Here is a 57671-nt window from a genome sequence, read left to right on the forward strand (position 1 = left end):
TCATGGGTACTACGAAACTGGTGCACGCTTTAAATGAGGCAGGCTGTTTGGCCACCCGTCACTTTCAAACCGGCCGCTTCGAGGCAGCAGAATCTGTCAGTGGAGAGTTTTTGGCGGAGACTGTGAAGAAGAAATCCAAATCTTGCTTTGGTTGTGTTATTCCCTGCAGCCGTTTCTTTGAGGTTAAGCAGGGTCCCTTTGCCGGTTTAAAGAGTGAAGGGCCGGAGTTTGAAGGTCTGGCAGGCTTTAGTTCACGGGTGGGGGTAACAGATCTGGCTGCCTCCCTCAAGGGAGTGGACCTTTGTAACCGTTACGGAATGGATGTCATTACCACCTCGGAAGTGATTTCCTTTGCCATGGAACTCTATCAAAGGGGTATTATTTCCCAGTCAGAAGCGGATGGTTTGGATTTATCCTGGGGTAACACCGCTACGGTCCTTACCCTTATTGATAAGATCAACCGCAGAGAGGGATTTGGCGATATACTGGCCGATGGCGTGAGGGAGGCAGCCCGCAAAATTGGCCGGGGTTCCGAGGAATATGCCCTTCATGTCAAGGGCTTGGAGTTATTCCAGGCCGACCCGCGGGGTCTTAAGGCCTATGCCTTAGGCTATGCCGTGGCCAGCCGGGGCGGTGATCATTTGCGTTCGGAGCCTTCCTTTGAATTTAGTGAGGATGCCGAGGCAGGTCAGAGAATGTACGGACATGCGGATGCTGCTTTCCGGTTAAAATATAAAGGCAAGGGACGAGTGGTTAAACATTATGAAGAATGGTCGGCCTTATCCGATTGCTTGGAGGCTTGTAAAAATACCATCGTTAATATGGAAATAATCGACTACCCTCTGACGGCTAAGCTACTAAAAGCTGTGGTCGGTTGGGAGATGAGCGGTGAAGAAGTGCAAGCTGTTTGTGAACGGGTAGTGAATCTGGAAAGAGTCTTTAACACCCGAGAGGGTCTAACCAGAGAGAATGACACCTTGCCCAAACGTTTTACCCATGAACCGCTGCCCGCGGATTCCGGTCCCTCCGCCGGGAGCGTGGTTGAACTGGAACCCATGTTGGATGAGTATTACCAAGCCAGGGGCTGGGATATCACCACCGGACGGCCTACGGGAAGTAAACTAAGGGAATTGGGGCTGGCTAAGGAAGCCTTAGAACTTAAGGAGCGTGGCCTGATTCATGATTGAGCATAGCCCTGTGCGGATTACGATCCGTTATTTAGGGGTAGTTCGTTTAATGTCTGGACGGAAAGAGGATGTATTGCAATTTTGTCAACCGGTTACCGTGGAGGAAGTATTGGCTCGGATTAAAGAGTTGTTGCCTGATCAAACCTATTTAGAGCTCGTACGGCAGACCTTAGTATTGTCTCCTTTGCCGACAGAGCCGGGTATTGTTTTATCAATGCCCAAGGATGCTGGCAAAATAATGAAGGATGGCGATTGTTTAACTGTGGTTACCCCGGTTACCGGAGGCTAAGCACAGTTTTTCGTACACGTTCATAAGTATAAATATTCTATGGATGAAAAAGCCAAGTTTTTCTAAGGGGTGGGAATATGAGAACATGCTCCTCAGTTTTAGAGGCCATTGGTAGGACGCCGCTGATTGAATTATCCCGTATAGCCAAGGACTTGCCCGGTAGAATTTATGCGAAAGCTGAATTTATGAATCCGACGGGCAGTATGAAAGACCGTATTGCCCTAAAAATGATTGAGCAAGCGGAGCAGGAGGGGAAATTAAAACCAGGGGCCATTGTTTTAGAGGAAACCAGTGGCAATACTGGTATTGGCTTGGCCATGGTTTGTGCCATTAAGGGTTATCAATTTATGGCTGTTATGTCTGAAGGAAATAGCCCCGAACGTCGGCAAATCCTACAAGCCATGGGTGCTAAGGTGGAACTGGTGCCTCAGATGCCCGATGGCAAACCGGGGCAGGTGACAGGCGAGGATTTAGCCTTAGTGGAAAAACGAGCCACGGAAATGGCCAAAGAGCTAGGTGCCTTTCTGGTGAACCAATTTTATAATCCGAATAATTGTGTTGCCCATTATGAAACCACAGCCCAGGAAATTTGGCAACAAATGGAGGGGAAGATTGATTATTTTCTAGATGTGGTTGGTACCTCCGGTACCTTTACTGGCATTGCCAGGGCATTAAAGGAGAAGGACCCCAACATCAAGTGCTGGGTGGTAGAACCTGCCACTGCGGCTGTCTTAGCCGGTAAACCCATTACCAATCCCCGGCATGTATTGCAGGGCTCCAGTTATGCCAAAATTCCGGATCTCTGGGACAAAGCGGTTTGTGATGATTATATTACTGTCACCGATGGAGAAGCCATTCGGGCGGCCCGCCGCTTAGCCACTGAGGAGGGGCTGCTGTGTGGTTACACGGCAGGCGGCAATGTAGCGGCCGCTACCAGAATTGCCGGTTGGTGCGATCCCGATGCCAGAATTGTCACCATTTTATGTGACAGCGGGATGAAGTATTTGAGTACCGACTTGTTTAAGTAAAAAAGTTTCCCGGCTTTCTAAGCCTGGGAAACTTTTATTTTTTAACAATACCTTTCGTATTTACCTTCGGGCCCACAGCGATGATTTCAGCTTCCGGTTCTACAACGTTGTTAGAAATTAGCTGTCGACGTACTTCTTTACCATTTTCCAAAGTGACTTCATAGGTTTTTAATTGATAACCATCACGTCCCGGACGCTGGACTCTCACCTGTCCAGGAGATAACGTAGCCTGCTCAATATATTCCCGGGAAGCCTTAGTAACGGTCCGTTCGGTGGCAATTCTAATCAAGCGAGAGGTAGCTCCTTCGCGGTGACCAAAAATACTGACCAATACTTTTCCCTGTTGAATTTGGCTGTTGATTAGGATCGGGAATTCGGTATTATTAAGGAATTTGAAATCAATTAAATCACCAGCCAGGGTGGCGTCCTTACCTGCGGGTGCATAGGGTACAGGCAGACTGTGAGGCACCCTTTCCACCACCGTAAGACCTGCCAATAACACGGAATTATACAAAGTGGTGCCCACTTGGCAGACACCACCGCCATAATCAGGAACTAATTTATTATTAATGATAACGGGTGCTTGAAGATAGCCATTTTGCTGAATCCGGGGCCCTAATGCTTTATTGAGAGAAAAGAGTTCCTTTGGTTTAAGAATACTATTATTAATTAACTGGCTAGCTAACCGGATATTATGGGTACGGGCTTGATTATTTGGCTCAAACTGAGTCACAAAGATTGCTAAGCGGGAGTTAATACCCTGGTAGTCAACGGCACGTATTTGGGGCTCCATCGTCCTAAATTGGAGATTTACTCGATGCTCTTGTACAGGTAAATCCATCAGTTGTTTAATCGTTGCCGGATTATCTAAAGCTCTGCCTTTGATATCCTGTACGATGGTAACACTGTCACCATTTAAGATTAACTGTGCATTCCGGGGTGACTGATAGTAACGTTCAGCCAGTTGGTGTAAGACTTTATCAAAGGCAGCGGTATCAAAGCTTCTCAGAAGAGGTAAATCTCTCCCCTTTTGCAGCGTACTCAGTAAGCAAAAGAGATTTTGCCAAGAAGTTGCTTGTTCACTGAGCTCTAAGGCTTTTTTTACTGTCAAGCTGTAATCTGCCTGGTATTGGATGTCCCCGTAGTGTATGTCCGTGGGTTGACCATCGGGGTCTACCAACACTAACAAACTTTTTGGATCGGGCCAGGGGAGGGCTTGGGTTAGTTTTTCAACTGCTTCCTGATATTTAAGTCCGCCAATTTCAATGCCCTGCACAGAGGTACCGGGTAATATTGTGTCTTGGTAATAAAATTTTACTGCGGCACTGGACAGGCTGATGCTAACCAATAAATGAATACCCAGAGCCAGGGTAACAATAGAGGTTAGCTTCAGCTTATTCACGGGTGTTTAAGGTTAACTCCACAAACTTATCAGCGGCTGCGGCTCTGTCCACCATATCTCGAGTTATTTTCTGTCCCTGCTCGGCGATAATCTGTCCATCATCAGTAAGTATATCGGTAGTCACAGTGCGTCCAATTAAATATTGCTTTTGTTTGTCTTCAAAGTGCTGTAAGGGATCCTCTGTTACCACAGGTGGCTGTTTCTGTATTGGTGTTATCGTTGTATTCTCTACGTTAGTAGTGTTGTCCATTTGGGAGGCATTGTCCAAAAGGGCAGATTGAAAATGATCTTCTACCACCAGCATTCCTTTACCAAGGGTAATTACTAAATTGGCAGGAATTAGCCCGGTGGTCTTACCATCCCCGGCTACCCAACGACAAGCAGTAATTTTACCGGTTTGTTCATCAATAACAATTTCATCAATGATACCATTTTTACGGCCTTTTTTGGTCATTACCTGGGAGCCTACCACCTCGACACCTTTTTCCAAGAGCTCCAGGGCTGCCTCAACGGAGGTGATATTAACTACATTGGATTTTGTCTCGGTGATCAAGGCATCTTCACCAATGCCAGCTACATCCTGAGCGGAGATTAAGCGGCGCTCCAAATACCAGTTTTCTGGTTGAACAATTAGGTAATCTACCGAGCCACTACCAGGGTTAATAATCAGATCCTCCACATATCCCAGTTCAGCGACTTCCGCAATGGTTATTACAGGTAACCCTACAATCTGGCTTTTTAATTTCAACTGAATGCCCCTCCTAAATTTAAGAAATTAAATGTTTATTATTTAGAGAGTCAAAGGCCTCTCTCCGTACTGCTGCGGGTACTTCAGCATAGGGAATGTGTCCGTGCCGGTCTCTATTCAATAAAGTAATAAGACATTGAATAAATTTCCTTTTTTGTTTAAGGTTGGCCATGCCTGGGTGCTGACGTAGCACTGGATGATTTTCGAAAGCACCAATAATTTCTGAGGCCATCGGATACAAACCAAGATGCTGATACAGGGAGCTTAGCTCACAAATGGCTAGATAGAGTAGCTCTGGTTCGGTTTGGTCAGCCACTACTTTCTGAAAACGCCGAATGGCCTGGGCATACTGCTGTTGCTTAGCCAAACGAAGTCCCTCAACCAGCAGAGTTCGAGGAGAACCACTGGCAACAAAAGCTTGCAGACTAGAAGGCTCCGTCGCGGGCTCCTCCTGCATAACAGGCTCTTCGGGCAGCAGTTCCACCACCGGCTCCTTCCGCATAACAGGTTCTTCAGGCAGCAGTTCTACCACGGACTCCTTTTGCATAGCAGGTTCTTCAGGCAGCAGTTCTACCATGGACTCCTCCGGTATAACAGGTTCTTCAGGCGGCAGTTCTGCCACCGGCTCCTCCGGCATAGCAGGCTCATCGGGCAGCAATTCTGCCACGGGTTCCTCCGATATAACAGGTTCTTCAAGCAGCGGTTCCTTTGCCATCACAGGGCTTTCGGCAAGAGCATCGTCAACAGAAGGGCTTTGTTCTAGCATAATAGAGTTTTCTGTTTCCGTAGAGATGGCATTTACATGACGTTCTTGATGAAGTTCTTGCCGTAGGGCGTATTCCCATACAACCTGACCCTCAACAGATTGCTCCGGTGCCTCGGCAATCATCTGTTCAGGTTCCAGAGTGTCCGTGTTTTTCGATGCATTCCAGCGAGAGTCGATCTTGGAAATGATGACACTCAAGAGCAAAAGTAATACGCCAATGATCATACCTGCCTGCCACAAAGAAAGGGCTGCTTGTAGCAGTGGGTAAATGAATCCCAGAATAAAAGTGGCAATAGAGGCCCGGATAGCTATGCTTGTTGAGAAAATTTTTTTATACGGAAAAAATAGTAAAACAGTTAAGGCCCCTAGGGAAAGCCAGTAAACCCACATGTACATCCTCCAAGAAGTTATTGGTAATACAAGTTATCGGTAATATCTCTTAAAAATTAACAAAATTATATTAAAATACGTCTTTTTTCGTCATAATTTCCTGCGTAAATAATTGCGTTAGGAAAATCCTGGGTTTTGCTTGAGTTTTTATTGAAGTTTTTTAAACGAATACGTATCATCCGGCTATTGCATGGCAAACTAACAATAACCATGCCTTAACAGGAGGGAAAAGCTATGTATTTTTTTCGAACTATTACCGTTAATCCGTCTGTGCCGGAAAGAATCAGTCGCCTAAAGGAGCTATCCTATAACCTTTGGTTTAGTTGGCACCCAGAAGCCCAGGATTTATTTCGCATGCTGCATCAAGAAAAGTGGGAAGAACTAAAGCATAATCCGGTCAGAATGTTGCTAGAAGTTGATCATCAGGCATTGCAAAGGGCCGCCGAGGATGACGGATTCTTAAATCTCTACGATAAAGTAATGGCAGATATGGACAGCTATATGCAGGGGGACACTTGGTTTAAACAGAATTACCCCGAACTGTCGGGCAAGTCTATTGCCTACTTCTCAGCAGAGTTTGGTCTGCATGAATCGCTGCCCATTTACTCCGGAGGACTGGGGGTTTTGGCCGGTGACCATTGTAAAGCAGCCAGTGATATTGGTTTACCGCTGGTAGGAGTGGGCTTGCTGTATAAACAAGGTTATTTTACTCAATGGATTAATCGAGATGGCTGGCAGGAAGCTCACTATCCTTATCAAAACTACAATCAAATGCCTGTTAAGCCTGCTGTGGACGACGAAGGAAAAGAAGTAATCGTTTCGGTGGAGTTGCCCGGACGAACAGTTTATCTTAAAGTTTGGCAGATTCAGGTTGGACGCATTTTCATTTATCTAATGGATGCAGATATAACGATGAATAATGAACAAGACAGGCAATTAACTGCCCAACTTTACGGAGGAGACAAGGATACAAGAATTTGTCAAGAAATAATACTGGGTATTGGCGGAGTAAGGGTACTGCGGAGACTGGGTATTCACCCTGTAACTTGGCATATCAATGAAGGACATGCAGCTTTCCTTTGTTTGGAGCGCCTTCAGGAATTGGTACATGCCGGCGTACCCTTGGCAACGGCCAGGGAAGCAGTGCGGGCCAGTACCGTTTTTACCACCCATACGCCTGTACCTGCAGGCCATGATGTCTTTGATGTAGAGAAGGTAGATTTTTATTTAAATGGCTACTACAACCTTCTGGGTGTGGACAAGAGTAGTTTTATGCAGTTTGGCTATGATCGGCAGCGGAATAGCTTTAACATGACTATTTTGGCTATGAATTTTTCAGCTTATTGCAACGGTGTTAGCAAACTGCATGGTGAAGTAAGCAGAAAGATGTTTCACTACCTGTATGACAACATTCCCGTAGAAGAGGTTCCCATTTTTTCAGTTACCAACGGTATCCACACCTTAACCTGGATCGCCAATGAACTGAGACAGTTATTGGATGCCTATCTCGATCCGGACTGGCAGACGAATATTAGCAATGATAGCCTTTGGCAAGGGGTAGACAAGATCCCCGATGAGGCGCTTTGGGATATGCACAAATCTTTAAAAAAGAGGGCCATTCAATTTGTCAGGCGTGCTATCAGCAATCAAATGAGCCGTAATCAAGAGTCTGCAGAAACTATCGACAGCGTAGCAGAGTACCTAAACCCGGATGCTTTTACCATTGGCTTTGCCAGACGCTTTGCTACTTACAAGAGGGCTACCCTGCTGTTTCGAGACAGGGAACGATTAGCCAGACTTTTCAGCGATCCGGAAAGACCCGTACAAATTATTTTTGCCGGTAAGGCTCACCCGGCTGACCGTCCGGGGCAAGAATTAATTAAACAGATTTATGAGTTTTCCCAGCAGGAGCCCTTTCGGGGAAAAATTATTTTTATTGAAGACTACGATATGGATGTTGCCAGACATTTGGTACAGGGAGTGGATATATGGCTTAACACACCACGTTGGCCCATGGAAGCCAGCGGTACCAGCGGCATGAAGGCAGCGGCCAATGGTGTTGTCAATTGCAGTGTATTGGATGGTTGGTGGCCCGAAGCGTATCACCAGGATAATGGGTTTGCCATTGGCAAACAAACCGGTTACCGTACCGAGGAAGAACAGGATCAGGAGGATATCTATAACCTGTATTCCTTATTGGAGGATCAGATCATCCCCACCTATTATCAACAGGTGGACGGTTACCCCCGTGAATGGATTAAGATCATGAAGAACTGCATGAAGACCATTACACCGGAATTTAGTACCGAACGTATGGTAAAAGAATATACCAAACGTTTTTATAGTGAAGCCATTCGACGGGGGGAGAATTTTTCTGTAAACCATTTTCAAATAGCCACGGAGATCCAGGATTTTAAAAGATATATCAAAGAGAATTGGCACCATGTAACGGTAAAAAATGTGCTGGCTAATGGAATCAATGATAATGAATTAAAGGTGGGAGATGCTCTAAAACTAACGACAAATGTATACCTGGGGCCTATACAGCCGAATGACGTTCAAGTGGAAGTGGTTTATGGCTGTGAAGGAGAGGGACCTCATACCCTGGAGCAAATTAAGACAACGCCTTTATATTCTGAAGGACCGCAGGAAGAGGGTATTTATCAATATCGGGGAGGGTTTACCCTGGAACAGGGCACCTGTGGTTTTACGGTGCGAGTTCGCCCGGACCATCCACTTTTTGCTACCAAGTTTGAACTACCTCTGGCCAGCTGGGCGCGAAATTTCTAGTAGGGAGTTCCCAACAGAGTTTTCAATTTTTGTGTTTCCACATAAAATTTCTTTCATTCAAGCATAATAATCTATGTTTGGAAAGGAGGTGGACAAATTGCCTAGCATTAAGTGCAGTGTTACAGAATGTAGCTATAATAAGGAAGTAGAATGTTTTGCCCCCATGATTCAGGTGGCAAGGGATGGTAACCTTAGTAACGCCCAAAATTCTGATAACACCAAATGTGAAACATTTAAACCAAAAGGTTAACACAAAGGTCAACCCGTTTATGGGTTGACCTCTCTAACTTTTGGTTGTTGAATATAGAATTGGGTTTGTGCACTTGGCCACAGTTAATGACATTTGCGGTATTTTTCTTATCTACATAAGTTTGCAAGTTGTGACGTACCTTACATCCATTGGTATATTGTTCTGGTATTGTCTAAGAAATCAAGTTTACAAATACCTATTTGTTTTGATACGATTGAAATGAAACGTTCAATTTCGACATTGTTTTTGTAATATTTACATTTTTTTCAGAAGAGGTGATCACTTTGCATATGATCGTTTGTGTTAAACAAGTTCCTGATACAACCGAAGTGAGAATAGATCCGGTAACGAATACGCTGGACCGCTCCAGTGCACCCGCCATCATTAATCCTTACGATAGTCATGCCGTAGAAGAGGCTGTAAGAATCAAAGAGATGCATGGGGGTAAAGTAACAGTAATTTCTATGGGACCACCCAATGCGATAGAGGTTATCAAGCGGTGTATTGCTTTAGGTGCAGATGAGGGATATTTGTTAAGTGACAGGGCCTTTGCCGGCTCTGATACCCTGGCCACCAGTTATATTCTATCCCAGGGCATTGCAACGATTAGCCGCCGGGAACCCGTTGATCTAATTCTTTGTGGTAAACAGGCCATAGATGGAGATACTGCCCAGGTGGGACCCGGCATTGCCAGGAGGTTAGGAATACCTCAATTAACCTATGTAAACCATGTCGCTGGCATTGATCCAGCAAGAAAAGAAATTAAGGTCCACCGTAAATTGGATGATGCCTACGAAGTGGTGGTAGCCAAACTGCCTTGCTTACTGACGGTGGAAAAAGAAATTAACGAATTAAGCTATTCCTCACTACCCAATATGCTAAGAGCTGTTCGCTTCGAACCCAAGATTTTGACAGTGGCTGACCTTCAAGCAGATTTATCCATGATGGGGCTGAAGGGTTCCCCTACCTCCGTCAGCAAAATATTTGCCCCGCCCCAGAGAAGTGGGGGAGAAATTTGTAGTGTTGAACAATTAGTTGAGAAGCTATTAGAGTTACACTCCAACGAAAAATGTTGAAAGGGTGATCGATGTGGCGGTTAAAGTATCTCCAGCTTGCATGGGTTGCCAAGCTTGTATTTCGGCTTGTCCCCAGGAAGCTTTATATATGGATGATAACGGAGTATGCCAGGTTATTGCAGATAAATGTACAGAGTGTGGTCAGTGCGTGGATGTTTGTCCGGTAAGTGCTCTGGAATTACCTAAACTTCCTACGGCAACTGTGGTGGGGGAAGCAACAAAAGAGGACACCACAAAGATGCAGCCAGTAGATGAACCATTAGAAACGGCGATTCGTTTGACCGGTGAGTTGGCTAACTACCAAGGTGTTTGGGTGTTTATAGAGCAAAGGGAGGGCGTAGTTGCCCCAGTTTCCCTGGAATTGCTGGGAGCAGGACACCAGTTGGCCAAAAAACTGGATGTGGAACTTTGTGGAGTACTGTTAGGAGACCGGGTTAGTGATTCGGTAAATATGCTTTACGAGTATGGAGCTGATAAAGTCTACCTGGTAGATCACCCAGTCCTGCATTTTTATAGAACGGAAACTTACATGAAAGTATTTGTTGAACTGGTAAAGCGGTATGCACCGGAAATTATTTTAATGGGTGCTACCACCACGGGTCGGGATTTAGCTGGTGCTGTGGCTACCGATTTGGCCACCGGTTTAACCGCAGATTGTACCGGTTTAGACATTGATGGTAAGCAAAGGATCATGCTTGCTACCCGTCCTGCCTTTGGTGGTAACATCATGGCCACCATCCTGTGCAAAAACCACCGCCCACAAATGGCTACGGTGCGTCCCAAGGTAATGAAAATGATGACTCCGAACCCAGGACGGCAGGGTGTATTGGTAACCCCGGAGGTAACATTACAGGAGGATAACCTGCTAACTCAAGTGCTAGAAATTGTTAAGGAACACGGGGAGCAGGTTAATCTTCAAGAAGCGGCCATTATTGTGGCCGGTGGCCGTGGTTTGGGGGATCGCGCAGGTTTTCAGAAACTCTGCTTTGGTTTAGCTGAAGCCGTTGGCGGCCAGGTAGGAGGTTCCCGAGCTGCTGTGGAAGCTGGTTGGATTGAGCAAAAATACCAAGTGGGGCAAACCGGTGTTACGGTGGCACCTAAAATTTACTTTGCCCTGGGTATTTCCGGAGCCATTCAACATCTGGTAGGTATTAGAGGGTCCGATATCATCATTGCTGTCAATTCTGATCCCGATGCGCCGATCTTTAAAGAGTGTACCTACGGCGTTGTGGGAGATATTTTTACAATTGTACCCAAGCTTATTGAACAATTGAAAGAAAAAGGGGGGATTCGCTGTGCCTGAGAAATTTGATGCCATTGTTGTGGGAGCTGGTGTAGCTGGTTTGGCTGCTGCCTATAAAATGGCCCAGGGGGGCTTATCTGTAGTAGTAATTGAACGTGGAGACTACCCCGGGGCTAAAAATGTAATGGGCGGAGTATTATACCGGTCCATGATGGAGGAACTTATCCCGGAGTTTTGGAAGGAAGCCCCTCTGGAAAGGCCCGTGGTGGAACAACGGTTCTGGTTCATGGACACCGATTCTGTGGTTTCCACAGGTTACAAAGGTCAGGAATGGGCCAGGGAACCCTATAACTGCTTTACCGTATTTCGGGGTCAGTTTGACCAGTGGTTTGCCCGGAAATGTACTGAGGCCGGAGCCGTGATTATTAACGAGACCGTGGTAGAAGAGTGTCTGTTAGAAAACGGCCGAGTCGTCGGGGTGCGTACTAACCGCCCGGAGGGAGAACTCTATGCCAATGTTGTGGTATTGGCGGATGGGGTAAATTCCCTGTTGGGTAAGCAGTTAGGCTTCCACCAAGAGTGGAAACCCCAGCAAGTAGCTCTGGCAGTGATGGAAGAACTGAAACTTCCCTCCGAGGTGATTGAGGATCGCTTTAATTTGGACCCTGGTATGGGGACAACCATTGAAATATTTGGTGGCGGCACGCTGGGGTTGGTAGGAACCTCTTTCATCTACACCAACAAGGAGCATATCTCCATTGGTGTGGGGGCATTGCTCTCCCAGATCAGACAGGCCCGGGTAAAACCCTATGACTTGTTGGAAAACCTAAAAAAACATCCGGCAGTACGTCCTTTTATTCGCAACGCAGAGCCGGTTGAGTATTATGCCCACTTAATCCCGGAGGGGGGCTATAACGCTATCCCTAAGTTGGTCGGCAACGGTGTGCTGGTGGTGGGAGATGCCGCCCAATTGGTCAACGGTATTCATCGGGAAGGCAGTAACCTGGCCATGACTTCCGGTCGACTGGCAGCAGAGGCTGTACTGCGAGCCCATCAAATAGGGGAATTTGATGCGCGTTCCTTATCCCAATATGAGGAAGACCTGCGTAATAGTTTTGTTATCGACGACTTAAAGAAATATAAAGATTCCTCCCATCTGTTTGAAAACAATACCAGGTATTTTAATGAATATCTGCCCGCTACCAACATGGCTTTACACGAAATGTTGACAGTGGACGGAACCAGCAAGAAGGACAAGCAAAAATTGATTATGCAGCGCCTGTTACGGGACAGTTCCTTGTATTCTGTAGGAAAAGACCTATATCATGCATGGAAGGCGATGAAATAATGAAAGATAATAAATTTAGTACAAAACTTCGTGAATTAAAAACGGAGATTAACATTGATGATAAGCTGTTTTTAAACCGTTGGAAGCCCGATCATCATTCTCACTTAGAAATTATTGATCCGGCCGTTTGTCTGGAGCAATGCCCCGGTAAGGACTGCACGGTCTTTTGCCCAGCCAAGGTCTATGAATGGAGAGATGATCGCATCACGGTGGGCTACGAAGGGTGTTTGGAATGCGGTGCTTGTCGGATTGCTTGCCCCCATCAAAACATTCGCTGGCGTTATCCCCGGGGTGGCTATGGTGTACAATTTAGATTAGCATAAGGACAAACGAAGCCTCTGCCAACGTCTAAGGACTCGGTAGAGGTTTCGTTTGTCTACACAAATTGCAAGGGCAAGTTTCGACAAATGGTAGAAGGGATTTTAGCAATTTTTCAAGAAATAGTCGAAAATAATTTAATGCAGTTGCGGTTGAAAATTCTCAATATGTATTGCCTGGTTGTTGAGGGGAGAATTAATGAACGGGATCCACCCATCTATAATAGCAGGTATTTTTACAATCCTTGTTTTGATAACTATCTATTTAGTGACCTTACGGAAAACCATCACTGCAAGTAACATCACGAAGCGAGAGAAAGCTGAACTGACCGTAATAACCTGTCAGTTTCTTTTTGAGCATGCCCGGGAAAGTATCCTGTTTATTCGGCAGCAGGATGGGCGAATATTGGAGGCCAATCCCTCAGCCCTCAAAACCTATGGTTATTCCAAAGAGGAATTAATAACAAGAACCATTTATGAGCTACAGTCCGGGGGTGACAGAACAGAGGTCAATAGAAAAATGGATACCGCAGCCAGGAATGGCATTGCGTTTGAAACAATGCATCGTTCTAAACAGGGAAAAACCTTTCCCGTGGAGGTTAGCTCCATCGGAGCGATGATTGGCGGAGAATCTGTTCTATTAAGTATTATTCGTGATATCACGGTAAGAAAACAGACCGAAGAGGCCCAAGCTGCTGAAAAGGAAAGCTTGGCTGTAACACTACGCTCCATTGGGGATGGGGTTATCACCACAGACATCGCCGGTACTATTGTTGTAATGAATAAAGTAGCTGAGCAACTAACCGGTTGGTCACAAGAGATAGCCATCGGCAAACCCGTTGTCAAAGTATGCGGTACCCTAGATGAAAAAACACGCCAAAATACTTACAACCTTGTAGAAAAGGTTCTTCGGACCGGGGTAGATCTTAATCAAACTGCTATATTGCGGGCTAAAGACGGTACCGAAAAAATTATTCAACAGTCTGCAGCACCTATTTTTGACAGTAACAATCAGGTTGTTGGTGTGGTACTGGTATTTCGAGATATTACCCAAGAACAGAGGGCAAAGGCAGAAATCCTTAAGGCTAATAAAATAGAAGCTTTAAGCTTGCTGGCCGGGGGTATCGCCCATGATTTTAATAACATCTTAACAGCTATTTTGGGAAATTTGTCTCTCTTAAAAGTTCAAACAGCAGATAACACTGAAGCTTATCAAATCATTCACGAATCCGAACAGGCAGCTCTGCGAGCCGGCGTTCTCACCCAGCAATTACTCACCTTTGCCAGGGGGGGCGGTGCGCCCGTAAAAAAGACCGCTTCGGTGGCTGAGTTAATAAAAGAAACCACTGATTTTGCTCTGCGGGGCTCCAACATTTCTTGCTATTACTCAATGCCAAGTGATCTGTGGATGGTTACTGTTGATAAGGGACAAATCAGCCAGGTTATGCAAAATTTGGTGATTAATGCTGTGCAGGCAATGCCCCTGGGTGGTGTCATTGAGGTTACCTGTGCAAATATCCTGTTAAGCGAAAGATATCCCCTTGGGGAAGGAAAATATGTAGCAATTTCCTTGCGTGATCGGGGAGAAGGCATCGCCAAGGAATATTTTCAGAGGATATTTGACCCATATTTTACGACGAAACCGACAGGGAGTGGTCTGGGTTTAGCTACCAGCTATACCATCATTAAAAATCATGGTGGCCATATTCAAGTGGAGTCGGAACCAGGGATTGGCACAACCTTTACCGTTTATCTTCCGGCAATCTCGGAGAGAACTGTTACGCCCATTAAAAAGGAAGATATTTTACCAAGCCAAGGAAAAGTTCTTGTGATGGACGATGAAGAGCCGGTAAGAAGTGTTTTGGGCAGAATGTTAAATTTTATTGGTTTTAAAACTGTTTTAGCTAAGGATGGTGCAGAAGCTATTGCATTGTATCAAAGGGCCGCGGAGTCGGGGCAATCCTTTGATGTAGTCATTATGGATTTAACTGTTCCAGGAGGAATGGGGGGTAGGGAAGCTCTGCAAAAGTTATTGCACATTAATCCGGATGTAAAAGCCGTTGTTTCCAGCGGGTATTCTTCCGATCCAATTATGGACGATTACAAGAAATATGGTTTTGCTGGAGCTGTTACCAAACCTTATAAGATTCAGGAGCTAAGTGAGATCCTACAGGCAGTTTTAACAAAGGTAAACAACAATGTGAAGGAATGATACTTTGACCTCTACTAAGGATAAGGCTGTTATTCATGCTCTCAACAATCTGATTACCGTTATACAAGGCAATGCGGAATTAATTCAATTAAAGCAGGGCCTGGAAGAGGCGAGAGAAATATTGGAGGCCTGTAGGAAAATGCAGGGGTTATTAAATTCTCTACGTCAGGAGAGGTAAGGTATGTCAGTTCATGTGCTGGTTGTTGACGATGAACAGCAAATACAAAGTTTATTTAAAAAGATGCTGGGCAGCCAGTATGATGTTACCGTTACGGGAGATATACAATCTGCCCGTTGGGAGCTGGCCCTAAAACAATATCAAGTGGCTTTAATCGATTTAAGACTACCTGATGGTACCGGTATGGAATTATTAAACCATATTAGAACTTTACAGCCTGCCTGCCGCTGCATTTTAATGACTGGTTATGGTTCCGTAAAAACTGCGGTACAGGCTATTGGGCAAGGGGCCTATAATTATATAGAAAAACCCTTTACGTCCTTAGAGGATATTTACAAGTTAATACAAGGTGCGATAGACAGTAGGGAAGATGATAATACGAGTCTGGAGTATAAGCAGATAAAAAAAGTTGCTAAGCAAGTGAATATGGCTATCGGTGATAGCTTTGCTATGCGGCAACTGATCACCAGTGCCTATCGGATTGCCAAGAAGAAGATCAGCGTATTAATCACCGGTGAGACCGGGACAGGTAAAGAGGTATTGGCTAGATTTATTCATGCTGCCAGTGACCGCTGCAACAATATATTTATCCCCGTCAACTGTGGTTCCTTTCATGAGAACCTATTGGAAAGTGAACTATTCGGCCATGAAAAAGGAGCTTTTACCGGATCTACCTCCATCAGAAAGGGTATCTTTGAATTGGCAGACAAAGGAACGCTCTTTTTTGATGAACTAGGCGAAGCCAGTCAGTCAATTCAGGTTAAGTTGTTGCGAGTATTGGAAACCGGTATATTTGTGAGACTTGGTGGGGAAAAACCGATCCTTACGGATGTTAGAATTATTACGGCTACCAACTCTCCTATTGAAAAACTGGTTCAACAGAATAAATTTCGAGAAGACTTGTATTACCGCCTTAACGTAGTAAGATTGGAAATACCTCCGCTAAGAGAAAGAACTGAGGATATTCCAGAGTTTATTAAGAGCTTTGCCAGGCAAATTGCTGCGGATTATCATTTGACTAAAGTCCCTGTTTTCACGGAACTGGCAATAGAGATTTTAAAGTCCTATCCATGGTATGGCAATATAAGAGAACTATATAATGTGATTCAAAAAATGGTTGCCGAGGATTTGCAGGGTGTAATAGATGCTCCCAGTATCCCTAAAAACATTCTTAATGTGGTGGAAAACCCAAAGGGTTTAGAAAATAACAAGACACCAGAAACAGGGTTCGACAGCGGTAAGGGTTTTTCAGAGAATGACTTTGTTCCTAAACCGTTACATGAAATTGAAAGGGAGTTTATTCAAAAAACGCTAGCCTACTTTAAAGGGAATATTTCCTTAGCCGCTGAGGCACTGGAAATTAGTCGAGCGACTTTATATCGCAAAATAAAACAATAACTGTATTATTATGAGAAAATTTATACATAGCTAGAGGAAGCCTGTAGTCTAAATAGGCTTCCTTTTTTGCTGTATTGATAGGGATTTTTGCTTTTTTGTCAGGCAATATTTCCATTGGCATTAAAATTGCTACTTTTGAATAGTGTGAGGTGAAGAACATGAATGGGTTTAGCAAAATGCCAAAGGATTTAGTGAAGGCCATTAGCGGCCAGTAAGGATAGCATAGCTAATTTGCCGCTTAGAAAGGATTAACGGTGTCGGGGTAACGGATTGATGGCTAGGATAGGAGAGAGTATACATGAAAAAAATAGGAACTAAAATATGGCTGGGGTTTGTTTCTGTATTGTTGTTGATGACTGTTATGGTGGGAATTACTTATTATCAACTGGGTCAGATAAAGAGTGAAATGAATACTTTGGCTGAACAGAGAATACCGGTCACCATAGCCAGCCAAAGGTTAGCCCTGAACCATATGAAACAGGCTGCTAGTTTGCGGGGCTATTTGGCCAGTGGAGATGCCAAGTTTCAAAACGATTATCATGAGGCAAAGGAGAAAACAGACGAGCAACTGGCAATTTTAGAAAAAACGATTGAAACTGAAGAACATCGAGAGAGACTGAAACAAGTAAAACAGGTTATGGGTGAGTTTGACCCTATGCCGCCGGTCATGTTTAAGCTCTATCAAGAAGAGGGTCAGAAAGCTTCTGTTAATTATTTGATAAACATTGCAGCACCGGTTCATGCCAAGTCTCTTACTGAAATTAATAAATTTACGGAAATGCAGGAAGAAAGTATTCATGAAGATACTTTGCATGTAGCAGCCATAGAGAAAAAGATAGAAAAACAATTACTGTTGTTACTGGGGGTTGCTATTCTTTTAGGGGCCGTCATAGCCTATTTTATTGCCAAACCCATTGAAAAAGCCCTTTCTAATGTAACTCAGGCTTCGGCTGAGTATGCGAACGGGGATTTTCGGAAGGAGATCACTGCATCATCAGCGGATGAAATAGGCCAAATGGCTGCGGCCCTTAATAAAATGCGAGAAAATTTTGTCGGGGTGATCTTAAAACTCAAGGACTCCTCGGAGCAACTAAATGATGCGGCCTTAGGTTTGGCTGCCCAGACCCAACAGACTTCTGCCGGCGCCACCCAGACAGCCGGTAATGTAACCGAGATCGCGGCCACGGTCGAGGAAGTGGCGGGCAATGCCCAGGAAGTAGCTGGTTTATCGGAAAAGACTGCCCGAGAAGCCGAACTGGGTTACCAGGGATCAGAGCAAGTAACCCGGCAGATGGCGGTAATTGCCTCCTCTAGCGATGAGGCTGCCAGCGTCATTGAAGCTCTTTCTCAGACGTTACAGCAGGTTAACCAAATCGTGGAGCTAATTACCAATATTGCGGATCAGACCAATCTGTTGGCCCTCAATGCCGCCATAGAAGCTGCCCGAGCTGGCGAACAAGGAAAGGGTTTTGCTGTGGTGGCAGAAGAAGTAAGGAAGCTGGCAGAAAAGTCTGCCGTTGCTGCGAAAGATATCAGCCAAATGATTGGACGGGTTCAGGTTGAGTCTAAGAGAGCAGTGGAGGCTATGTCTAACGGTAACGAACAGGTGAAAGAAGGTTTGCTGGTGGTGGGAGAGGTTGGTCAAAAGTTTCATGTCATTATTGAGTCGATTGAAAAATTGGCTCAACAAATTCGCAGTGTAGCGGTGGCCTCCGATCAAATTTCTGAAGGCATCCAAAATGTAGCCAGTACCACAGAAGAACAATCCGCCTCCATAGAAGAAGTAACAGCCTCTACAGAGCATTTAACGAAAATGGCCAGTGACTTAAATGAAATGGTGCATAGATTTAAAGTCTAAACCAAGCATCAATCATGAATGAAACTATAGTAAAATATAAAAAAAAGTGATCTTTTTTCACGAAAAGTGATGTGGATCACTTTTTTTATGATGCAAATCTTATACTATAGATTTAATGGAAATAACAGCTAGTTTCTCATATCTATGACAAGTTTTGATTTTAATACAATTGTAAGAATATTAACTTTTTTGTAAGTAGGAATATCTAGATATTCCAAGAATGATTAATAGACCTTATTTCTTTTAACTAAGTAATGAATTCCTTTGGTGATAAAAATTAAAAGGAGGTTGTTCAATTGTTTTGTAATCAATGTGAACAGACTGCAAAGGGTACCGGTTGTACTGTTGTTGGGGTGTGTGGAAAAAAGCCTGAAGTGGCAGCTCTGCAGGATTTGCTGCTGCATGCTGTGAAGGGGCTGGCTCTTTACGCCAAGGAAGGGAATAAACTGGGCATTTCAGATCGAGAAGCAGGTCGCTTTACAGCAGAGGCTATTTTTAGCACTTTAACCAACGTAAATTTTGATGCTGCTCGCTTTGTCACACTCATTAATCAATGCGTTAGCTATCGGGAAGAGATGAAGAAAAAAGTGGCTGAGGCTGGCGGCAATGTGAACTTTGCCGATCCCTCCGCCAGCTTCCAGCCAGCGGCTGACCTAGCCGATTTAGTTAAACAAGGTGAGGAAGTTGGCTTGGTCAATGACCACGATGCCGATGCCGATATCCAATCATTGCAGCAAATTTTGGTTTACGGCATCAAGGGTGTTTCTGCCTATGCTGATCACGCCCGTATTTTGGGTCAAGAAGATGATATTATTTATGCCTTCCTTTATGAAGGCATGGCAGCTCTCACCAATAAAGAACTGGGACTCAATGATTGGGTTGGTTTAGTTCTCAAATGTGGTGAAATTAACCTGCGCGCGATGGAATTATTGGATGCTGCCAATACCGGTAAATATGGTCATCCTGTGCCCACCGAAGTTCCTCTGGGCCATAAAGCAGGTAAAAGCATCTTAATTTCCGGACACGACCTGCAGGATTTAGACAATCTTTTGCAACAAACCGAGGGTAAGGGGATTTATGTATACACCCACGGTGAAATGTTGCCCACTCACGGTTATCCCGAACTGAAAAAGTACAAGCATTTTTACGGACATTATGGTACTGCCTGGCAGAATCAAAAGAAAGAATTTGCTGCTTTCCCCGGTGCCATTTTGATGACTACCAACTGCATCCAAGATCCCCAGGCTTACATGGATAACATTTTCACCACCGGCTTGGTAGGTTGGCCCGGTGCCCAGCATGTGAAAAACGGAGAATTTGGCCCAGTGATCGAACGTGCCCTGGCCATGCCCGGTTTTCTAGAAGATGAAGATAAGGGCAGTGTTATGGTGGGCTTTGCCCGCAACACCGTGATGAGTGTGGCCGGTAAAGTCATTGAGGCTGTGAAGAGTGGTGATATCAAGCACTTCTTCCTGGTAGGCGGTTGCGACGGTGCCAAGGTTGGACGTAACTACTATAGCGAGTTTGTTGAAAAGACCCCTCAAGACACCATTATCCTAACCCTGGCCTGCGGTAAATTCCGCTTCTTCGACAAGAAGTTAGGTGATATCGGCGGTATTCCTCGTCTCCTGGATGTTGGTCAGTGTAACGATGCCTACTCGGCTATTCAAATTGCCGTGGCCTTGGCGAATGCCTTTGAATGTGGTGTCAATGATCTGCCATTGTCTCTGGTACTATCCTGGTATGAACAAAAAGCTGTAGCCATCTTACTGACCCTACTTTACTTGGGGATTAAGGACATTCGCTTGGGGCCCAGCTTACCGGCTTTCATCACCCCTAACGTGCTGGACGTATTAGTGAAGAACTTTGATATTAAACCCATCAGCACCCCGGAAGAAGATCTGGCTGCTATTTTAAACAAATAGGATTAATACACGGAGGGCTTCTGCGGAAGTCCTCTTTTTTTGCCTTCTAGAAGAAGGGATATAATTACAAATTGTCGAACAAACCACAAAAAGGAAATAGGATGCGAGGTTTAATGCATGGCCAAACTATTTGATGAAAATAACACAATTTTTGCTTTAGACATTGGCACCAGAACAGTTATTGGGGTTGTGGCAACCTTTTCAGAGGGGAATATTAAACTACTGGCCCAGTCTATGGTGGAACATCAGAGCCGAGCTATGCTGAATGGTCAAATACACGATATCCCCAAGGTTGCTCAGGCAGTGCAAAGGGTGAAGGAACAGCTTGAAAAGAAACTTAAAATAAAACTCCATCAAGTGGCCATTGCCGCTGCCGGCCGCTCTTTAAAAACCATACGTTACCAGGTAGAACAAGATACAACGGAGGAACTTGAGATTGACTCCATAGTGATCAATGCTCTGGAACTATTGGGAGTGCAGAGAGCTCAGGAAATGGTGGAACAGGAGCCAACTGGGGGTGGCAAGGAAAAGTTTTTTTGCGTAGGGCACAGCGTAGTTAGATATTATTTGGACGATTTCCCAATTAACAATCTGGAAGGCCACCGTGGTAAAAAAATTGGGGCAGAAGTCCTAGCCACTTTTTTGCCTGTTTCGGTGGTAAACAGCTTGCATGCTGTTTTAGCACGGGTTGGCCTGGAGCAACACTATCTAACCTTAGAACCCATCGCTGCCTGTGAGGTTGTGATCCCGGATCAACTGCGTCTGCTGAATCTGGCCTTGGTTGATGTGGGCGCGGGCACCTCGGATATTGCCATTGCCCGAGATGGCACCATCGCGGCCTACGGTATGGTGCCTATTGCCGGGGATCAAATTACCGAACTGATTGTGGAAGCATTGATGGTTGATTTTATGACTGCGGAGACCATTAAACGGCATTTACACTTGGGGAAGGATATAGAGTATCAGGATATTCTTGGTCTGCAGGTGAAGGCTTCCTGTGAACAAATACTACAGCTTATAGAACCAGCCCTGGAAAAATTGGCCCAGGAAATAACTCAACATATCTGGGAACTAAATGGCCAGGTACCGCCAAAATCTGTTCTGTGTGTAGGGGGTGGTTCTCAGATCCCGACACTGGTGGACAGAATCGCCCGGAAGCTAAACTTGGCACAACAGCGAGTGGTCATTAGAAATCGCTCCAATATTAACTACCTCATGAACAACAAGAAAAAAGAGCTGAACGGTCCCGAAGGGGTCACTGTTATCGGTATTGCCACTTTGTCCTATAAAAAGTTGGGACAAAATTTTGTGACAGTAACTGTCAATGGGAAGCCCTTTACTCTGTTTAACACCAAGCAGTTAAGTGTGCTTCAGGCCTTAGGCTTACTGGAGTTTAATCCACGTGAACTCATTGGTAAAAATGGCAAAGATGTGTCCTTTACGCTTAATGGCAAAGCCAAAACCATTTTTGGTGAATTAGCCAAACCAGCGAGGATCACAGTGAATGGACACCCGGCCAACCTACAAACAATCATTAAAGACGGGGACATTATTTTCGTCGAGAAAGCAGTAAATGGTAGGAATGCGGTGGCCACGGTGGCGGATGTTCTTTCGGGGATGATGGAAATAGATAAACTAGACAACCAAAAACTCGTCTGCACGCTAAATGGCGAGCCTGCTGCATCAAATAGCAGCCTTACTACAGGGGATAGCCTGGAGATTGTGTGGTGGAACAATGGGGAAACTGCCGCAGTCAAAGATTTTGCTCCGGCAGCAAAGCAAGAGAAAAGATCAACTCCGAAATATACTACCCTGGAGGTAACTGTTAACGGGCAAACTATTACCATGGACGATAAGAAAGAATATATTTTAATAGATGTCTTTAACTACTATGATTTAGATATAGCTTCATTTAATGGTAGCGTTAAAATTAAAAGAAATGGCACTGATGCAGAGTATACTGAGGTACTCCAGAACGGTGATGAGATAGAAATATCTTAATTTGATTAAGGGAGAAAAAATGGCGTATAAAATTATTATTGATGCGGATGCTTGCCCCAAGACAGTACTGGCTATGGCACAAACGGTTGGTAGTGAATGGGGGGTGGAAGTTTGGACAGTGGCTAGCTTTAACCACCAGATTAAGTCACTCCATCATATTACAGTTGGCAATTCATCTCAGGAAGCAGATATTCAAATTATGAATTTAGTAAATCGCGGAGATATCGTCATTACACAGGACTGGGGTCTGGCGGCCATGGTCTTGGCCAAGGGTGCCGGTGCCATTTCTCCCTGGGGAAAAATTTTCAGGGAAGAAACCATCGACTTTCTTTTAGAGGAAAGGGAAGCCAAAGCAAAGTATCGGAGAGCAGGCGGGAGAACCAAAGGACCCCGGAAGCGAACGACCGGAGATGATATGCAATTTGAAAGTCAGCTGAAGGGAGTACTTCATGAGCAAATGGAAAAGGTCAAAAAACAACCATGATTTCTATACATTAGGCGACAGAAATATTTTCTGCCGAATGGTAAAATGTACTATGTCTTGAATTAATTTGGGGTAGTTTTTGCTATGGTCATATGTTAACATAATTCTGAATATATCCTTATTTCTAAATATATTTACTTATGTTACTTAATGATTTTTCTTTTTTATTTCGGGCAGGGAATTCAGAAATTTTTGTCGAAGATGATGCTTAATATGTCGAATGTTCTGTCTGTCTTAATAGGTCTGACCAGCATACCATAAAACACAAGACTAATCATTATGGAGGGATTTCTTAATGACGAAGGCGCTAGCAATTGAAGCATTGATCAAAGCAATTGGCAAAGAAAATGTTATTACGGAGCATGAGGAATTGGTTTGCTATTCTTTTGATGCAACGGCTGATATGCCCAGCCAGTTGCCAGATGTTGTAGTAACTCCTACCAGTACCAACGACGTAGCGGAAATTTTAAAAGTTGCTAACCAGTACAAAATGCCCGTTTATCCTAGAGGTTCTGGTACCAATCTGTGCGGTGATACCATCCCCTTGCAGGGTGGGATGGTCATGAGAACCCAAAAAATGAGCCAAATCCTGGAAGTGGATGCAGACAATCTGGTGGCAGTGGTACAGCCCGGTGTAATAATTAATGACCTCAACGTAGCTGTGGCTCCCCACGGTTTAATTTACCCTCCCGATCCCGGCACTGTGGCCACTGCAACCATGGGTGGCAGTGTTTCTGAATGCTCCGGTGGTCTCAGAGGCTTAAAGTATGGGGTAACCAAGAATTATGTGATGGGTTTAGAAGTTGTCATGATCGACGGTACGGTGGTTCGATTTGGTGGCAAGACCGTGAAAAATGTAACTGCCTATGATATGGTAAAGCTATTTACAGGTGCCGAAGGTACACTGGGGATTATCACTGAGATCACGGTCAAACTTATTCCTGCCCCAGAAACCAGGAAATCGATGCTGGCTTCTTTTGATAAATTAGAGGATGCTGGCAATTCCGTAACCGAGATTGTACGTAACAAGGTTATTCCTGCCACTATGGAAATTATGGATCAGGTTACTATTCGTACCGTAGAAAACTTTGCCAAAGTGGGTCTGCCCACCGATGCAGAAGCTGTGCTGCTTATCGAAGTAGACGGCATTCCCGAGGTGGTAGAACGTGAGGCTGCCACGGTGGTCAAGGTAGTAGAGAAGAACAAAGGTAAAATTAAAGTAGCCCAGGATGACAAAGAACGTGATGGTCTGTGGGCTGCCCGCCGTGCCGCACTGCCGGCTTTGGCTCAGATGAAACCCACCACGGTTTTGGAGGATGCTACGGTTCCCCGCAGCAAATTAACTGAAATGCTGGTAATCCTGCAGAATATAGCCAAGAAATATGATCTTACCATTGGCACCTTTGGTCATGCCGGGGATGGTAATTTGCATCCCACCATTCTCACTGATGAACGTAACACAGAGGAAATGAAACGGGTTCACGCAGCAGTGGATGAAATCTTTAAAACTGCCTTAGAATTGGGTGGTACGATCAGTGGTGAACATGGTATCGGTATGGCGAAGGCCAAATACCTACCGATGGAATTTGGTGAGCAGGGTGTCGAAGTAATGCGAAAAGTGAAACGTGCACTAGACCCTGAGAATTTACTAAACCCCGGCAAAATGATGGGCTAAAGGAGGGGCAGATAATGGCCATTTACGATAACATCAAGGATATTGAAGAAGAGATTATTAAATGTATGAAGTGCGGTAACTGCCAAGCTGTCTGCCCGGTTTACAAGGAGATTCTCGCTGAGTCCGGGGTAGCCAGAGGTAAGATTCAACTGGCAGCCAAAATTCTTAAAGGACAAGCAAAATACACTCCTGAGTTATATAAAAAATTTGATCTCTGTCTGCAGTGCCAGGCCTGTTCCGAGAACTGTCCCTGCGGTGTAAAAGCTCATAAAATTATCATGGCAGCCAGAGCAGAACTAGCCAGACAGAATATGCTGCCCTTTGCCAAGAAGGCTGCCTTTAATGTGCTTCGCAAACCCGCGTTGTTTGACTTTGGTCTTCGCCTGGGCAGCACTTTCCAAGGTTTGGCCTTTCGGAAAAATGCTTCCGGTATGAGTCCCCGTTTTCCCATTGGTCTGGAGATGCGCCGGGTAATACCCTCTCTGGCGGATAAGCCACTGCGGGCTGAACTACCGGAAATCAACAAGGCGGCAAACTCCCGGAGAAAAGTAGCGTTCTTTACTGGCTGCGTTACCAACTATATTTATACCAACGTGGGCAAAGCGGTGGTAGAAGTGCTAAACCATAACGGTGTAGATGTGATCATTCCTAAAGATCAGCACTGTTGTGGAGCTCCCGCCACGATCAACGGTGATATTGAAACCGGTAAGGCCATGGCCAAATCCCACGTGGATATTTTTAGCAAGTTAGATGTGGAAGCGATTATTACTGTTTGTGGCACCTGTGGCGGTACCTTTGAACAAAAATATGTTGAACTATTGGCCGATGACCCAGTCTACCTAGCCAAAGCCAAGGCGGTGGCCAGTAAAATACGTGATATTTCCGAATACCTGGTGGATGATCTGCAGGTGGATTTCAGTAAGTTAGGGAATGTACCGATTACCTTTACTTACCACGAACCTTGCCACATTGGCAGGGGGATGGGTTTAACCCGCCAGCCCCTGGAAATGCTGACGAAATTACCCGGTATTACCTATCGGCCACTGGCCCAACCGAATCGTTGCTGTGGTGGTGCCGGCTCCTTCAGCCTAACGAATTATGATGTATCCTACCAAATCCTCAAGAAAAAGGTAGCTGATATTAAGAGCACCGATACCCATGTGGTGGTAACCGGCTGCGGTTCATGCCGGATGCAGATTGAAGATGGTTTAGCCCAGGGGAACCTACCGCATAAAGTAATGCATGTTATTGAAGTGGTACAGCAGGCCTATCGAAATGCTAAATAGTTAACGAGCTAACGACTAACAACCAGGACTCGTGGTATGTTATGACAGGTCGTCAACCTTTTTTCAAGGTTGACGACCTGTTTGCTTTCCTCTTAGTACAAACTTTTTATTTTGACGAGGACATCCATGCTAACTAAATTTGGCTTCATTAGAAGGTGATAATGGTATTATCCATAGCGGACGATTTGCGGGGCGTCAAGACAGCCTTATGCCCCTTGTGGGTATACTTGACGAACGGAGGGTGGAATTAAGGTTTATCAGGATAGAAAACTAAGGCTTACCTGCCTGTGACCTTTAGGTTATGCCCTTCAGGGTACGTCTACGTCAAGCACTTTATGCAAGCTAAGTTTTTCTAAAAATTTTTATCTAAGAGAAGGTTACACTATGCAGGAAGATTGCCTGTCATGTCGAATATTTATCGATTGTCTGCCAAATGAGAACTCTAGGGATAGACAAATTCTAGAGGAACTATTTAAGGAAGTGTTAAACCACCACCCTGCCAAATAGGCAGAACAGGGGTTGGTCTAATCGCCCGACATGGTTAAAGTGGAACCACGGGAACCGCTCACCCGTTATTCCCTTACCATCAACAAGGCGAGCCAATATGGTTTAACCTTTCGGAAAATGCCACCGTTGTGAGCCCGGCTCATTGGAAATTACCAGAAAGTTTGTCGCTATGATGGTAGTAAACGGTAAAAAGGCAGAACCATCGTAAACCCTGCGAGAAGGGATCTTGTCATCCTGTTTCCTCTGCTGGTGGGTGGTTAAAAAATTCGGGGGTGTTATAACGAAACACGATTGCCTGACAAAAGTCAGGCCACGGAAGGAGAATGGTTCATGTCAGTAAAAGAGAGCGATTTAGCACCGGGTGGACCGACCACCGATGGAGGACTACAGAGGGGGCTTAAATCCAGACACCTGCAACTGATAGCATTGGGCGGCATAATCGGCAGCGGGTATTTTCTTGGAACCGGGTATGTTATCGATTCTGCAGGCCCGGCTGCTACGTTAGCTTATTTGTTAGGCGGTTTAATTGTACTTTGCGTCATGTTGTGTATGGGTGAGTTGGCCGTAGCTATTCCCATTTCTGGTTCCTTTGTTACCTATGCCAATGATTTTATTTCACCGGCCTGGGCCTGTGGCATGGGATGGTCTTACTGGTTGACCTGGGTGTTTTATGTACCGGCGGAAATGATTGCAGCGGGCATTATTATGAATAACTTTTTTCCGGCCGTAGATACGCTGTATTGGGCTATAGGATTTGGTTTAATTATTACGGTTATTAACTTATCTTATGTTGGTACCTTCGGGGAATTGGAGTTTTGGCTGGCTATTATTAAGATTATGGCAATTATTATGTTTGTGGTTTTTGCAGCTCTAATTTTCCTGGGAGTTATTGGAGGAACAGAAGGCTTCAAAGGTACTACCCATTTGCTGGGTAATGGTGGTTTTGCTCCGAAGGGGTCCTGGGCGATTCTTTTGACTATGGTCATTATTCTGGTTAATTTTCAGGGCTCAGAAATTATCGGTCTGGCTGCCGGGGAAAGTAAAGAACCGGAAAAAACCATCCCTCTAGCCATTAAAAATGTAACCTGGCGTATTATTGCTCTCTACATTGTGCCACTGTTTTTACTGGTATGTATTTTTCCCTGGGGTAATGCAGGACTAGAGGAAAGTGTTTTTGCCGCCGCGCTAAATGCTTATGGATTTCACTGGGCAGGCGGGTTGTTCTCCTTTGTGGTTCTGACAGCAGCTATTTCCTGTTCTAATTCCGGTCTATACGGCGGTACCAGGGCGGTATATGCCTTGGCCCGGGAAGGAATGGCTCCGAAGTTTTTAGGCAAATTAAATAAGAACGGTGTTCCTCAAAATGCCACGCTACTTTCTATTGCCGGTTGCTGGATTTGTGTGCTGGCCTATACCTTTGATTCAAGTGAAATTATTTTTACGTATTTACTGGCACTATCCGGTTTTGCCGGAGCCATCGCTTGGATTTCCATCTGTTGGTCCCAGCTAAACTTCCGCCGCAAGCTAGAAAGGGAGGGCTTTGACATCAGTACACTAAAGTACCGTACGCCTTTTTTCCCATATCTCACTCACTTTGCTATCTGGGTGCAAGTGGCTTGTCTAGGAATCATCGCCTTTAATGAAGATCTGCGCATATCCTTATATATTGGTTTGCCGCTACTGATTTTCCCCATTATATGGTATAAAATTTGGGGCTACAAGTTAAAGCCCCTGGAGGTAGCCCGGATCAAGTACGAGGATGTGTTTGTAAAATAATAAGTTTACAATAACAACCTAGCGAAAGCAGGGCCAAAAGACTCCCGCAAGCCGAAACAGGCGATAGCGGGAGTCTTTTTTTGTGTCAAGGGTGTGTCAAGGGGACGGTTCTTTTGACACGGAGCTACTGGAGAGTTAAAATAAGGATAGCCATTTTGGCGGATAGTGGATAAAGGAGGGAAAGCTATGCCTAGACACCAGCGGATACTAAGTGAAAATGGAACCTATCATGTAATGATCCGGGGAAATGAAAGGAAGAACCTATTTCTGGATGAGGAAGACAAACAGAAGTTTATTGAGATACTGAATACTAAGAAGGAAGAGACAGGTTTTCTTATTTTTGCTTATTGCCTTATGGATAATCATGTTCATCTGTTGGTCAGAGAATCAATAGAAGGGCTGGCAACGATAATGAAGCGAATTAATGTCAGCTATGTCTACTACTTCAACCAAAAAAACCGCAGGACAGGGCATCTTTTTCAAGATCGTTTCAAAAGTGAACCTATAGATGAGGAACGCTACTTACTATCTGTTCTTCGATACATTCATAACAATCCGCTTAAAGCAGGGATGGTTGAAAAACCAGAGCAATACAAATGGAGCAGTTACGGCAGTTACCTGAATCCACATAGGCCAGAAGCAAAGATGGTAGATACAGCATTTATCTTATCCTTAATGGCAAATGATCAGAAAAAGGCAATACAGGAATTCAAAAAGTTTTCAATTGAGAAGGACGAAAGTGAGTTTCTCGATATAGAAGAAGGTAACATCTGGACAATTGAAGAAGCCAAATCTTATTTGGAAGAATATCTGACGAAAAGATGGAGGGGGAAAAGTATAGAAGAGTTGATGGATCATAAAGATAGCCGTAGAGAAATCATCATAGAACTTAAGACGAACACTCGGCTATCTGTTAGGGCCATAGCTAATTTATTAGGGTTGAATAGAGGGATTGTGCAGAAAATGAGGTAGGCAGATAAGCAAGAAGGAATGGTGTCAAAAGAACGTCCCCTCGACAATAGAAGAAGGTAACATCTGGACAATTGAAGAAGCCAAATCTTATTTGGAAGAATATCTGACGAAAAGATGGAGGGGGAAAAGTATAGAAGAGTTGATGGATAATAAAGATAGCCGTAGAGAAATCATCATAGAACTTAAGACGAACACTCGGCTATCTGTTAGGGCCATAGCTAATTTATTAGGGTTGAATAGAGGGATTGTGCAGAAAATGAGGTAGGCAGATAAGCCAAAAGGGATGGTGTCAAAAGAACCGTCCCCTCGACACCCTCTAAGCCGAAAAAGGCGATAGAGGGTGTCTTTTGGTATTTAGGCTGCAGGAGTTGAAGGATTAATAAAGTCTTTTTTCCTGTTAATTTTACACATTATTAGTACTTTATCCCAAATGAATTGGATTCAAGTTTAAAGGAAAAGACAACTAACAATATCACAAAACTAAAACAGTAGTTATCGTTAGGAGGTGTCGAGAGGATTAAAACAATGGCTCAATGGATACCTGAAAAACCTTGATGTTTCAAGCCTAAGAGTTTTTTTATATTTATTTGATAGATTCAGTTCCCAAGTACTGCCTAAAGAAACTCCTACTATACTTAAAAGAAAAAACTGTTCTCTCTAGAGCAGGATTACTCTACTTGCTTGCTCATAATTTTTCCATTAGGTAGTTATTTAAAGAATATTTAATTATAAACTTTGATCGCCAAGTTACTTGCGGCGCAAAGTATCTTAGATAGTATATGTATGTTTGTCATATAAATATAAAAGATTTACTATAAAAAGCGTAAGAAATCAGTGGCGAAAGCCACAAAAATGAACAAGGGGGCAGATTATGAAAAGTATTACGAAAAAGGCAGCTGGTTTAATGGTAGGGACTTTCGCTTTTGCAATGGCTTTAACGGCACCGGGTGTTGGCTCGGCTGATGCCGCTACCTATAGCTACTACAATTGTCCTACTGGAAATTCTGCTGTTTATACGAATTACAGTAATTGCCAAAATACTACCACTACGACAGCTAGCAAAGTTAATGCATCAAACTTACAATCTATGGTTAATAAGATTAGCCAGCAATACAAAGCATCAGGATCATCTAACTCTTGTTATTCTTTCGATCAGGTGAAGAATATCCTATCTTCATATAAATAAGAGCTAGCTGGTTCTTCCGACGTACACATTGCCCATAAAAATCTCTTGTATTTACCAACTCAAAAGGTACTATTTGAGTACATCAAGACTGGATTTTTACGGGCAAGGTGTATGTGACCGATTGCTGAGGCACCTGCGAAAAGAAGCAGGTGCCTTTTTCACACTTTTCTCTAGAGTGTAAAAAAGCATTAAGAATTCAGTGGCGAAAGTCACAAAAGGGGCGAATTATGAAAAATATTATTAAGAATGTTACTGGTTTAATGATCGGGACCTTTGTTTTGGCACTGGCTTTAATGGCACCTGGCAATGGCTCCGCTGAAGCTGCTACATACAACTATGGCAGCTATCAACCCAACTATAGCAACTATACCGGAACTATTGGAAATACTACAGTTTATAATAATTACACACCGAATTATAGCAATTACCAAAAACCAACCCAACCAACTCAGCCAACCCAACCAACTCAGCCAACCCAGCCAACTCAGCCAACTCAACCAACTCAACCAAGCCAACCAACTCAACCCAGCAATGTTAATGTATCGGACGAGCAGGCTATGGTGAACTTAATTAACCAGGAACGCAAGGCAGCAGGATTGCAGCCGTTATCATACGACGCCGCTTTAACAGAGCAAGCTCGCTTAAAAGCACAGGATATGATTACCAACAATTATTTTGGCCATACCTCTCCTACTTATGGCTCTCCCTTTGATCAAATGAAGAGTGCCGGTATTTCCTACCGCTATGCGGGCGAGAATTTGGCTGGTTCTCCCGATGTGAACACCGCCCATAAAAGTCTCATGAATTCACCTACTCATAAGGCTAACATTTTAAAAGCCGAATATACCAAGGTTGGTGTTGGCGTGATTAACGGTGGTTCTTACGGCAAAATGTATGTGCAAATGTATACTGATTAGTTAACTTACAAAAGACACCTGTGCAAGGAGCAGGTGTCTTTTTTTCATATAGAGGAAAGTATAAAAATTTTAAAAAAGGAACTAAAGGATAGTAGGACATATCCCCGACATAGTATAGTATTATTCTATATCAATTGAGGAGTATATAAATTGTGCCCTATGATAAACTTAAAAAGGAAAATTGGCATTAGCAATAAATGAAAGTACTTGAATCAGGTGATTAAAGTGAAAAAAATACTCGTTGTTGAAGATGAAGTGGCTATTTCAATGGTATTGAAGGCATATTTAACAAAAGCAAATTATCAGGTAGAACAGGCCTTTAATGGCGAAGAGGCAGTTCAGAAGTTTACCGATTTTAATCCTGCTCTGGTTATGTTAGATATTATGTTACCGGGTATGGATGGATGGAGTATTCTAAAATATATTCGCGATAGAAGTTCCTGCCCTGTGATTATGCTTACCGCCCTGGGGCAACTTAAACAAAAAGTGGAAGGGTTACGTCAGGGAGCAGACGATTATATCACAAAGCCGTTCCTGGCTGAAGAAGTAGTTGCTCGGGTAGAGGCGGTTTTAAGACGTTCCGTACAAATTCTTGAGGACCGGGAAACTACGCATTTTGGTAGTTTAAGGATTGATTTCAAGGCTCACACAATCTACCTTCATGGTCTGGAATTACCCTTAATTCCCCGGGATTTAGCGGTTCTTTTGTTTTTAGCCCGTCATCCCAATCAAACCTTTACCCGAGAACAGCTCATTGAGCAGGTGTGGGGAATAGACTATGAAGGAAGTGATCGGGCAGTGGACTTATCTATGAAAAGAATCAGAAAAATATTGCAGAACTGGCCTTTGTCTGAAGGAGAACTCAAAACGCTACGAGGATTGGGGTATCAATTCTGTGTTTATGAAAAGTAATAGACGAGTACCACTTCTACAATATTGGACAACCCGGTATCTTATTACACTGTGCTTTGGCTTACTCATTTTGGGCATTATTTCTAGTCTTTTTATTCAATATAATGCTAGGCAAAAAAGAATAGAAAGTATTAGGTTACTAGCAACAGAAATAGCAGAAAGCACGGCTACCTCTGAAGGAAAAATAAGAATTGACCCTACTTTGCCAAGGGAGATTGATAGACTTCAGCGATTTTTAGGTTTGGATAAAAATCTTTTTTTAGTGATTATGGACACGAACAGAAACCTCTTATTCAGTACCCCCTTTTTACCCCCAAGGGAGTTATTAGAAGTTACTTCGCTGTTAATGGAAAATGAAAAGGATGTTGAAAAATTTACTTTGCAGACAGAGGGGGATTTTTATTTCTTTAAACAGGAAATAAAAAACAATACTAAGGTTCTTGGCAGTGTGATGATTCTACACCCGGTAAGAGAGCCCCCTCGTAGCCAAGAGGAATTTCAGCTATTGGTGTTCATGCTAGTGGGTCTGGGGTTACTTGGTTGGGGGATCATATACTTGCTTACGAAGAGCTTAGCTAAGCCTATCAAAGATGTGGCTGATGCCGCAAAAAGAATTGTGACCGGCGATTATAATATCCAATTGCATGAAAGTACCAAAGAACAAGAAATATATGAATTGATTCGTTCCTTTAAGGAAATGGCAGAACGATTGCGCCAAATGGAAAGGATGCGTACTGAATTACTGGCGGGGGTAACTCACGAATTAAAGACGCCAGTGGCCTCTATTAGCGGGCTTATCCAGGCTGTAAAAGATGAAGTAGTTACTGCAGAGGAAGCCAAGGAGTTTTTGAGTATAAGCTTAAAAGAGACCATGAGACTTCAACATATGGTTGAAGATCTATTGGATTTTAACTCCTTTGTCATTGGGGACATTAGTATCCATAAAGAACGCCATAACGTACAAAAGCTTATTCAAGAAATTACGCATCAATGGTTAATTGGCCAGGAGGATGATAGGATTGTTATCAACACCCTATTTAGGGACGAACAACTAATGGTTGATACCGATGCAATGAGGCTCCAGCAAATTCTTTATAACTTATTTAACAATGCAAAACAAGTTTTTGTTGCTGGTGGGAAAATAGATCTGACCGTTTATCGGCAGGATAAAAATATTTACCTTGATGTTACGGATAATGGAGCAGGTATCCCCGAAGAGGAACAACCATTGATTTTTGAAAAGTTCTTTAGAGGCAAAGCAAAAAAAGATAAAGTGAGGGGGCTAGGATTGGGACTTTCTTTCAGTAAGACTCTGGCCAAGGCCCTAGGAGGGGATCTTATTCTCAAAAATAGTTCTTCCGAGGGTACAACCTTTACACTCGTTCTTACGGTATAAGCTATTTTTATAGTAACAAACCCACGAAGCGATATTGCCAATTGGTAATATCGTTTTTTCATGATTTTCCACATTTTCAAAGTAATTTTGACATAAAACAGACATCTTCAACCGTTATCATTACAAATGTTGTAGCTACACATTAGATTACTTTGACAGTCTGGGAGGTGAATTTGATGGTTCAATTTCGACATGAAATAAAGATGGGTATTAGTGCCTTTGATAGAGTAATGCTCTCTAGTAGATTGTCCCACGGACTAAAAAGAGATGGGCATACGGGACCAAATGGGAGCTATGTAGTAAGGAGTATTTATTTTGACGATGACAACGACACTGCTGTAAAGGAAAAATTAGCGGGTGTTAAATACCGTGAAAAATTTAGAATACGGACTTACGATAGCTTTGCTTCGGTTATCAAACTGGAAAAGAAGGTAAAAAACAATGGTGTTGGCTATAAGGAAAGTGCAAGACTTACCAGAGAGGAATGCCAAAGCCTTTTACGGGGTAACTACGATTTTTTAATAGAAAGGTCGGAAGCGGTATGCAAGCAGCTTTACATTAAGATGAGAACAGGCTTGTTTAAGCCAAAAACCATTGTACAGTACAATCGTGAGGCCTACGTCTGGAACCCTGGACGGGTGAGAATAACCATTGACAGCAATCTTAAAACAGGGATTGCGTCGATTGATTTTTTAAATTTTGAACTTCCCCTAACCAGTGCTATGGATAACGGTAACTCCATTCTAGAGATTAAATATGACAGCTTTTTGCCTGCTCATATCAGTAATTTAATAAAATTAGACAGCCGGCAGAAAGGAGCCTTTTCCAAATATGTTCTGTGCCGGCGATATAGATAAAATCAACAATTGGGGGTATTGAAAGTGAATAATAGTCCACAGACGTTTAACTTTTCAGATATATTTAAAAACAACTTTCTTAAAAACGCAGTAACGGATTTTTCTGTGGTAGATATCTCTTTGACACTGCTGATTTCCTTTTTCATTGGTTTGTTTATTTATGCAGTTTACAAGAAAACCTTTAACGGTGTGATGTATTCAAGAAACTTTAATATTTCTCTGCTGGCCATGTCAATGATCACTACCCTGATCATCATGGGAGTGACTTCCAATATTGTACTTTCCCTGGGTATGGTTGGGGCCCTTAGTATTGTAAGGTTTAGGACGGCTGTTAAAGACCCCATTGATATCGTGTTTTTGTTCTGGGCCATAGCCGGCGGGATTGTTACAGGTGCAGGTTTGTATCTTTTAGCCATCGTTGGTTCTCTGGTTGTCGGATTAATGCTCATAGTTTTTACTAGAAAAACCATGAGTGAGATTCCTTATATGATCGTGGTTAATTGTACCAATTCAGTGGCAGAAGAGTCTCTTTTGGAGAAACTTCGCCAGCATGTGAAACGAATGAATATAAAAACGAAAGCAGTCCGCGCTAATCAGGGCATAGAACTTACCGTGGAAGTCCGCTTAAACAATGAAAATACAAGTTTTGTCCATGAGCTTTCGGCCATAGAGGGTGTCAATGATGTTGTGCTGGTAAGTTATAACGGTGAGCTTGCCGTATAATGATCTGCTCGAGAGGGAGGCATGAGCATGGATAGGAAATTTATAGCAATCATGGGGGGAATGCTGTTGCTCTGCCTCTACATTATTAGTGGGGCAACGGGGTATACCAGCCCAGAAGAAGGCACCGTGTCAAACAGTTTAAGTACGGCCAGTATAGATACCATTTTAGATAAAGATAAAGTTATTGATATAAATATATCGTTGGACGAGAATGATTTTCAAGATATGCTGAAAAATCCCTTGAAAGAGGAGTATAAGGTTGCCAGTGTTGTTATTGCTGGCCAAAAAATAGATAATATAGGGCTTCGTACTAAAGGTAATTCTACTCTGACTATGGTTGCCAACAGTGAATCGGATCGATATAGTTTTAAGCTGGATTTTGATCAGTATATTGACGGGCAAAATCTGGCTGGATTAAAAAAATTAAACCTTAATAACTCCATGAGTGACCCATCCTATATGCGTGAATATTTGTCATATTCACTGATGAATGAAATGGGGGTGCCTACTCCGGGTTACGGATATGTCAATGTCTATATAAATGACAAGCTGCATGGTTTGTATCTAGCGGTGGAAGGTATTGAAGAACCCTTTCTGGAGCGGTACTACGGAAGTAATGCGGGGACACTTTATAAACCCGAGGGCCAGGGAAGTGACCTGGTGTATACAGATGATAAAAGGGAATCGTATCGTGGCATTGCCTTGGTGGCAGGGCGAAAAAACGGTGCTAATGAGGCGTTACTTACAATGGTAAAGGCACTAAATCAGGGGAAAGATTTAGAGAAATATCTAAACATCGATGAGATATTACGATATTTTGCTGTCAATACGGTGCTGGTAAATATGGATAGCTATCAGGGCAGCTTTAAGCATAATTATTATCTCTACGAAGAAAGTGGTGTTTTTTCTATCTTGCCATGGGATTATAACATGTCCTTTGGGGGATTCAGCATGGGGAGAAACAATCAGGAAACCACAGCTCTCTATATTGATCAGCCGGTTTCAGGCACAACCTTGGAGCAGCGACCCCTGATTGGCAAACTGTTAGAGGTAAAGGAATACAAGGAACGGTACCATCAATATATCGAAGACTTTATTAATGGGCCCTTTGCCTTTACTAAAATGGAGGCGGAAATTGCACGTGTGGCCGAGTTAATACGGCCCCATCTGGAGAAAGACCCAACTAAATTTTATACAATGGAGCAATTTGAGCAGGCCATTTTAGAAGGGTCCACCGAACAAAAGAGTGAACTAACAGCAAGCCAAACGAACCCACCAGCAGACCAACAAGCTGCTCCACCAATGCCTGAAAAGGATAAAATGGCAGGACAGCAGCAAAGAGGTCCTATGAAGCCGGGTGGCGATATGCTGCAAGGCGGGAATGTTGTAGGATTAGTAAAGTTTGTTCGAGAACGGATTGCTAATGTCACGAAACAAGTAAGTGGTGAGCTTCCTTCGGTTGGTAATACCACAGAACAAACCAATACTATGCCCGGTCAATTACGCGATCGGCCGGAGGGCCAAGGGGGAATGGGAATGAAAGGAGAGAGGCCTCCCGGGGATATGGGACAACGTCCGCCTAATAGCGGTGATCCTGTTAACAGGGAAATGGGCGATGGGTTTGGCAATAAAAATATGCCTACAAACAATTCAACTGAACAACTCTTTGTCATCGGAGGTTCCCTGTTGCTCCTGGTCTTGGTACTGTTTTTTATCTTTACAAGAAAGACCAAGTATTCGCTATAGTTGTATGGTTATACCTCAATCGGATGTTCCTATAGAAAACGAAATGACCTACCCCACTTCGGGGTAGGTCATTTTTTCGTAACCTCTTAGTATACTGCTCAAAAATTCCCTGGTACGGGGGTGTCTGGGAGTGCTAAAAATTTGCTCCGGGGCACCCATTTCAACAATTTTCCCTTCATCCATAAAAATGACCCGATCAGCCACATCCCGGGCAAAGCCCATTTCGTGGGTTACAATAATCATGGTCATACCTTCTGCTGCCAGGTTTCGGATGACCGAAAGAACTTCCCCTACCAACTCGGGGTCTAAGGCACTGGTGGGCTCATCAAACAGCATTAACTTGGGTTTCATGGCCAAAGCACGGGCAATGGCCACACGCTGCTGTTGTCCACCGGAGAGTTGACTGGGGAAATTCTTAGCTTTGTCAGCCAGACCGACCTTGGCCAGTAATTCTTCTGCCAGGTCCCTGGAGTCATGTTTGCATTTACCCAGTACGGTAATCGGACCTTCCATAACGTTTTGGATAGCCGTCATGTGAGGGAAAAGGTTAAAACGTTGAAAAACCATGCCGATTTGACTTCTTAGTTCACAAAGTTCTTTGCCCTTTGCAGGTACCTTTTTATCTTCGAATATGACCATACCACCATCGATTGACTCCAGATGATTAATACAGCGGAGGAAGGTGCTCTTGCCGGAGCCACTGGGTCCGATAATAACTACAACTTCACCTTGTTTTACATCTAGGTTGATCCCTTTTAGTACCTTTAGTTTACCAAAGTTCTTCTGCACATTTTGAGCCTTGACCAAAAGAAACCCCTCCTTAATCACCATCTGAAATGGCCAGTCGTTTTTCCAATCGGTTGAATATGGTCGTGAAGACGGTAGTCATAATTAGATAAAGAATCCCTGCAGTGACAAAACTTTCTACCGGTTTAAAAAAGGTAGCATTTTTCAGTGTGGCTGCCCGCAGCAGTTCTGTCATGGTGATAACCGACACCAAGGCACTGTCTTTCATCAGGGTGATGAACTCGTTGCCCATGGGGGGGAGCAATCTGCGGTAAGCTTGAGGTAGAATAACCCGTCGCATGGCCTGGCTGTAAGACATACCCATGGAAATAGCCGCCTCCATTTGCCCCTTATCAATCGAGAGGATACCGGCTCGGATAATCTCAGCTATATAAGCGCCACCGCAAACGGAAAGTCCAATAATACCTACAGTGTACTCCGGCAGCACAATACCTACGAAGGGAAGACCATAATAAAGGAACATTAAATGAAGGAGCAGGGGGATGCCCCGGATGATCCAGGTATAAAGCCCCCCGATCCACCTTAAAATTTTAATACTTGATATCTTAGCCAAAGCGACAAACAAACCAATGAGGGTCCCAAATACAATGGCAAAGAATGTTAGTTTGATGGTCATGATAGCTCCCATTAATAAATCTGGGAGAATTTGTATTATGAAATTTACGTCTACTGCTGCCCCTGATTGCATGTTGTCACCAACCCTGGCTAATAATGAATTGTTGCTGTAGCTAAAAGTGCTTTACTGAGCTTTGGTGGTAATATCTTTGTTAAACCATTTTTGGGAAATTGTTGTCAGAGTACCATCCTTTTGCATTTCAGCGATGATATTGTCAAGGGCTTCTTTCAGTTCTACGTCAGCCTTGCGGATACCGATAGCCATAGGTTCTTGGGTTAATTGTTCGCCGACAATTTCAAAGGTATCAGCACGCTTGCTTAAATAGTGACCGGCGGTCATAGCATCTACCACTACCACTTGGGTCCGTCCAATTTGTAAATCGTTAAAAGCTTCAGGGTAGGTCTTATATAGTTTAGCTTCTAAGCCCATTTTCTTACAGGATTCCTCACCAGAGCTGCCAGCTTGGGTGCCTACGGGTTTACCCTTTAAATCTGCAGCAGTAGTAAACCCAGTGGTACCTTTTTTAACAGCCATGACTAGACCGTCATTAATATAGGGGGTAGAGAAGTTAATGGATTTTTTGCGATCTTCTGTAACGGTCATACCATTAATAATAACGTCAAAACGCTTGGAGTCCAGTGCTAAGATGACACCATCCCATTGGGTAGGTTGCCACTCAATTTTTACACCCAGGCGTTTGCCGATTTCTTCAGTCATATCAATGTCAAAGCCCACTAGTTTGTTTTGTTCATCACGGTAACCCATAGGAGCAAAGGTATCATCTAAACCAACCACCAATGTACCTTTTTCCTTAATCAACTCCAGGGAATTTTTCTCTGCTTGTTTAGCAGGTTCTGGAGTAGCTGCAGGTTTTTCTTTCTCTCCGCCACCACAGCCACCAGCCACCAAGGCCAATGCCAGCACCAGGATGACCATTAAAAACCCTTTCTTTTTCACTTCACCATTCTCCTCCCGTTATGTATTAATTTAATACCTCTTTGATATTTTAACTAACTAAAGTGAAAACGTCAAGAGAGAATCTGTATAGGGCATCAAATAATATTCATACTTTTAATGTGCAAGGAATTCTCGTAATGGGGTATAACTATTACTTGAAGAACAGTATAAGGTGGTGATAAAAATGGTTACTACTGAGAGAATGATAATCCCGCCCATTGATCAACAGGTGCCTCAAAATTTACAAACAGCAACCTTTGCTATGGGGTGATTTTGGGGTCCTGATGCCCAGTTTGGGGTATTACCAGGTATCATTCATACCAGAGTTGGCTATGCCGGTGGCACCAAGGAAAATCCTACCTATCGAAGTTTGGGAGATCATACCGAAACCTTGCAGATAGATTATGATCCTGCCGAAATCTCCTATGAACAATTACTGGATTTATTTTGGCAATCCCACAACCCGGCAAGTAGGCCGTGGTCCCGGCAGTATATGTCTATTATTTTTTACCACAATAACGAGCAAGCCAATCTCGCCCAAAAATATAAAGAATTTGCGGCAGAGCGTTTAGGTAAAAAAATATACACTGAGATCAATCCCTATGAGCATTTTTATCTGGCAGAAGATTATCATCAAAAATATTATTTGCAGCTTAAAAGGGATCTAGTAAAAGAGTATGCTCTTTTCTATCCCAACACCATTGATTTTATCAACTCCACCTCGGCTGCCAGAGTAAATGGTTATGTGAGGGGAGCGGGGACGATCACTTCCTTAATAAAGGAGATCGAAAGTCTTGGTTTATCTGAAAAGGGTAAGCATGAGTTGGTGGAGACTGTGAAGAGCTTTGGCAGAAAATAACGTAATGGGGCAAATTACAGTATTCCGAGCTTCAAAATAGATTTTTAGGCTTATGGCCTCAGGCTAAAATGGGAGTGGTGCAAAAAATAGTTTTGCATCACTCCCATCATTTTACTAGCCCAATAAAATGTCTTTTACTACATCTTTAATTTTATTTTTCTCAATAACCTGTTGGTGCAATACAGGTTTTTTATCCAAATCCCTTAGTCCCTGGGGTATTGGCCAGTGAGTGTGATCGGACAGATCTTGCAGTAGGGAAAATTCATTTTTGCCTGTAACTCCTTGCTCCCCTAATACAGCTTTGGCGACACTGCCGTTAAATTTAAAGGGGCTGGCGGTTGAGGCTATCACTGTATATGAGTTATCACCGGTAGCTTGACGATATTTTTGCAGCACGCGGGCTGCCACAGCGGTGTGAGTATCCAGGAGGTATTGCTGCTGTTGCCAGGTTTGCTGAATGGTATCCAGTGTTGCTGTATCATCAGCAAAGTCAGACCAGAAATGTTCTTGAACCTGGGCGAAGGTAGCTTCATCCACCGAATAGCTTCCTTCGGTTTTTAACTGAGCCATCCAGCTGCTGATTTGTTCCCCTTGACGTCCGGTAAGTTCATACAGCAGCCGCTCCAGGTTGCTGGAAATTAAGATATCCATTGAGGGAGATAGTGTTTTTAAAAAATCTCGGTTGCGGTTGTAAGTCCCGGTTTGGATAAAGTCAGTTAATACGTTGTTAGCATTGGCGGCACAAAGGAGTTTGTTAATGGGTAAACCCATCCTTTTGGCATAAAAGCCAGCCAGGATATTGCCGAAATTGCCGGTGGGAACCACAAAATTAATTTTTTCTCCGGCTTTTATGGAGCCAGTTTTCTGTAGGTCGGCATAGGCAGAAAAATAATAAACAATCTGAGGTACCAGGCGTCCCCAGTTGATAGAGTTGGCGGAAGAGAGTCGAAAACCCTGTTGCTCCAGGAGTGTAGCAAAATCATGATCTCCAAAAACCACTTTGACGCCGCTTTGGGCATCATCAAAGTTACCCTGTACCGCCACAACATGAACGTTATTTCCTTCCTGGGTCGCCATTTGCAGTCTTTGTACTTCACTTACACCTCGCTCCGGGTAAAATACGATAATCTGTGTGCCGGGGATATTAGCGAAACCGTCTAAGGCCGCTTTGCCTGTATCTCCGGAGGTAGCCACCAGAATAACGACTTCTGCTGCTTCGCCTGTTTTAGTCAACGCACGTACCAGAAATTGAGGCAATATTTGTAAAGCCATGTCCTTAAAGGCACAGGTAGGACCATGCCAAAGTTCAAGTACTGCAGTGTCAGAGTTTAACACCTTAACCGGTGCGATCTCCGGGTTAGCAAACTTGTTTTGATGATAGGCGGCGTTGACACATTGATTAATTTCTACTGAGGTGAAGTCGGTCAAAAAATGCTGCAGAATGAAGGCAGCCCTTTCCGTATAAGAGAGGGAGGTTAGCTTCTCTAGATCTGGGTTCGAGAGGGTTACCTGATCCGTGGGAACATATAAGCCGCCGTCTGGTGCAATGCCCTGTTTAATTGCTTCAGCAGATGGAACGGCTGGTGAATTGCCTCGGGTGCTTATGTATAGCATAATAGAGCCTCCTAATCAAATGTACGAAGTAAATACTTACATTAAACTATAATTCTTGCTTTTAGTAAAGATAACGAGCCCAAGTATACAAAGAGAGGGGGCGATGGCCTACCCGATTACCAGTGCCAGTAACCGGATAAGTTAATCATTCGCATACTAAAAATTCGATTATAGTTCTGTTCAGTATTTTGACAATGTTTAAGAATATCTTCCAATTTAAACATATTGTGAAAGTATTCACAAATCCTTAGAGTGTTGCTATAATGATAGTAACAAAAAGCAAAAAAAATAGGAGGTAGATACTATGATGCGAGATGTTATGACAAAGCTTTGGAACAACCCCAATTATTTTATGGATCGGGTAAACGAAATGAAACGTGGTCCGGTTAAAAAAACTATTCTTGTACCGTAGCGTGATAATGATGCAGCTAAAGATACCTAAGATGCGAAAAGGCGTTGCACAGGTGAATGTGTAGCGCCTTTTCGCACTTATGTTTTTATCTAAAGGAGGGAAAATAATAGTATACTACTTCAGATTAAAGAAAGGATGCTTTCCTATGAATGGAAGAAATCTCAAAAGGAAATCGCCCTACATAATTGATGCTGCCCTTAGAAAAAAGAGTGGTGAAATACGGGGATTTAAGTTAAAGGATAATACCTTCCTAGAGTATCAAACTGCTTTAAGGGAAGCCAAGCAAGGGAACCTAGTAGGAATCAATCTTTATCCCAAGTTTACGCAGGAAGTACTGGCAGAAGAAAAACAGCAGGGGATACTAGCTAAGCTTATCCAGAAATTAACCGGCCAATAACAAAGACCAGGGGCTGCCGCATACTACATAAAAAAGTAGTTTTGCAACACTCCCCTGGTGAAAAGAATAAAATACAGTTATAGATTAACAAGGGTTGAAGGTGTTTGTGCGTTTTTTCTATTTTTCAACTTGATTTTCCACTCATCAATGATTGTATAGACCACCGGGATGACAAACAGTGTAAAAATGGTAGAACTGATTAATCCACCAATAAGAACCCAAGCCATACCGCTGCGGTTTTCTGCTCCATCGGTTAGTGCCAGGGCGGTGGGCAGCATACCAAATACCATGGTGATGGTTGTCATAATGATGGGTTTTAGCCTGGTATGGCCAGCTTCAATCAGGGCTTCCCGCAGGGTTCTACCCTGACTCATTAAGGTATGGGTATAGTCAATTAACAAGGTACCGTTTTTTGCCACCAGACCGTCCAACATGATGATACCAATAAGTGTAAAGACATTCAGGTTGTTACCGGTCAATACCAGGGCTACTAAAGCCCCTACGATGCCCAGGGGTAAAGAAAGCATACGGATAAAAGGTGTGGTAAAGGACTCGTACAACATAACCAGCACCATATAAACCAGGATAATTGATAAAAGTAAGGCAGCAGCTAATTCTCTTAGGCTTTCGTCCATACTTTGGGCTTGACCGGTATAGTGTATCGTAAAACCGGCAGGAACAGAGAGCTTAGAGATTTCTTTTTTAACCTCGGTCATAAAGTCCCCCAGGGGCCTTTCACGAACATTGGCGGTAACGGTGATCGATCGTTGCTTATTTTCTCTGCGGATATCTGTAGGGCCACTGCCAAGTTCCACACTGGCTACTTGACCCAGAGAAACGGTACCGCCGCTGCCAGATATCATTAAGTTTTGTAAATCCGTGATGTCTTGTTTATTGGCCCCGGCCAACTGGATTAACAGATCGATTTCTCGGTCACCCTCTCGGTACACTCCGGCGGATTCCCCATTTACAGCCGCCCGGAGGGTTCGGGCCACATCATTTACCGCCAGACCGTAATGGGCTGTCCGCAGGTGGTCCACCTTGATTTGAACCTCTGGCTGACCCAAGGTCCAGTCGGTATTGGCACTATTAGCCCCGGGAGTAGCAGCCACAACATCTCTTACCTGTTCAGCCAGTTCGAGTAATCGATCATTATCTTTACCAGAGACGACAATACGAACGGCAGAGCCACCTGGCCCTCCTCCCATGGATTCGGCTTCGGAAACACGGATTTTGCCTTGCTTAAAGGAACTGCTCCACTGGCGGATGCCATCGGCTACTTCCCAAACGGATTTGTCCCGGTCATCCTTTGGTAGTAGTTTAAGAGTAACTCGACCGCTATTGGCCCCATTGGAAGAACCCCTTCCCCCGGAACCCAGGGTTGTTTGGTAATATTGCACCTCAGGAATTTGACTGAGGTGTTTTTCTAGCTCCTGTAGAGCATCACTGGTTTGCCCAATGGGAGTTCCTACGGGCATCTCCAGGGTAACGTTAATTTGCCCTTGATCGGATCTTGGCATAAATTCCTTGCCTACCAGACCCAAAGGAATCAGAGTTAAGCTTAGGATAAAGGCAGCCATGGAGAAAGCAAGTACCTTCTTACGATGACTTAGGGACCACATCAGCATTCGATGATAAATTCTTTGGGTTTTCTCACCAAGGGGAATGATTTTTTGCCAGATCGCTTTGACCATAGAATGTTGGGTGTCTTCACTTTCCTGGTGGTGGAATAGCCTGGATGCTAACATGGGTGCCAGAGTAAAGGACACAAAGAGGGAAAACAAGGTGGCAAATACAATGGTCAGACCGAACTGTCGAAAAAATTGTCCCACCATGCCGCTCATGAAAGCAACTGGCAAAAAGACCACTACGTCGGAAAGGGTAATGGCAATGGCCGCCATGCCTATTTCTTTACGACCTTCAATGGCTGCTTGCCAGGGGGATTTACCCATTTTCATATGGCGGTGAATATTTTCCAGAACGACAATAGAGTCATCCACCAAGATACCAATACAAAGGGCTAACCCCATTAAAGACATCATATTAAAGGTAAAGCCAGCAAAATACATCATCATGACAGTCGCTAATAAAGAGGTCGGGATAGCAAGCATAACAATCGCTGTGGATCGCCACTGCCGTAAAAAAATGAATAACACCAAGCCAGTGGTTATAATACCCTCCAAAATATTCATCCAGGTACCTTTCAGGGACCGATGAACAAAATCAGAGGAATCGTTGGTGATTAGCACTTCGTACTCAGCAGGCAGTTCCTGCTTTATTTCGGTCAGTTTTGCTTTGACGGCATCGCCAACCTCAGTTACACTGGCATCACTCTGTTTGTAAATTTGAATGCCTACCGCATCTTTACCGTTAATGCGGCTGATTTGCCGTGTTTCTTTGAAGCTGTCGTTGACAGTGGCAAGGGCTTGCAACGGAACGGCGTAACCTGAGGGAGAAGGTATTTGGAGTTGCCTAATTTGGTCGATACTTTCGAATTGCCCCAGTACCCGGACATTATATTCATTTTCTGGCCGATCCAACCGTCCGGTGGGTTCATTTAAGTTTTCGGAGTTCAATCGATTAACCACTTGATTAAGAGTTAAGCCGTAACCCTCCAGCTTGCTTCTATCCACTTGAATTTGGATTTCCCGCTGCACGCCACCGACAATACTAACTTCCGAAACACCTTTCAGCCGTTGTAAGCGTTCTTTGATCAGGTCGTTGGCTAAATCATAGGTCTCGTTGCGGGCACCGGGTTTGCCTAGCGATAAAGTTATCACCGGGGAATCATTAATATCTCGTTTAATAACCACCGGATCATTAGCGCCATCAGGAAGTCTACGTCGGGTGTTGTCCACCATTTTCTGAACATCAATAGCAGCCTGATCAGCATTTGCTGATAAATCAAATTCCAATATCACATTGCCCCGGCCTGTTGAAGCAGTGGACATAATATTTTTAAGCTGGCTTAGGGAAGAAAGGGAGTCCTCCAGGGGCTTAATAATCTGGGTTTCAATTTCTTCAGCTCCAGCACCGGGGTAAGCAACGGAGACTGCTACGTAGGGTGTATTGATCGCAGGATATAACTCAACACCAATCTTACCAAAGGTATAGATCCCGAGCACCACGAAAAAGAGGATGACCATAGTCATCATGGCTGGCCGTTTTACAGATAACTCTGTTATATGCATTTATTGGCTCCTCCTCTGCTCCTTAGCCATGGTACCTTCGGTCTGAATGTTTACCCTTTGACCATCTTTCATTGAACTTACATTGTTAGTTATTATCTCTTCATCCTTTGCTAAACCCTTGAGAATAGAGATGTTTCTACCATCGGTGGGACCGGTCTCCACCAGCCGTTCTCTGGCTACCCCATCCTCCACTACAAAAACCCTACTCTTTCCGTCGATGGTTAAAACAGCTTCCCGAGGAATCAGTAGGGATGACTCAAGTTCTTTTTCCAATAGTACTTCTGCAAACATGCCTGGTTTTAGTTGATGGTCAGGGTTTGCCAGTTGAACTTTGATAGGAAAAACTTTTAATTTAGCATCCGCAGCCAGGGCAATATTTGAAACCACGCCGGTTAACTGGTTTTGGTTTGCTGCTGTCACCCTGACGCCAACCTTCATGCCTTCCGCTAACTTATTAACCTGTTGTTCATTGACATTGACGATAACAACTACTTGATCAAGATTACTTACGGTAAATAAAGGGGTGGAGGTACCGGCAAGTTCCCCTACTTCAATGTTTCGGGCCGTAACAATGCCGCCTAAGGGGGATTTAATAACAGTGTCGTTGTAACGGACCTGGCTTTGGGCTAAGGCAGACTGGGAAGCCTTAACTGCCGCCTGTGCTTTTCTTAATGACCCTTCATAGTTTTCCTCAAAGTCTGCCTGGGCGATGGCCTGTGATTGCATAAGCTCTTTGCCTCGCTCATATTTCTTTAGAGCCAGATCATAGGTAACCTTTGCGGTCTCTACGTTGGCTTCCGCAGCGGATACAGCAGCAGCTAAGTCATCTGCCTCAAGAGACATTAAAATTTGTCCGGCACTAATACGACTTCCCACATCTGCCTCAATGCTGGCAACTTTTCCTGAAGACTTGGCCACAATGTTTGCAGAATTAAGGGCTTGCAATGTCCCGCTTAAAGTCATGCTCTCTTTGAGGGTACCTTCACTGACCTTGACAATTTTTACACCTGTACCCGGCTGGTTTCCCTTTGCCTGTTGTTGATTTTGTTTGGTTTCTTTGGCACAACCCAGTAGCATTGAGAGGATTAAAATAAGTAGCCCGGTTGCCAAGAAAATGCCGTATTTTTTCACGGTCAAATTACTCTCCCCCAACTATAAAATTACCAAATTTATGATACTATATTTGATTAAGTATAGATATTAAATAATTATGGGAAATTGTGAAAGCAAAAATTTTAAAATTTTGCTCAAATACCAGGTATTTCTCCGGGACATTTGGACTAAAATTTCGTCTATTGCTTTGGGAACATTCTTCAAAGGAAGGAAGCGTTATCATGTTTAATTTTTTTAAATCTATAATTCAGAAAATCAAGGACAAGCTACAGGCTAGATACCAACAGAAAATGATTAAAGAGATTTCCGAGAATATGACTCCGGTGGCGGGGACAATTATTTATTTGGAGAGATACACCAAGGGAAAATTCAAGTACAAAGTTCTTGTTAAGTCGGCAGCTAATCAGACTGTTATGGTAAAGGTGAAAAAGAAAGATAAGATTAATTTGAAACAAGGTGACAGAGTTCACGGCTATTATGACAAGGAGCGGACAGCGCTGCTTGAAGTAGCTTGAGTAGAAATAAGTTAAATCAGCTAACATCCCCTGGGTAACCAGGGGTTTTTTGTTTTTATTAGCAGGGTTGTTCAAGAAATGAAAATATTGGATTGTCTATGTACGTCACCCTTTGGCAGCTTTCTCAATAAAATGTACAAAATTCTTATGTTCATTGCCATTAACATAAAGCTAGCTTGGGAGGTGATCACTTGAAGGACCCTATCAATAGGATCTGGGATGTGGTGGATGAAGTAATAGAAGAGAATTTGGAGCTTTTTCTAGAGGATGAATCAGGGGATGCGGATTTGGCAAGTAATTTTGAGTCGATAATAGAAGATTCAGCCGATGAATCAGATGATGAGGAAACTGGTTATGATGCATTGACAAGTGACTTTGAGGATGAACTTATGGAGTCGCCTGAAAAGGACAGGAGTTACTGGCTTAAAGAGTTTGAAAACATCCTTGGGGAGCATATGCCTGAATCCGTTCAGGTGGAAAAAGCTTCAAATAGCCGACTCCCTCTGATTCTGGGAGGTGGTGGTATTTTGTTGCTTGGTTTGATCACCAGTACTACTGTCCTTATCCGTCTTAAAAAGAGGCAGTGTTTTCGTGCTTTACCAGTGATGGAGGAAGAGCCGGTAGAAGTGGAGGTTGAAGTAGCTCCTGCTGCACCGGAACCTAAAAAACGACATCAGGTACGCTATGTTCGGGGACCGTTCTTTATGCTACATCAAATGGCGCAAAATCTAATGCCTCGGCCATTAAGAGGAGGTATGCATGAATAATCATCAGATCATCTATTTAGACTATGCGATTAACCCGGAGCCACGGTATGGTTTTGGCAAGCCACCCCATCCTGAATTAATGGCCATTATCACACGAAATTGTGCCGTTTATGAAGAAAATCTGAAGCATTTTTTATCCTATCAAAGGTTTTACCGTACTATTGCTAAATCAGTTGATCCCGCAGCCACGACTCCCGGTTGGATTAATGGTTGGCTACCGGGGCTGGATTCCCTGGCGATTTATGGCTTCCTGGTCAAGCATAACCCCGAACGCTATTTTGAAATTGGTTCCGGCAATTCCACTAAATTTGCCCGGCAGGCCATTTCTGATCATCGTTTGAGAACCAAAATTACTTCCTTTGATCCCCATCCCCGGGCAGAAGTGGATAGCTTGTGTGACCAGATTATTCGGCAGCCGGTAGAAAATGCTGACATTTCAATATTTAGTGAACTAACAGCTGGAGATATCCTGTTTGTAGATCATTCCCACCGCTCCTTCATGAACTCTGATGCCACGGTGGTTTTCCTGGAGATTTTACCCCGGTTAAAACCAGGTGTTTTGGTGGAATTTCATGATATATTGTTACCCTTTGATTACCCTCCGGAGTGGCAGCAACGCTACTATAATGAGCAATATCTTTTAGCTTGCTATCTACTGGCCGAGGGAAATAAATTTGATATTATCCTACCTAATTTCTTTATCAGCCGCCATCACCAGTTAAACAAGGTTTTATCTCCCCTATGGGAGAAGCCAGAATTAGCCGGTGTTGAAACCCACGGGAGTTCCTTTTGGATTATGACCAAATAAACTAGCTGCTGCTGTCTAGTCAAGGGCAGCAGTTTTTTATTTAAACAACTTATTTGCTATCTCCTCATATCTTTACAAAGAGGGTAAATCGGTAAGAGAAAGGATGTGTTACAGAATGGGAGAGGAAAAGGGTGGGGAGCAAAAAGCGAACCAAGAGGTCTGTGTGACCTATCTGAATAAGATGATGGCAGCGTCAAGGCAATTGGAACAGCTTATCGAAGAAAATCAGGCTGAACAGTGCCTGACTACCTTGTTGCCGATGCTTCAAAATATGAAGAAGTTTATCAGTGAAGTCCAGGAATTACAAAGAAACGGTGTCTATCAGGAGTTAACACTACCAGATATGTACGATCCCTTAACCACTTTTATGGAAATTTTCTCACGTGGAGAAGTTATTCCGGCGGCTCAGCTGATACTAACAAGTTTGAAGCCCAGGTTAGAGGATTGGCAGCAGAAACTAACTACCCCACCGGTTGTCGGGTTGGTTTTTAGTAAGGATCGGGCCATGCAGTTGGATGCCACCCTGCATTCTTTTTATGTTCGCTGTCAAGATCCTCAGTTGGTACAGATGAAGGTGTTGTATTTAGCCACCAATGAGCAACTACGGAGGCAATACCAAGCCTTGCAGCGGGATTACCCGGAGGTAACCTTTGTCGAAGAAAAAAATTTTAAAGAACAGGTTTTGACTTTACAGAACAACCATCAGTTTGTCCTATTCCTGGTGGATGATAATCTTTTTGTGAGGGATTTTTCTATCCAGGCAATCATCGACGCTTTAAATAAATACCCAGACACTCTGGGATTTTCCCTGCGCCTGGGGTGGAATACAGTCTATTGCTATACCCAGTGTTGTTTACAAAAGGTTCCACCCTTTGAAGACATTGAAAATGGTGCTATTATGTATGACTGGACGCAGGCGGAGCAGGACTTTGGCTATTGCCTGGAAATATCCAGTTCCCTCTACCGGATTGCTGATCTAAAAATCCTTCTACAGCAACTTCCCTATGACCATCCGAACACTTTGGAAAGTGTACTTTCCCTGCAACAGGGACGTTTTAGCCATCTAGGGAGATTACTATGCAATAAATTTACCATCGCCTTCTGCACCCCCATTAATCGGGTGCAGGAAATCTGTGCCAATGATTTCGGCAGAATTTTTTCTTACTCTATTGAAGAGTTACGTGATAAATTCTCGCAAGGATATCGCATTGATGTGGAAAAATACAAAAACTATTTACCAATGGCCTGCCATGAGGAAGTGGAATTACATTTTGTGCAGAGATTCCTAAAAGAACCCCAACTGGACTGTAACCCTGGAACGCTGGTTTCCACTAAGTCAGAAGTTACAAAAGTAGAAGTTATTAACACCCCGAAGATCAGCGAATAAACTGATAAAAAAGATAGAATTGTACACGCTAAATACATCTTGATATGGTGAGGAGGGAACAAAAATAAGTAATAAGCTAAAATCACCGGATGACGGTAAACACAAGGCAAGGCCAAAGCTCAGTAAAGATAGAAAGTCAAATAAACCGGCTCAAACCAATAGCCCGGGAGATGTTCATTTTACAAATTGATAAGGAATTAAAAAAGTAACCCCCAGATCAGGGAGTTACTTTTTTAACATTAAAAGTTAAAAAAATCACAAATGGTTTAGTTTTTTTGATTCTTTAAAAATCAATAAATACAAGCAAAAAATTGTTGTATCACAAAAAAACCTACAATATAGGCATTAAAATAGTAAATATACTTGAAAAAATTAATTGATATTGTTACCATTTGCACAATCAAAGTCTCTTGAAAATCTTTGGTAAAGGAGGAGTTTGCATGAGAGAGGTTAATACTTTTGTGGGTGAGAATTGTATTGTTTTAAATGTAAAAACGAATTGCATTTACCCTGCCTGTGCCATCATCAGTAAAATAAGAGATAATGAATGGTACTTTGATCGCCTAATGGTCCCCAAAGAAGCAAGGCACCAGGGATTTGCCAGCCGCCTAATGGAAAAGCTGGTGAGCTTGCTGGATGAAAAAGATATTGAGCTAATTAATGAAGTACACGGCAGAGGAGATTTAAATAATGATCAATTAGTTGTATTTTACAAAAAGTATGGCTTTCAGGAAACAGAGAGACCGTATCGACTGTTGAGATTGCCTCACTAAGGATGCCTAGAGGGCATTTTTTTATGCCTGTTTGGGACTTGCCACTTGAAATTAAGATACTAACTTTAAACCAATGGCAGCACCCAGAACCAGACAAATAAAGAAAACCCTGCGCCAGTCCTTAGATTCCCCGTAATACAGCATTCCGAGCAAAGCCCCTCCAGCGGCCCCAATACCAGTCCAAACCGCATAGGCTGTTCCCATGGGCAAAGACTTCATTGCTAAAGTAAGAAATAGGAAACTGGCACCAAAACCAGCCAGCAATAAAAGTAGAGCCTGCCAATTCTTATCTTGATGCAGTTTATTAATCAAAGCAACACCGGTCATTTCAAAAATTCCGGCCAATAACAGATAAACCCAGGCCATCTTTACTCAACTCCTTGCACGTCAGCCTCTTTTTTTCCAGTCACTAACTTCAGTCCAATAACTCCGGCCAGTAAAAGGATAATAAGAAGTAGCTTGATTAATTTTAAGGGTTCACCAAAGAAAACAATTTCTGAAAAGACTGTGCCGGCGGTTCCCAGGCCAACAAAAACGGCGTAGACTGTACCTACAGGAAGTCTTTTACCGGCCATAATCATTAGATAAAAACTTACGCAGATGGCCAGGGCTGTACCAAGCCAGGCCCATAGATGATCTGCATGTTTTAATCCGATAACCCAAAACACCTCAAAAAAAGCTGCTATAAAAACCTTTAGCCACTCATAGTTCATGATTGCTGCTCCTTTCATGGGAAAAACCCGGCTTATTTACCTGCCTGTATATTTTCAGAATGTTTAAAAAACAAACAAAGCCCGGGAGATATCTTTACGATAGATATCCTCCCGGGCTTTTATCCCTCCGTGTCACAGAATTTTCTGTGCGTTTTCTCTTGGACCAGACCAGATAAAACTGCGGAACCCTAGAAAACTTAAATTTTTTATGATAACATAAAAACTCCACATCATCTTATCATAAAAAAAATACAGTCGTCAATTAATCAATGCAACTAAAATATATATTCAATATGGGGTGATAATTATTTTGTTACTATAGAAGTAGAAAATATTTTCCTTTTTTGTTAAGCTTTCAATTACAAAATGAAGTACAATACAAGAAAGGGGAGTTTTGCACTATTAATTATGTTTGGGGGAATCGATATGAGTAGAGTTTTAAATGTTGGACTTGATATTGGTTCTACTACCGTAAAGATGGTTATTTTAGATAAGAATAACAATATTGTCTATAAAAAGTATTTAAGACATTTTTCCGACATAAAAAATACAGTGCTTTCTCTTTTTGAAGATGCCAAATCAATCATGCACAGAAACCTATTGACGGTAGTGGTTACAGGGTCTGGCGGCTTTAATTTTTCGAAAAAGCTGGAGGTACCCTTTATTCAGGAAGTAATTGCCTGTGCCCATGCCATCAAAAAGATTATTCCTAACACCGACTCTGCTATTGAACTGGGTGGTGAGGATGCTAAGGTTACCTATTTTGGCGAATCCATCGAGCAAAGAATGAATGGAACTTGTGCCGGTGGCACAGGGGCCTTCATTGATCAAATGGCTGCATTGCTGCAGACAGATGCTTCGGGGCTTAATGAGCTGGCTAAGAGTCATAAAAGTATTTATCCCATTGCCTCCAGATGTGGTGTATTCGCCAAAACAGATATTCAGCCCTTGTTAAATGAAGGAGCAGCTAAGGAAGATATTGCCGCCTCGGTGCTGCAGGCCGTGGTCAACCAAACCATTGGTGGCCTGGCCCAGGGAAGATCTATTCGTGGTAAGGTTGCCTTTTTAGGTGGACCGCTGCATTTTATGTCCGAGCTAAGAAAACGTTTTATTGAAACCTTAAAATTAGAAGATAATAATGTGGTTTTTCCTAACAACTCCCATTTCTTTGTTGCCTTGGGAGCAGCATTATCTTCCAGAGAATCAGAACCCTTGCCCTTTGAATGTTTACAGGAACGGGCTCCCGGTATCTGGAAGATGAACCAGGAAGACGGTGAAAAGGTAGAACCTTTATTTGCCAACGAGAAAGAGTATGAGAAATTTAAGGAACGGCATGATCAAAACAAGGTAGTGAGGATAGATCTAGAGAGCTATCAAGGGAATGCTTACCTGGGCATTGATGCCGGGTCTACCACCACCAAGGTGGCACTGATCAGTGAAGAGGGAGGACTGCTCTATTCTCACTACGGCAGCAATAATGGTAGTCCCTTAGAATCTACCATAGAAGCACTACAGGATTTATATAGTAAACTTAACAAAAATACGATCATTTTAAACTCTGTGGTAACCGGCTATGGTGAACATCTAATCAAAGCTGCCCTAAAGGCAGATATTGGAGAAATTGAGACTGTAGCCCATTATAAGGCAGCCGATTATTTTTTACCCGGCGTCAATTTCGTCCTGGACATTGGTGGACAGGATATGAAGAGTCTCGTCATCCGGGAAGGTGCCATTGACTCTATCATGTTAAATGAAGCCTGCTCCTCAGGGTGTGGGTCTTTTATAGAAACCTTTGCCAGCTCATTAAATATGGACATTAAGGATTTTGCCCAGTTAGGCCTTCAATCCTTAAATCCTGTAGATTTAGGAACCCGTTGTACGGTATTTATGAACTCCAAGGTAAAACAAGCCCAAAAGGAAGGGGCAGAGGTAAGCGATATTTCCGCAGGAATTTCTCTTTCCGTTATTAAAAATGCTTTGTTTAAGGTGATCAGACTTAGAAGCACGGAGGACTTAGGAGATAAAATTGTTGTTCAGGGTGGAACCTTTTACAACGATGCAGTGCTGCGGGCCTTAGAAAAAATCACCGGTAGAGAAGTAGTGCGGCCGGATATTGCCGGTATCATGGGGGCCTTTGGTGCAGCCTTGCTGGCCAAGGAACGCTATGAAGTTGGCTATCAGACAACCATTCTCCAAGGGAAGGAGCTGGAGGATTTTTCAACAGAGACTTCTATGAAGCGTTGTGGCCTATGCGGCAACAATTGTCTGGTTAGCATTAAACATTTTTCCAATGGACAAGAGTTTTATTCCGGCAACAGATGTGAAAAAGGTGCTGGGAAAGAAAAGGTTAAAAATGACATCCCCAACCTTTATGAATATAAATACAAAAGAGTATTTAGCTACAAACCCTTGTCAGAAAGGGAAGCAACCAGGGGGATCATCGGATTACCCAGGGTACTAAATATGTATGAGGATTACCCCTTCTGGTTCACCTTTTTCAGTCAGTTGGGCTATCGAGTCGTTATTTCAGGCCGATCAACTAAGAGAATATATGAACTGGGTATGGAGACAATTCCTTCGGAATCTGTGTGCTACCCGGCCAAGCTGGTGCATGGGCATATTATGGATCTGATCAGTCACGGGGTCAATAAAATTTTCTATCCTTGCATACCCAATAACATCCCAGAGGATCAAGAAGCCGATAATCGTTATAATTGTCCCATCGTTACTTCGTATCCAGAGACCATTAATGCCAACATGGACATTTTAAAAAGTGGCAATGTCACTTTTTATCACCCATTTTTGCCCATTGATATGCCGGATCGAATGGTTAAACGATTGGTTGAAGAATTGGCACCGGAAGGTATTACCAAGCTTGAAATAGCCAGTGCTGTTAAAAAGGCCTATGATGAGTTGACGAGATATAAGGAAGACGTAAGGAAAAAAGGGGAAGAGACACTTACCTATATCAAAGAGCACAATATCAAGGGGATTGTCCTAGCGGGTAGACCCTATCATATTGATCCAGAAATCAATCATGGTATACCAGAGTTGTTAAAGTCCTATGGCTTTGCCGTTTTACCAGAAGATGCCATTAGACATTTGGTAAAAATCGACAGACCTTTGCGTGTGGTGGACCAATGGATCTACCATTCGAGGATGTATGCCGCCGCCACCTATGTTGCCCAGCAGAAAAACCTAGAATTGATTCAACTCAATTCCTTTGGTTGTGGTTTAGATGCTGTGACTACCGATCAGGTGCAAGAAATTTTAGATGCTTATGGGAAGATTTATACGGTGCTCAAGATTGATGAAATCAGCAACCTGGGGGCTGCCAGAATACGTATACGCTCACTGCTTGCCGCTATTAAGGAGCGGGATAAGAGAGATTTTACACCACAAAAATTATTTAGCTACCCTAGTAGAGCTATCTTTACCAAAGAAATGAAGGAAACTCATACGATTTTGGCACCTCAAATGTCGCCTATTCATTTTCAGTTTTTAAAGATCGGCTTTGCCAAAGCCGGCTATAATATCGAGATTCTTCCCTCGGTGGATAAGGCCGCCATCGATGAAGGCCTGCGGTATGTGCATAACGATGCTTGTTATCCAACCATCATCGTAGTTGGTCAGTTAATGAGAGCTTTAAAATCTGGCAAATATGATGTAAACAATACCTCTGTTATTATGGCCCAAACCGGTGGGGGTTGTCGCGCTACCAACTATATTGCTATCATCCGCAAAGCATTGAGGGATGCAGGTATGGAGCAGGTTCCCGTTATTTCTCTCTCTTCCGGTTTGGAAAAAAACCCGGGTTTCAAGGTTACCCTGCCCATCTTCCATAATATGATGATGGGATTGGTTTATGGTGATCTTCTCATGCGGGTATTGTATCGAGTGCGCCCCTATGAAAAGGTACCGGGTTCTGCCAACCGTTTATACGAGTATTGGGTGGATAAATGCCAAAAGGCCTTAGCGGATGGTGGAAAGAAAGAATTTAGGGAAAATATCTACAGAATCGTTAAGGATTTTGACAACCTGGAAATTTATGAAGATTTAGTGAAGCCACGGGTTGGTGTCGTAGGGGAAATATTGGTTAAGTTTCACCCCACTGCCAACAACAACATTGTTGAATTGTTGGAAGCCGAAGGTGCAGAGGCTGTGGTACCGGACCTAATTGACTTCTTTTTATACTGCTCCTTTGATAACAAGATCAAATATCAGATATTATCCGGAACCCTTTGGAAAATGATTTCCGGCATGATTTCTGTAAAAGTTATTGAGTCCTATCGAAAGGACATGAAAAAAGCTTTGCAGCAAAGCGAACGATTTGAAGCACCAAAACCAATTGAAGAAATTGCCCAATACGCGGCAAAACATCTGTCTCTAGGCAACCAAACCGGAGAGGGCTGGTTTTTAACCGGTGAAATGGTTGAGTTGATGGAAAGTGGTGTGAGCAATGTCGTCTGTTTACAACCCTTTGCCTGTTTACCCAACCATATCACCGGCAAAGGGATGATCAAGGAACTTAGAAGATCGTATCCTACTGCCAATATTGTGCCCATCGACTATGACCCAGGAGCCAGTGAAGTGAATCAGCTAAACCGTATCAAGCTCATGCTCTCTGTAGCTATGGAAGAAGTAAAAAATAGAAGTGATACTTAATAGTTCAGCATTCTCATAATCTGTTTAGATAAAACGGAACTCCTTCCACTAAACCGGGGAGGAGTTCCGTTTTTCTAATGAGAGAAATAAACCCATGATCTAAACCCTGGCCTGCAACCAAATTTTAATTCGCCCGGTACCACTTTCCTGGGAAGCTAGGCGAAAGGTAAGTCTGTTATAACGTGTAAAAAAGTTACTTACGAAAACTCTGATTTGACCAGGACGTAGTTCAATCTCAGGCTCTTCATCCATAAAATTGATCTGATTGGGGCTAGCTTGTAACTTTACTAAGGTGTTCTTGGAACCAATGTTTGCTACGATAAAACTATAGATAGAATAGCTCCATACCTCTTGTGTACTACTAAATCCCGCCCTTTTACCCACGGAAAAATATTCCTTTCTTTCATAGCAATTTGTTTTGGATGGTTCAGTGGTAACTATTAATAGGGGATGCCGTGAATGGTCCGGTGTATTTGAACTATGAAAAAGTAAAACGCCACAGGTTTCAAGCTCTACCGGTACTAAGGCCAAACCGCTATTCATTAATTTTCCCGCATGCCAGGCTTTGACTAAAGTCGTAATATCAACAGAAATGGAACAACCATTTTTACGTAGGGGAACTCTTTTTAATGTTTTTGCTAGCATAGGTGGTTTACTGGTATAGTTTGTATAACAGTCCTCAAAGGGTTTGGCTAATGCTTGGATACCTAAAAGTGCTGGTGGGTCACCTTTACAGGGAGGGGCATTGAAATATATTTTTAACATGGCCGAAGAAATCACCTGTTCTTTGGGCAGGGTCGATAGATCGAAAAAGAGATAGGAGATATATTTAGTAAAAAGACTCGTTTTCCCAACGGGTAAGTAAGGTGAATGGCACGGTGTCTGATGTTGCTTATTGCTAAAGACAAAAGTACTTTTTATGGCTGGTAGCCTGAATATGTTCATCGCAATGCACCTTTATGTTTTTTATAAACTATGTTGGGAAAATCCCATGTGTGAAAAGAATACGTTTTTGACAGTAGAAAACAGTAAAGTTACTTGTTACTATTTTCCAGCCAGGGAAGCAAATTTGGACGCGGATCAAGTATGGAATCATATTGTTGGGCAATCCCATAAATACGCTGGGGATCTAATTCCTTATAACGGTAATATTTTTTAAGCCGATCCGCCGGTTTCAGCCAACCCAGATGTTTAATTCTGAGGGGGTGGTTTTCGCCCTTTAATTCCGCTATAT

General features: G+C 43.4%; 48 protein-coding genes, 1 pseudogene and 1 riboswitch (2 of these 50 cut by a window edge). Of the genes and pseudogenes, 36 read left to right on the top strand and 13 right to left on the bottom strand.

Annotated features, from left to right (window positions below; all coding sequences use genetic code 11):
- From BUA78_RS11465 to BUA78_RS11475, 3 genes are all read left to right on the top strand, one after another.
- On the top strand, positions 1 to 1187 hold the 3' portion of the coding sequence (locus BUA78_RS11465; RefSeq protein ID WP_072914567.1) for an aldehyde ferredoxin oxidoreductase family protein. It extends 718 nt beyond the left edge of the window; only the last 1187 of its 1905 coding nucleotides appear in the window; its start codon lies off the left edge, out of view; its stop codon occupies positions 1185 to 1187.
- Positions 1180 to 1476 carry a MoaD/ThiS family protein gene (locus tag BUA78_RS11470; RefSeq protein WP_072914568.1) on the top strand — a complete coding sequence of 99 codons (297 nt, stop codon included), beginning with the start codon at positions 1180 to 1182 and terminating at the stop codon, positions 1474 to 1476. The genes BUA78_RS11465 and BUA78_RS11470 overlap by 8 nt, the downstream gene beginning before the upstream one ends.
- 77 nt (positions 1477 to 1553) lie before the next feature.
- Positions 1554 to 2504 (top strand): PLP-dependent cysteine synthase family protein, encoded by a 951-nt coding sequence (locus BUA78_RS11475; protein ID WP_072914571.1) that lies wholly within the window; start codon positions 1554 to 1556, stop codon positions 2502 to 2504.
- Between the two features lie 34 nt (positions 2505 to 2538).
- Here BUA78_RS11475 and BUA78_RS11480 read toward each other — a convergent pair whose 3' ends face one another.
- The 3 genes from BUA78_RS11480 to BUA78_RS11490 are packed head-to-tail and all read right to left on the bottom strand — an operon-like array spanning position 2539 to position 5810.
- Entirely contained in the window at positions 2539 to 3906 is a 1368-nt protein-coding gene (locus BUA78_RS11480; RefSeq protein ID WP_238456802.1) for a VanW family protein, read from the bottom strand.
- Positions 3899 to 4654 (bottom strand): PRC-barrel domain-containing protein, encoded by a 756-nt coding sequence (locus BUA78_RS11485; RefSeq protein ID WP_072914573.1) that lies wholly within the window; start codon positions 4652 to 4654, stop codon positions 3899 to 3901. Before BUA78_RS11485 ends, BUA78_RS11480 begins: the two co-directional genes overlap by 8 nt.
- Before the next feature lie 19 nt (positions 4655 to 4673).
- Positions 4674 to 5810, bottom strand: a complete 1137-nt coding sequence (locus tag BUA78_RS11490; RefSeq protein ID WP_072914576.1) for a hypothetical protein — start codon at positions 5808 to 5810, stop codon at positions 4674 to 4676.
- A 234-nt stretch (positions 5811 to 6044) separates the two neighbouring features.
- Here BUA78_RS11490 and glgP point away from each other — a divergent pair, with 234 nt between their 5' ends.
- From glgP to BUA78_RS11605, 24 genes are all read left to right on the top strand, one after another.
- Positions 6045 to 8600: an alpha-glucan family phosphorylase gene (gene glgP / locus BUA78_RS11495; RefSeq protein ID WP_072914577.1), complete on the top strand. Its 2556-nt coding sequence runs from the start codon at positions 6045 to 6047 to the stop codon at positions 8598 to 8600.
- An 88-nt stretch (positions 8601 to 8688) separates the two neighbouring features.
- Complete coding sequence (locus BUA78_RS11500) at positions 8689 to 8850, top strand: DUF1540 domain-containing protein (protein WP_420795505.1); 162 nt, start codon at positions 8689 to 8691, stop codon at positions 8848 to 8850.
- Positions 8851 to 9134: 284 nt separating this feature from the next.
- Positions 9135 to 9926 carry an electron transfer flavoprotein subunit beta/FixA family protein gene (locus BUA78_RS11505; protein ID WP_084082397.1) on the top strand — a complete coding sequence of 264 codons (792 nt, stop codon included), beginning with the start codon at positions 9135 to 9137 and terminating at the stop codon, positions 9924 to 9926.
- 13 nt (positions 9927 to 9939) lie between these two features.
- Complete coding sequence (locus tag BUA78_RS11510) at positions 9940 to 11229, top strand: electron transfer flavoprotein subunit alpha (protein WP_072914582.1); 1290 nt, start codon at positions 9940 to 9942, stop codon at positions 11227 to 11229.
- Complete coding sequence (locus BUA78_RS11515; RefSeq protein ID WP_072914585.1) at positions 11222 to 12517, top strand: FAD-dependent oxidoreductase; 1296 nt, start codon at positions 11222 to 11224, stop codon at positions 12515 to 12517. Before BUA78_RS11510 ends, BUA78_RS11515 begins: the two co-directional genes overlap by 8 nt.
- Complete coding sequence (locus tag BUA78_RS11520) at positions 12517 to 12840, top strand: ferredoxin family protein (RefSeq protein WP_139257348.1); 324 nt, start codon at positions 12517 to 12519, stop codon at positions 12838 to 12840. Before BUA78_RS11515 ends, BUA78_RS11520 begins: the two co-directional genes overlap by 1 nt.
- Before the next feature lie 193 nt (positions 12841 to 13033).
- On the top strand, positions 13034 to 15046 hold the full coding sequence (locus BUA78_RS11525; RefSeq protein ID WP_072914589.1) for a hybrid sensor histidine kinase/response regulator: 2013 nt from the start codon (positions 13034 to 13036) through the stop codon (positions 15044 to 15046).
- A 4-nt stretch (positions 15047 to 15050) separates the two neighbouring features.
- Positions 15051 to 15224 carry a hypothetical protein gene (locus BUA78_RS20250; protein WP_175549012.1) on the top strand — a complete coding sequence of 58 codons (174 nt, stop codon included), beginning with the start codon at positions 15051 to 15053 and terminating at the stop codon, positions 15222 to 15224.
- 3 nt (positions 15225 to 15227) lie between these two features.
- Positions 15228 to 16622 carry a sigma-54-dependent transcriptional regulator gene (locus BUA78_RS11530; RefSeq protein WP_072914592.1) on the top strand — a complete coding sequence of 465 codons (1395 nt, stop codon included), beginning with the start codon at positions 15228 to 15230 and terminating at the stop codon, positions 16620 to 16622.
- A gap of 298 nt (positions 16623 to 16920) precedes the next feature.
- Entirely contained in the window at positions 16921 to 18480 is a 1560-nt protein-coding gene (locus BUA78_RS11535) for a methyl-accepting chemotaxis protein (protein ID WP_072914593.1), read from the top strand.
- Between the two features lie 296 nt (positions 18481 to 18776).
- A complete protein-coding gene (hcp, locus tag BUA78_RS11540; protein WP_072914596.1) occupies positions 18777 to 20405 on the top strand; it encodes a hydroxylamine reductase in 1629 nt (542 codons plus the stop codon).
- Positions 20406 to 20522: 117 nt separating this feature from the next.
- Positions 20523 to 22406: a cell division protein FtsA gene (locus BUA78_RS11545; RefSeq protein WP_072914599.1), complete on the top strand. Its 1884-nt coding sequence runs from the start codon at positions 20523 to 20525 to the stop codon at positions 22404 to 22406.
- Between the two features lie 19 nt (positions 22407 to 22425).
- A complete protein-coding gene (locus BUA78_RS11550) occupies positions 22426 to 22890 on the top strand; it encodes a YaiI/YqxD family protein (RefSeq protein WP_139257350.1) in 465 nt (154 codons plus the stop codon).
- Positions 22891 to 23185: 295 nt separating this feature from the next.
- Entirely contained in the window at positions 23186 to 24565 is a 1380-nt protein-coding gene (locus BUA78_RS11555; RefSeq protein ID WP_072914604.1) for an FAD-binding oxidoreductase, read from the top strand.
- A 14-nt stretch (positions 24566 to 24579) separates the two neighbouring features.
- The gene (locus tag BUA78_RS11560) at positions 24580 to 25851 is read left to right on the top strand and encodes a (Fe-S)-binding protein (protein ID WP_072914606.1); all 1272 of its coding nucleotides are present in this window, start codon (positions 24580 to 24582) and stop codon (positions 25849 to 25851) included.
- Positions 25852 to 26688: 837 nt separating this feature from the next.
- Positions 26689 to 28134: an amino acid permease gene (locus BUA78_RS11565; RefSeq protein ID WP_072914609.1), complete on the top strand. Its 1446-nt coding sequence runs from the start codon at positions 26689 to 26691 to the stop codon at positions 28132 to 28134.
- A gap of 186 nt (positions 28135 to 28320) precedes the next feature.
- On the top strand, positions 28321 to 29106 hold the full coding sequence (locus BUA78_RS11570) for an REP-associated tyrosine transposase (RefSeq protein ID WP_072914612.1): 786 nt from the start codon (positions 28321 to 28323) through the stop codon (positions 29104 to 29106).
- Between the two features lie 871 nt (positions 29107 to 29977).
- Positions 29978 to 30292 carry a hypothetical protein gene (locus BUA78_RS11575; RefSeq protein WP_072914614.1) on the top strand — a complete coding sequence of 105 codons (315 nt, stop codon included), beginning with the start codon at positions 29978 to 29980 and terminating at the stop codon, positions 30290 to 30292.
- A gap of 227 nt (positions 30293 to 30519) precedes the next feature.
- Positions 30520 to 31209, top strand: a complete 690-nt coding sequence (locus BUA78_RS20655) for a CAP domain-containing protein (protein WP_072914617.1) — start codon at positions 30520 to 30522, stop codon at positions 31207 to 31209.
- Between the two features lie 225 nt (positions 31210 to 31434).
- Complete coding sequence (locus tag BUA78_RS11585) at positions 31435 to 32121, top strand: response regulator transcription factor (protein ID WP_072914619.1); 687 nt, start codon at positions 31435 to 31437, stop codon at positions 32119 to 32121.
- Positions 32111 to 33517: a HAMP domain-containing sensor histidine kinase gene (locus BUA78_RS11590; RefSeq protein ID WP_072914703.1), complete on the top strand. Its 1407-nt coding sequence runs from the start codon at positions 32111 to 32113 to the stop codon at positions 33515 to 33517. Before BUA78_RS11585 ends, BUA78_RS11590 begins: the two co-directional genes overlap by 11 nt.
- A 176-nt stretch (positions 33518 to 33693) precedes the next feature.
- Complete coding sequence (locus BUA78_RS11595) at positions 33694 to 34374, top strand: polyphosphate polymerase domain-containing protein (protein WP_072914622.1); 681 nt, start codon at positions 33694 to 33696, stop codon at positions 34372 to 34374.
- Positions 34375 to 34398: 24 nt separating this feature from the next.
- Positions 34399 to 35097, top strand: a complete 699-nt coding sequence (locus tag BUA78_RS11600) for a DUF4956 domain-containing protein (RefSeq protein WP_072914623.1) — start codon at positions 34399 to 34401, stop codon at positions 35095 to 35097.
- Between the two features lie 27 nt (positions 35098 to 35124).
- Positions 35125 to 36843, top strand: a complete 1719-nt coding sequence (locus BUA78_RS11605) for a CotH kinase family protein (RefSeq protein ID WP_072914626.1) — start codon at positions 35125 to 35127, stop codon at positions 36841 to 36843.
- 48 nt (positions 36844 to 36891) lie between these two features.
- On the opposite strand, the gene BUA78_RS11610 is transcribed toward BUA78_RS11605, so the two are convergent.
- From BUA78_RS11610 to BUA78_RS11620, 3 genes are read right to left on the bottom strand one after another with little or no spacing between them, the layout of a single operon-like run.
- Positions 36892 to 37650, bottom strand: coding sequence for an amino acid ABC transporter ATP-binding protein (locus tag BUA78_RS11610; protein WP_072914628.1), 759 nt, complete (start codon positions 37648 to 37650; stop codon positions 36892 to 36894).
- A 13-nt stretch (positions 37651 to 37663) separates the two neighbouring features.
- Entirely contained in the window at positions 37664 to 38338 is a 675-nt protein-coding gene (locus BUA78_RS11615; protein WP_072914630.1) for an amino acid ABC transporter permease, read from the bottom strand.
- Positions 38339 to 38389: 51 nt separating this feature from the next.
- A complete protein-coding gene (locus BUA78_RS11620) occupies positions 38390 to 39223 on the bottom strand; it encodes an amino acid ABC transporter substrate-binding protein (protein WP_072914632.1) in 834 nt (277 codons plus the stop codon).
- A gap of 283 nt (positions 39224 to 39506) precedes the next feature.
- Between BUA78_RS11620 and BUA78_RS20970 the strand changes: the two are divergent.
- Positions 39507 to 39866, top strand: a pseudogene (locus BUA78_RS20970) (peptide-methionine (S)-S-oxide reductase); the annotation flags it as partial.
- Between the two features lie 3 nt (positions 39867 to 39869).
- Positions 39870 to 40082, top strand: coding sequence for a hypothetical protein (locus BUA78_RS20975; protein WP_338011614.1), 213 nt, complete (start codon positions 39870 to 39872; stop codon positions 40080 to 40082).
- A gap of 114 nt (positions 40083 to 40196) precedes the next feature.
- Here BUA78_RS20975 and thrC read toward each other — a convergent pair whose 3' ends face one another.
- On the bottom strand, positions 40197 to 41696 hold the full coding sequence (gene thrC, locus BUA78_RS11630; RefSeq protein ID WP_072914634.1) for a threonine synthase: 1500 nt from the start codon (positions 41694 to 41696) through the stop codon (positions 40197 to 40199).
- Between the two features lie 557 nt (positions 41697 to 42253).
- On the opposite strand from thrC, the gene BUA78_RS11635 reads away from it, so the two are divergent.
- Positions 42254 to 42505 carry a hypothetical protein gene (locus BUA78_RS11635; RefSeq protein WP_072914636.1) on the top strand — a complete coding sequence of 84 codons (252 nt, stop codon included), beginning with the start codon at positions 42254 to 42256 and terminating at the stop codon, positions 42503 to 42505.
- Between the two features lie 77 nt (positions 42506 to 42582).
- Here the strand turns inward: BUA78_RS11635 and BUA78_RS11640 are convergent, their stop codons facing one another.
- Both BUA78_RS11640 and BUA78_RS11645 read right to left on the bottom strand, forming a co-directional pair.
- Entirely contained in the window at positions 42583 to 45696 is a 3114-nt protein-coding gene (locus BUA78_RS11640) for an efflux RND transporter permease subunit (protein ID WP_072914639.1), read from the bottom strand.
- The gene (locus BUA78_RS11645; RefSeq protein ID WP_084082404.1) at positions 45697 to 46827 is read right to left on the bottom strand and encodes an efflux RND transporter periplasmic adaptor subunit; all 1131 of its coding nucleotides are present in this window, start codon (positions 46825 to 46827) and stop codon (positions 45697 to 45699) included. It lies immediately after the preceding gene.
- A 203-nt stretch (positions 46828 to 47030) separates the two neighbouring features.
- Between BUA78_RS11645 and BUA78_RS11650 the strand changes: the two genes are divergently transcribed.
- The 5 genes from BUA78_RS11650 to BUA78_RS11670 all read left to right on the top strand — a co-directional run bounded on the left by BUA78_RS11650 (position 47031) and on the right by BUA78_RS11670 (position 51059).
- The gene (locus BUA78_RS11650) at positions 47031 to 47324 is read left to right on the top strand and encodes a hypothetical protein (protein WP_072914640.1); all 294 of its coding nucleotides are present in this window, start codon (positions 47031 to 47033) and stop codon (positions 47322 to 47324) included.
- 191 nt (positions 47325 to 47515) lie between these two features.
- On the top strand, positions 47516 to 48091 hold the full coding sequence (locus BUA78_RS11655; protein WP_072914642.1) for a hypothetical protein: 576 nt from the start codon (positions 47516 to 47518) through the stop codon (positions 48089 to 48091).
- The gene (locus BUA78_RS11660; protein WP_072914644.1) at positions 48084 to 48899 is read left to right on the top strand and encodes a class I SAM-dependent methyltransferase; all 816 of its coding nucleotides are present in this window, start codon (positions 48084 to 48086) and stop codon (positions 48897 to 48899) included. Before BUA78_RS11655 ends, BUA78_RS11660 begins: the two co-directional genes overlap by 8 nt.
- 115 nt (positions 48900 to 49014) lie before the next feature.
- Positions 49015 to 50286, top strand: a complete 1272-nt coding sequence (locus BUA78_RS11665; protein WP_072914646.1) for a hypothetical protein — start codon at positions 49015 to 49017, stop codon at positions 50284 to 50286.
- Between the two features lie 440 nt (positions 50287 to 50726).
- Positions 50727 to 51059 (top strand): GNAT family N-acetyltransferase, encoded by a 333-nt coding sequence (locus tag BUA78_RS11670; protein WP_072914649.1) that lies wholly within the window; start codon positions 50727 to 50729, stop codon positions 51057 to 51059.
- A gap of 51 nt (positions 51060 to 51110) precedes the next feature.
- Here BUA78_RS11670 and BUA78_RS11675 read toward each other — a convergent pair whose 3' ends face one another.
- Positions 51111 to 51425, bottom strand: a complete 315-nt coding sequence (locus BUA78_RS11675; protein ID WP_072914650.1) for a DMT family transporter — start codon at positions 51423 to 51425, stop codon at positions 51111 to 51113.
- Positions 51426 to 51427: 2 nt separating this feature from the next.
- Positions 51428 to 51772, bottom strand: a complete 345-nt coding sequence (locus BUA78_RS11680) for a DMT family transporter (RefSeq protein WP_072914652.1) — start codon at positions 51770 to 51772, stop codon at positions 51428 to 51430.
- Between the two features lie 106 nt (positions 51773 to 51878).
- Positions 51879 to 51975, bottom strand: a riboswitch (guanidine-I (ykkC/yxkD leader).
- Between the two features lie 223 nt (positions 51976 to 52198).
- Here BUA78_RS11680 and BUA78_RS11685 point away from each other — a divergent pair.
- Positions 52199 to 56437 carry a 2-hydroxyacyl-CoA dehydratase gene (locus BUA78_RS11685; protein WP_072914654.1) on the top strand — a complete coding sequence of 1413 codons (4239 nt, stop codon included), beginning with the start codon at positions 52199 to 52201 and terminating at the stop codon, positions 56435 to 56437.
- Between the two features lie 99 nt (positions 56438 to 56536).
- On the opposite strand, the gene BUA78_RS11690 is transcribed toward BUA78_RS11685, so the two are convergent.
- Both BUA78_RS11690 and BUA78_RS11695 read right to left on the bottom strand, forming a co-directional pair.
- Entirely contained in the window at positions 56537 to 57382 is an 846-nt protein-coding gene (locus tag BUA78_RS11690; RefSeq protein WP_072914655.1) for a DNRLRE domain-containing protein, read from the bottom strand.
- A gap of 89 nt (positions 57383 to 57471) precedes the next feature.
- A protein-coding gene (locus BUA78_RS11695; RefSeq protein ID WP_072914658.1) for a glycosyltransferase crosses the window boundary here: on the bottom strand, positions 57472 to 57671 show its 3' portion. It continues 1357 nt past the right edge of the window; only the last 200 of its 1557 coding nucleotides appear in the window; its start codon lies off the right edge, out of view — the gene reads right to left on this strand; the stop codon is at positions 57472 to 57474.

It is taken from the genome of Desulforamulus aeronauticus DSM 10349, assembly GCF_900142375.1.
Taxonomy (GTDB): domain Bacteria; phylum Bacillota; class Desulfotomaculia; order Desulfotomaculales; family Desulfotomaculaceae; genus Desulfotomaculum; species Desulfotomaculum aeronauticum.

Excerpts from the sequence above, each read along its gene's own strand:
- BUA78_RS11650 (WP_072914640.1), top strand. The coding sequence starts at position 47,031 with ATGTTTAATTTTTTTAAATCTATAATTCAGAAAATCAAGGACAAGCTA.
- BUA78_RS11565 (WP_072914609.1), top strand. The coding sequence starts at position 26,689 with ATGTCAGTAAAAGAGAGCGATTTAGCACCGGGTGGACCGACCACCGAT.
- BUA78_RS11615 (WP_072914630.1), bottom strand. The coding sequence starts at position 38,338 with ATGCAATCAGGGGCAGCAGTAGACGTAAATTTCATAATACAAATTCTC.
- BUA78_RS11490 (WP_072914576.1), bottom strand. The coding sequence starts at position 5,810 with ATGTGGGTTTACTGGCTTTCCCTAGGGGCCTTAACTGTTTTACTATTT.
- BUA78_RS11560 (WP_072914606.1), top strand. The coding sequence starts at position 24,580 with ATGGCCATTTACGATAACATCAAGGATATTGAAGAAGAGATTATTAAA.
- thrC (WP_072914634.1), bottom strand. The coding sequence starts at position 41,696 with ATGCTATACATAAGCACCCGAGGCAATTCACCAGCCGTTCCATCTGCT.
- BUA78_RS11595 (WP_072914622.1), top strand. The coding sequence starts at position 33,694 with ATGGTTCAATTTCGACATGAAATAAAGATGGGTATTAGTGCCTTTGAT.
- BUA78_RS20655 (WP_072914617.1), top strand. The coding sequence starts at position 30,520 with ATGAAAAATATTATTAAGAATGTTACTGGTTTAATGATCGGGACCTTT.
- BUA78_RS11475 (WP_072914571.1), top strand. The coding sequence starts at position 1,554 with ATGAGAACATGCTCCTCAGTTTTAGAGGCCATTGGTAGGACGCCGCTG.
- BUA78_RS11520 (WP_139257348.1), top strand. The coding sequence starts at position 12,517 with ATGAAAGATAATAAATTTAGTACAAAACTTCGTGAATTAAAAACGGAG.
- BUA78_RS11660 (WP_072914644.1), top strand. The coding sequence starts at position 48,084 with ATGAATAATCATCAGATCATCTATTTAGACTATGCGATTAACCCGGAG.
- BUA78_RS11550 (WP_139257350.1), top strand. The coding sequence starts at position 22,426 with ATGGCGTATAAAATTATTATTGATGCGGATGCTTGCCCCAAGACAGTA.
- BUA78_RS11590 (WP_072914703.1), top strand. The coding sequence starts at position 32,111 with ATGAAAAGTAATAGACGAGTACCACTTCTACAATATTGGACAACCCGG.
- BUA78_RS11470 (WP_072914568.1), top strand. The coding sequence starts at position 1,180 with ATGATTGAGCATAGCCCTGTGCGGATTACGATCCGTTATTTAGGGGTA.
- BUA78_RS11545 (WP_072914599.1), top strand. The coding sequence starts at position 20,523 with ATGGCCAAACTATTTGATGAAAATAACACAATTTTTGCTTTAGACATT.
- BUA78_RS11665 (WP_072914646.1), top strand. The coding sequence starts at position 49,015 with ATGGGAGAGGAAAAGGGTGGGGAGCAAAAAGCGAACCAAGAGGTCTGT.
- BUA78_RS11635 (WP_072914636.1), top strand. The coding sequence starts at position 42,254 with ATGAATGGAAGAAATCTCAAAAGGAAATCGCCCTACATAATTGATGCT.
- glgP (WP_072914577.1), top strand. The coding sequence starts at position 6,045 with ATGTATTTTTTTCGAACTATTACCGTTAATCCGTCTGTGCCGGAAAGA.
- BUA78_RS11685 (WP_072914654.1), top strand. The coding sequence starts at position 52,199 with ATGAGTAGAGTTTTAAATGTTGGACTTGATATTGGTTCTACTACCGTA.
- BUA78_RS11690 (WP_072914655.1), bottom strand. The coding sequence starts at position 57,382 with ATGAACATATTCAGGCTACCAGCCATAAAAAGTACTTTTGTCTTTAGC.
- BUA78_RS11535 (WP_072914593.1), top strand. The coding sequence starts at position 16,921 with ATGAAAAAAATAGGAACTAAAATATGGCTGGGGTTTGTTTCTGTATTG.
- BUA78_RS11555 (WP_072914604.1), top strand. The coding sequence starts at position 23,186 with ATGACGAAGGCGCTAGCAATTGAAGCATTGATCAAAGCAATTGGCAAA.
- BUA78_RS11570 (WP_072914612.1), top strand. The coding sequence starts at position 28,321 with ATGCCTAGACACCAGCGGATACTAAGTGAAAATGGAACCTATCATGTA.
- BUA78_RS11575 (WP_072914614.1), top strand. The coding sequence starts at position 29,978 with ATGAAAAGTATTACGAAAAAGGCAGCTGGTTTAATGGTAGGGACTTTC.
- BUA78_RS11675 (WP_072914650.1), bottom strand. The coding sequence starts at position 51,425 with ATGGCCTGGGTTTATCTGTTATTGGCCGGAATTTTTGAAATGACCGGT.
- BUA78_RS11605 (WP_072914626.1), top strand. The coding sequence starts at position 35,125 with ATGGATAGGAAATTTATAGCAATCATGGGGGGAATGCTGTTGCTCTGC.
- BUA78_RS11670 (WP_072914649.1), top strand. The coding sequence starts at position 50,727 with ATGAGAGAGGTTAATACTTTTGTGGGTGAGAATTGTATTGTTTTAAAT.
- BUA78_RS11680 (WP_072914652.1), bottom strand. The coding sequence starts at position 51,772 with ATGAACTATGAGTGGCTAAAGGTTTTTATAGCAGCTTTTTTTGAGGTG.
- BUA78_RS11640 (WP_072914639.1), bottom strand. The coding sequence starts at position 45,696 with ATGCATATAACAGAGTTATCTGTAAAACGGCCAGCCATGATGACTATG.
- BUA78_RS11525 (WP_072914589.1), top strand. The coding sequence starts at position 13,034 with ATGAACGGGATCCACCCATCTATAATAGCAGGTATTTTTACAATCCTT.
- BUA78_RS11530 (WP_072914592.1), top strand. The coding sequence starts at position 15,228 with ATGTCAGTTCATGTGCTGGTTGTTGACGATGAACAGCAAATACAAAGT.